Genomic DNA, 57,671 nt, shown 5'->3' on the forward strand with positions numbered 1-57,671 from the left:
TGGTGGAGATAAGCGGGATCGAACCGCTGACCCCCTGCTTGCAAAGCAGGTGCTCTCCCAGCTGAGCTATACCCCCGTATATCTCGGGCAGGACCCTGAAAATTAAACAACGAGTTTTGAAAAGAAATCTTTCGTAATGCTGACCTTGGAATTTAAACCAGCTTGTTTCATCTGATTTGGTCTCCATAGAAAGGAGGTGATCCAGCCGCACCTTCCGATACGGCTACCTTGTTACGACTTCACCCCAGTCGCCAATCCTACCTTCGGCAGCGTCCTCACGAGGTTGGACTACTGACTTCGGGTATTACCGGCTCCCATGGTGTGACGGGCGGTGTGTACAAGGCCCGGGAACGTATTCACCGCGGCATTCTGATCCGCGATTACTAGCAATTCCATCTTCATGCAGGCGGGTTGCAGCCTGCAATCTGAACTGAGAATGTTTTTAGGGGTTTGCTCCACATCACTGTCTTGCTTCCCTCTGTTAACATCCATTGTAGTACGTGTGTAGCCCAGGTCATAAGGGGCATGATGATTTGACGTCGTCCCCACCTTCCTCCGTTTTGTCAACGGCAGTCCTATTAGAGTGCTCTTGCGTAGCAACTAATAGCAAGGGTTGCGCTCGTTGCGGGACTTAACCCAACATCTCACGACACGAGCTGACGACAACCATGCACCACCTGTCTCAACTTTCCCCGAAGGGCACCTAATGTATCTCTACTTCGTTAGTTGGATGTCAAGACCTGGTAAGGTTCTTCGCGTTGCTTCGAATTAAACCACATACTCCACTGCTTGTGCGGGCCCCCGTCAATTCCTTTGAGTTTCAACCTTGCGGCCGTACTCCCCAGGTGGATTACTTATTGTGTTAACTCCGGCACGGAAGGGGTCAGACCCCCCACACCTAGTAATCATCGTTTACAGCGTGGACTACCAGGGTATCTAATCCTGTTTGCTACCCACGCTTTCGTGCCTCAGCGTCAGTTAAAGCCCAGCAGGCCGCCTTCGCCACTGGTGTTCCTCCCCATCTCTACGCATTTCACCGCTACACGGGGAATTCCGCCTGCCTCTACTTCACTCAAGCTCTACAGTTTCAAATGCAGTTTATGGGTTGAGCCCATAGATTTCACATCTGACTTGCAAAGCCGCCTACGCACCCTTTACACCCAGTAAATCCGGACAACGCTTGCTCCCTACGTATTACCGCGGCTGCTGGCACGTAGTTAGCCGGAGCTTATTCATTAAGTACCGTCATTTTTCGTCCTTAATAAAAGAAGTTTACAATCCGAAAACCTTCATCCTTCACGCGGCGTTGCTGCGTCAGGGTTGCCCCCATTGCGCAATATCCCCCACTGCTGCCTCCCGTAGGAGTCTGGGCCGTGTCTCAGTCCCAATGTGGCCGTTCAACCTCTCAGTCCGGCTACCGATCGCGGTCTTGGTGAGCCGTTACCTCACCAACTAACTAATCGGACGCGAGTCCATCTTCAAGCGATAAAATCTTTGATATCAGAACCATGTGGTTCCGATATGTCATGCGGTATTAGCATTCTTTTCAGAATGTTATCCCCCTCTTGAAGGCAGGTTACTCACGCGTTACTCACCCGTCCGCCACTAAACTAAATCAAATTCATTCCGAAGAAATCTTTCAAAACAGTTCCGTTCGACTTGCATGTGTTAGGCACGCCGCCAGCGTTCGTCCTGAGCCAGGATCAAACTCTCTAAAATTTGTATCTCAACAGCCTTTCAGCTGTTCAAATCAATTTCAGAGCTTTAATCGCTCATTGACGAATATGTCACTGACTATATCCGTAATTCCTGATGCTTTTTAGTGTACATCTCACTGTAATTCTTTGAGCTTTCCTCAAAGTCATTACGGGTTTCTTTACTATATCTCGTTGTTCAATTTTCAAGGTCCTATGTTCACTTTGCACAAGAAAAACTTGATTCTCTCTTTTGTTTTAAGAGGATTTGTTGTTTTCCTTCGCGGAACATTCTCTATTATATACCTTTTTCAAGAAAAGTCAACCCCTTTTTCCAAAAAAAATCAATTTTTTTCAAAAAACTTTTTGCCTTGTGGATTTTCAAACAAAATTCTTCCTTTTACCACAATATGTTGTGCGAACTGAAAATATATGATACTACGCTTCAAAAAAATCTATTGTATTTTCTCTTTCAATAATATAAAATAAAAGTACAAATTAACATTTCGGAGGAAATTTTATGAATTACCAAAACACATACTATCCTTTTCATCAGAACATTCGGATACTTAAAGGATTTTTTGCAAAACCGCTTACATTGATATGCGGAATCGTGTCGGGCATTGCTGCCTTGTTCGAAACGGTTAAGTTCAACTCCGGCTCGGGCGGTACAAATATTTCTGTATCCGCAGGTGCCGGAAGCTCTCTTTCTATTCTCCTGTGTATTGCACTGATTTTTCTTTTTGTTAAATCCCGTTCAAACGATCCGATGCCGTTCGGCGGTATGGTAACGCTCATAAAGGTATATGCTGTTATCGGAATTGTTGCAGCAAGCATTGCTGTGCTTGCATTGACAGGGTTTACCGTTTCCATCGGACTTTTTGTGCAAAACGCTTTCAGATACTTTATACCGTTTTTAATAATTATTGCCCCTATTATTCTGGTAACGCTTCTTCACTCTGTTGCTCTGCTTATGTGGTCCGGCTCAATCAAAAAAGGCGCTACAACGGTTTATCTTTCCGACAGAGGTTCTGTTCTTCTTGGTGTAACTTCAATTCTTCTTGCAGTTATGAGTATTGCAACAACGGTTGCTATGGCTGTATTTATAAATTCGTACGGTCAAGAGATTTCAGAGCTTCTTCGCAGCCTTGCTGACGAGTACCCGAGCTTTCACTACAATAATGCGTTTGAAGGCAATGCAGTCATTAAGTCGATGTTCGTTTCCGCTGCCACAGTTATTACGATAATCAATTCGGTTCTGTCTGCTGTTTTTTACGGACTGTTCGCTGCTCTTGCAATTTCCTATCATATGTATATTAAGAAATACACAATGGGTATAAATCTCGGTGCAGCTCAGGCTTATGAGCCTACAGCAGAGCAAAGCAATATTCCTGTGCCGCCTGTTGCCCCTGTAACAAATGAAATGCCGACAAACAACAGTCAGCCTGTTCAGCAGCCGATTGATTTTCAACCGAAGAGCGTTGATTTCGGTTCAATGGAAACACATTCCGACAACATACCGAAAGCTGCTCAGTTTGAAAATCCGTACACACAGGCTGTTGCCGACGATGCAAGCGAAACTCCCGACGCGGTCATCTGTCCGAATTGCCATACAAAATGCGGTTCCGGTATGAAATTCTGCGGCAACTGCGGAACAAGGCTCAGATAAAATCGCTATACATATTATATAGAAAAATAAGTGGCTGTGAAGAACTGAAGTTTAAGACTTCGTTCTTCACAGCCATTCTGTCGTTTTGCCGTAAATTAAAATTGAAATCGGCAAATTACATAATCGAGTTGATAAGACCGCCTTTTTTGATAATGTTCTGAATGAACTCGGGGAACGGCTCAGCCTGATATGTTTTGCCTGTTGTTTCGTTGGTGATGACGCCTGTGTCAAAGTTTACGGAAACCGTGTCGCCCTCTTTGATATCCTTTGCAGCCTCATCACATTCAAGAATCGGAAGACCGATGTTGATTGAGTTACGATAGAAAATTCTTGCAAAGGTTGATGCGATTACACATGAAATTCCGCTTGCCTTGATTGCGATTGGCGCGTGTTCACGGGAAGAACCGCAACCAAAGTTCTTTTCGGCAACCATAATGTCGCCCTCTTTAACCTTATTTACGAAATCTGCGTCAATGTCCTCCATGCAGTGAGCCGCAAGCTCCTTGTGAGATGCGGTGTTAAGGTAGCGAGCAGGGATAATTACATCGGTATCCACATTGTCGCCGAACTTGTGTACAGTACCTTTTGCGTTCATTGTTTGTTACCTGCCTTTCTTATACCTTTTCGGGGTCAATGATGTAGCCTGCGACAGCACTTGCGGCGGCAACAGCCGGACTTGCAAGATAAACTTCGCTGTCAACATGACCCATTCTGCCGACAAAGTTACGGTTGGTTGTTGAAATTGCTCTTTCGCCTGCGGCAAGAATACCCATATGACCGCCAAGACACGGACCGCAGGTCGGTGTTGAAACAACTGCGCCTGCCTCAATGAAGATATCAAAAAGGCCTTCGTGCATAGCGTCAAGCCAAATCTGCTGTGTGCCGGGGAAGATGATGCAACGAACATTCTTTGCAATCTTCTTGCCCTTGAGAATGTTTGCGGCGGCACGCAGGTCTGAAATTCTGCCGTTTGTGCATGAACCGATTACGCACTGGTCAATCTTAACTTCTTTTTCGCCGATTTCATCAACTGTTCTTGTATTTTCAGGAAGATGCGGAAATGCAACTGTGGGACGGAGAGTTGAAAGGTCGATTGTGTACTCCTCGTCATAAACAGCGTCCTCGTCTGCCGTGTATTCGACAGGAGCACCCTGATATCTGCCGTTGCAGTATTCACGGGTGATGTCGTCAACAGGGAAAATACCGTTCTTTGCGCCTGCCTCAATTGCCATGTTTGCAATGCAAAGTCTGTCGTCAATGTTGAGGTATTTAAGACCTTCGCCTGTAAATTCCATTGACTTGTAAAGTGCGCCGTCAACACCGATTTTGCCGATGATGTGGAGAATAACATCCTTACCGCTTACAAAACCCTGTGGCTTGCCTACGATGTTGAATTTGATAGCTGACGGAACCTTGAACCAAGCCTTACCGCTGATCATGCCGGCAGCCATATCCGTTGAGCCGACGCCTGTTGAGAATGCGCCGAGTGCGCCGTATGTGCAGGTGTGTGAGTCAGCACCGATGCAGAGACAACCCGGTCCTACAAGTCCCTGTTCGGGGAGAAGTGCGTGTTCAATGCCCATCTGACCTACATCTCTGTAGTTTTTGATATCATATTTGTCTGCAAATGTGCGAACCTGTTTAACCTGTGTGGCTGCCTTAATATCTTTATTAGGTGTAAAGTGGTCCATAATCATTGCGATTTTTGTGTTGTCAAATACTGAGGTAGCACCGTTTTCCTCAAAAACATTGATGGCTACGGGAGATGTTACATCGTTACCGAGAACCATATCAAGCTTTGCCTCAATAAGCTGACCTGCCTTGACTTCGCTGAGTCCTGCGTGAGCCGCAAGAATCTTCTGTGACATAGTCATACCCATAATAAATCACTCCTTTTCTTTAAGTTAATTATTGCATACACCTTGCAAAAAGATTGTAAACTATGTTACAATTAAGGAAATTATTACCGATAGACGGGGGTAAGTTATGGAACAAAGGGTAAATGCTTACGGACACACAAACAGTGCTGTTCACGAAAATATGCAGTCGCTGATTGAGCAGTCGGGAAGCGTGAGAAAATACGCAAAAGATGAGATAATCTATCTTCAGGGCGACACGGCGCAAAGCTTTTGCTACATTAAAAAAGGCAGTGTAAAGGTGTATATGAACTCCGTTGACGGCAACGAAAAAACTCTCAACACGGCAAGACGCGGCGAGATTATCGGCGAGGGTGCTTTCTTTGACAAAAAGCCGAGGGTCAGCTCCGCAAAGGCGGTTACAGGCACAGAGGTTATAATGATTGACAAAAAGCGATTGACCGACATTATCGCACAGCACCCGACGCTTGCGTTTGAATTGCTTGAAATTCTTGCCAACAGAATAAGACTTTTGTCGTCACAGCTTGACTCGATGACCTTTATGCAGGCGGACGCACGCATTGCCGGACTGTTGCTTGAAAGCGAACATAACGGTTCTGTTGCAATTACACATGAAGAAATTGCCAACACGGTAGGTGTATCAAGGGTTACGGTCAGCAAAGCCTTGAGCAGATTTGCAAAGGCAGGGTGCATTTCTACCGAATATCGAAGAATACTTATAAAGAGCAGAGAACTGTTAAAAAAAATTGTGCAGGGAGATTGATTATTTATTTACAAAACGAATTAAATAGGTTAGAATGTTGATAGAATCTGTTGCGGATTTTACATATATATGTAAGGGGGAGTATTTATGAAAAAAATAATGCCGATTTTGGCAATGCTGATAATAGTTCCGTTTGTATTGTGTTCGTGCTTTGCAAAACAGGTAGAGAGTATGTCACTCAGTTACGAAGAGCTTGAGCTTCATGTGGGAGATACAAAACATATTTCTGTTACAATCAAGCCCGACGGGGCGGATGCCGGCACAATCAATTGGTCAACATCAGACAGCAAAATTGTAACCGTTGACGACGGAACGGTTACAGGCAAGGCAAAAGGAACGGCAGTTGTAACCGCAGAGAGTGAAAGCGGTCTTAAAAGGGTGTGTAATGTGACAATCCTTGACAAAGAGATTGAAGGCATTACCGTAAGCGAAAGTTCAACCTCCGTTAAAAAGGGCAGCAAAATTCAGCTTGAGGCAAAGGTGAAGCCTGTTGATGCGCCGTCGGACAACATTGTGTGGTCTTCGTCAGACCCTGAAACCGCAAGTGTTGACAACAACGGAATGGTACTCGGCGAAAATGAGGGCGTTGCAATAATCACTTGCGAAACGGAAAACGGAAAGAAGGCTACATGCACGGTTACCGTTAAAGATACAGAAAAGAAAACCACCGTGCCTTCAACGGAAGCTCCGACGCAGGCGGTAAAGCAGGAAAGCCGTGACCGTTATCCCACAGCCCGTTATTACAACTATGACAACGATTTTATTTTGCCTGATTCATCAATCAGAAAGCTGAACGCCAACGAGGTTATGGGACTTGGTTCAGAGCTTGCTCAGGATGCAATCAACGAAATCTATGCCCGTCACGGATATGTTTTTAAAACAAAATCAATTCAGAAATACTATGAGAGCCAAAGCTGGTATCATGAAAACTATTATTTCAGCGAAAGCGACCTTTCGGAGATTGAGACATATAATATAGGCTTGCTCCGCAAATACAACTGATAAGGGATAATATTATGAAGCTTGAAATGAATCTTAAAATTGAAAAGCCGAGATATTTTACCGTATCCGACATAACCTATGCACAGGTTGACGCATGGTTCGGACACACCACAAGAGACTTGAAACTCGACTTGATTTATCCAAAATTAAAAAACAAAAAATCCCCGTGTATTGTGTGGTTTTGCGGTGGCGGTTGGATAAGACTGGATAAATCTGCCCATTTTGCTTATCTTGCAAAGTTGGCACTCGAGGGCTTTGCAGTTGCAAGTGTTGAATATCGCACAAGCAATGAAGGGGCATATCCGATGCCGTTGGAGGATGTAAAAGCGGCTATTCGCTACATCAAGGCTCACGCAGACCGTTATAATATAGATGAAAACAAAATCGGTGTTGCAGGCGAATCCGCAGGAGGCTATCTTGCTGCCATGTGCGCTTTAGATAATGATAAGGCTCTTGATGTCGGAAATTATCTTGACTGTTCAAGCGAGGTACAGGCTTGCTGTGCCTTTTATCCGCCGACTGATGTTTCGGCATTTCCATATGAATCGCCGTTAACTTCGGCGGCAAGTATGGAGTCGCTCATGCTCGGAATGAATGTTGCACTCAATAAGGAAAAGGCAATGAAGTGTTGTCCCGTTTCGTATGTAACCCCGTCAGCACCGCCGTTTATGATTTTTCACGGAACAGACGATTCCACCGTTCCTTTTTCGCAAAGTGCCGAATTGCACGATTTGCTTGAGAAAAACGGTTGCGATGTCACATTGGTTGCAATTAACGGAGCGGAACACGCCGACATATTTTTTGCACAGGAAAAGCTGTGGGATATGGTGGCGAAATTTTTCAATGATAAACTTTATCAATAAGAAACGGCTGTATGCCGTATGCAAAAAGGCTCAGAACCTGTACAAAGTTCTGAGCCTTTAAAATTTTATCTGTTGAGAAGCTTCTTTTTATACTGCGCCGGTGTACGTCCGTATACCTTCTTGCACTGTGTAATGAACGACTTTACATTTGCAAAACCGTTTTCAAGTGCAGCGGCAGAAACGGTTGAATTTTTGTCAAGCATATCGTTGATTGCATTTTCAAGACGAAGGTTTGCAAGATATTCCGAAAAACTGACTCTGGTGATGCTTTTGAAATACTTTGAAAAATATGACGGTGAAAGATTGACTACCGATGAAATCTCGTTAAGCGGAATCTCTCGCTTGTAGTTTTCATTTATATATGCGATTGCTGTCTTAGCATACGAAAAATCCCTGCGCGGGATAATCGGATTGTTGCTTGCTCTCTTAAAGCAGGTGCAATGCTTCAAAAGCAGGTAATAAATCTTGTTGACATGGGCAATCTGAAGCAGAGTGCTGTACTCGTCATTTTTGTTTGTATCCGCAATTTCATCAAGAACATCTATAAGCTCCTGCTTTGTTTCGGGAGATATCGAAACATCGAATATAATGCTGTCAATCGACTTGCAAAACATTCGCATATATTCAAACGAAAGCTGAATACATACAAGACGCACTCTTGTTCCTGCCACAGGGCGAACAAGGTGAACATCTTCGCTGTTGAAGAGGATAAAATCCCCCTCGTTTACAATGGTTGTTTCACCGTTTCTCGGACATTCCGCCTGACCTTCGATAACATAAACAAGCTCAGGCTCTCTGTGCCAATGCAGCTCGGTTTTATGTGTTTCCGAAGAAAGGTTAAGATACATGACCTTGGCAGGTGTGTTTTGGTCATAATTTATTATTTCGTACTTATAATTCAATATGTTTCACTCCGAATTTCCTGTTGTCAAAAATGTGAAATTGTTGTATAATAACATAATTATAACGCGAAGATGTTCGAAAATCTATATAAATATGTTATGCAATTATGGACAAATGTTGTATTTGAGGTGGTTTTGTGAAAAAAAGCGACAATTATAAGGCACTGTCAAATATATGCGTTTCAAGCGGTAGGCGATTTTCAAAGGACAGCTTTGAAATTGAGCCTGCAATGCGCGAAACCTATGTGATAATCCTTGTGACGGCAGGCAAGGGAATTTTTATTATTGACGGTGTAAAATATCCTGTGAAAAGAGGAAATTCCGTAATGCTTTTTCCGTTTACAAGCGTAAAAATCGTTGCTTATCCGAACAATATTTTTGAGTACAAATGGGTTGAAATTACGGGATTTGAAATAGCCGTAATGATAAGCCGCACCAATTTTTCAAAAAACCGTCCCATTGCTCCCGAACTGCCTGTTGATAATTTTCTTCAATATTTTGATGTCAGCGATTCATCAAGCGAAACTGCCTATTCGATCTGCCGAACCAACGGCAAGGTGCTGATATTACTGTCGTACTATCTGCAGTATTATCCGAGCCGAAAATCAACCGAAACAAATTATGTTATGCAGGCAAGAGATTATATAGACAGAAAATTTCGTGAAACAGACTGCACCGTAAAAAGCGTTGCCGAAAAAATTCAGATTGACCGCACCTATCTTTACCGCCTTTTTAAGGAAGAAACAGGCACATCGGTAATCGGGTACATAAATCAATGCCGAATAAGAAGAGCCTGCACTATGCTCAGCAGCACTACGGCTCAGGTTAAAGATGTCGCTCTGTCAGTGGGATTTTCCGACCAGCTATACTTTTCAAAGGTGTTCAAAAAAATCAACGGCATTACCCCTACAGAATACCGTAAAAAGCATTTAAGCGATAATGTTGATTGAACAAGAAGCTTTTTGCCGATTGCGGCAAAATATATGTGTAATAATTTTTTGTGTATCATATATGGTATGCGTTATCTTTAAAGAAAGTGGGGGCGTTTATGTTCTCGCTTTCTTTGCGTTATGAGTATTAAAAATGCCTGTTTTGCCTGCTGTTTTTCTCTATGCAAATACAGTTACAAAACGGTTACAAAGTGGTAACGAAACGGTAAAAGTGAATTTCTTGCAAATTGCATATAAATTTGCAGGATAATTCCCGTGAAGAAACAAGGTTATATTGCAAATACAGAAAATAAAGGCGAAAATATCGTGAAGTTGCACAAAATTTCTCTTACTATACAGTTTGACATTCACAAAACACAGTTTTATAATGTGTGCCTGTAAAGAGCAGGTCGGCTCTTTAGTGAAGGTTTATGAATAAAATATGCAATTTTCATGCAAAATCAACCTAAGAAAATTGCAAGTCAGGAGAAATTTATTATGCAGAAAAAGAAAGAAAACTTTCGTCCCCTGCGTTCTGTAACGACTTTTGCACTTGCAGCTGCAATTATTACAGGCTCAATTTATTCGGTGGCTGCTGCCGCTGATTTTAGTGCAGACGCAAAGCAGGCTGTAACATCGGAAGGTGTGGAGCTTGCGAACGGCGACATTATTTATGCAGGACTTGATGAAACAGGTTTTACAAGCAGAATGCTCAAGGCTGTTGAAATCAAAATTGACTGCAACGGCAAACGCCGCAATGTAAGTCTTGCAAAAGGCACAGTTGCCGATGTGCTTGAGAGAACAGGAATCAAGCCTGCGCATGACGAAGTGGTTGAGCCTGCGCTTTCAACACCGATTGCAAAGAATCTTACTGTTAAGATTTACAAGGGCAAAAAGCTTTCGGTTACTGCCGATGGCAGAACGGACAGCGTATATGCTCCAAACGGCAATGTTTGTGCTGTTCTTGCCGAGCTCGGCTACACGCTTTCTGATGATGACATTCTTAATGTTGACAGAAACAGCAGCATTGAAGATGCCGACAAAATTGTTATCAAACGCGTGATTTACAAGAATGAAACCAAAACTCAATCGGTTGACTTTAAAACAGTCAAAAAAAATTCAAAGGATGTTGACCTTGGCAAAACAAAGGTTCAGACCGAGGGCAAAAAGGGTGAGGCTCTTGTAACGGAAAAATGCAAATATATTGACGGCAAAAAGGTGTCATCCGAAACGGTCGATAAAAAAATCACAAAAAAACCTGTTGACAGGGTTGTGCTTATGGGAACAAAAGGTTCTAATGTCAGCAATCCGGCAGGCACATTTACTGATAATAACGGCAACACGGTTGCTTACTCCTCTGTTGTAACAGGCTCAGGGACGGCATATACCGCTCCTGCGGGTTCACTTACAGCCACAGGTGTAACAGCATATCACGGCGGTGTTGCGGTAAACCCGAACATTATACCGTACGGTTCAAAGCTTTACATTGTTTCAACAGACGGCAGCTTTGTTTACGGCTACGCAACAGCCGTTGACACAGGCGGTGCGCTTATGGCAGGAACTGCAATTGTTGACTGCTTCTACAACACATATAATGAATGCGTCAACTTTGGCAGACGAAATGTCAATGTGTATATAGTAGGTTAATTTTTGACTTGTGCAGACATTTTCGTGAAAAAGGTTTGCAACGTACATTTATAAATACCTCAAAAGGTACATAACCGTCATTGCTTTCGGTTATGTGCCTTCCTGTTTTTGTTAGGCTGTTTCTTCACAGTCCCTATTGTTTTTGATTTATATATTGATTTATCGGAAAATATGCGGTATAATATACTGTACTTATGACAGAACGAAAGAATGAACCGAAAGGAAAAATATTATGAAGAGAATTCTTACAGCAATTTTATGTGCAGGTATTCTTGCGGTTACTGCAGCAGGCTGCAGCTATAATGACGCACTTTATAAAGACAGTAACAGTTCTTCGCAGAATGGCGAGGACAGCACTCAGCCAACGACATCATCGGTCAGCGACCAAAAGTACAGCGATAACCTTGACGGTCTTGTTGATTATTTTGTTGCAAAGCAGTACATTGACAATAAGGATAACAGCATTAAGATGGACGCGTCTGCTATCGGCGCTGCAGAGGGCAAAAAGTTTGCCGCTAAGTATTCGGGTACTAATATCATAATTGAACTTTACCGTTACGATACAAAAGCTACTAACGATACTGCTAATAAGATTCTCAACTCTGTTAAGGCTGACGGTACATTCAGTATCTACGGACTTCCGAGCGTTACAGCCTACCTTTCTGACAACGGGAACTATCTTATGATTTATACTGACGCTTCAATTGATAAGACAAATCCCGATAAAACAAAGGATAACTACAAGCACCGCGATCAGGTTATCAAGGATTTCAAGGCTTTTAAAAAGTAATGTTATATATGTAAATAATTTGTGACACAGTATAGTTAGGGCTGTCGCAGAATGGAAAAATTCTGTGACAGCCCTTTTTCGTTGCAAAACAATGAAAGCTGATTTTACAACCGTTTTGATTGACGGAGCGGAGATTATACGGTCAAAAAAGCAATTCATACGCTTCATTGCTTTTTGACCGGTATGAAATTCCGCAAAAAGCCTGCGCTTCTGCCCTTTAGACAGAACCAGCCTACGGTGTCAAAAACTATTGCACCCGCAAAATTCACGAGCAGGTCTTTCATTGTGTCAATCAAGCCGATGTCAAGATAACCGTTGACGCCGAGATTTTCACCGTTTACAACGGTTGAAGTTATATCTCTGATGTGCATTATCACATTCGGCTTGCCTGAAATCAAGCCCGAATGTATCACCGTAACCACGGTGTCCTTTTGCATATCTTTTCCGAAAAGCATATCCGCACCAAACTCAAAAAACTCCCACACAACACCGACTGTCATTGAAAAGCAGAACGAAAACAGGCATACAAACATAGGCGAAAGGCTCAATTTCACCCGCTCACTTCTGTTGAGAATATCAGTCAAGCCGAATCCGACGCCTGCACAGATAAACCCGTTCACGGCATGAAGAATCGAATCCCATATCGGGATTTTCTCGTAGAACGCACCGAGTTCGCCCATAACATTTGCCGCAAATACAAACAGTACAACGATTATTTCAAGCACACTCGGCAAAGCCACCGACAATTTTCTGTCAACAAACAACGGCAGAGTCAACAGACCGAGCGTCAGCGCACAGGTCATGACATTTTCCCATTTACCGTTTAATATGCCGGAGATAATCAATAACGCGAGTATGAGCCGTATCACTATATAAACACCTGCCTTGACCTTGTGCTGTCGCATTTCACGCACATTCAGCCACCGTGCAAGCCTTTGAAAAAAGCCTTTAAGTCGTTTTTTCATAATATCCCCCGATTTTTACACTTATTTTTCCCTTTTTAATAATATAAACCCCTGTAAAATTGTATTAGTTTTTTCTTCCTGATATTACCGCAATTCTGCGATGACTCATAAGCATTGATATTAAATTACTTTTTCTCTGACTTCTCTGACGATTCGGATTTTTCGGCATTTTTTTCAGCCTCAAGCTTTTTCTTGAGTTCCTCTTTGCCGACAGCAAGCATCAGCTTGATACGGTTCTCCTGATTTACTTTCGGCGCACCCGGATCATAGTCGATGGTAACGATATTGGCATTCGGTCTGATTTCTTTAATTTTTCTGATTGCGCCCTTGCCGTTGATATGATTTGGCAGACATCCGAAGGGCTGTGTGCATACGATATTCTCATAGCCTGTATCGGCAAGCTCAATCATCTCGGCTGTAAGAAGCCAGCCCTCGCCCATCTTACTGCCGTAGCCGATAACACCTTTTACAAGCTCCTTTGTGTGAGCGTATCTGTGTGGCGGAACAAAGCTGTACTTTTCAGCGGCATCAACCATAAGTCCCTCAAGCTTTGTGAGGTAATTAAGAAGCATCGAACAGAATTTGTATTTAACTCTGCTTCCTCCGAACATCTTATAATCCTCAATACGGTTATCAACCTTAAATGATGCAAAACCCATAAGACCGGGTACGCAAACCTCGCAATCCTGTTCTGCAAGAAAGTCCTCAAGGCCGTTGTTAGCCATTTTTGAATATTTTACATAAATCTCACCAACTATGCCGACTTTAACCTTCGGCACTTTGTTAAGCTCAATTTTTGTGAATGACTTTGTAATTTTATCAAGGGTTTCGTCAATTTCTTCAAGCGTGTAGCCCTTGCCCTGAATGAGCATATCGGAAATCTTATCCGTCCACTCATCTACAAGAGCCATACTCTCGCCCTTGTTCACCTCATAGGGCTTTGTCTGGTTTGAAAGCAACATTAACTGGTCGCCGTACACAAGACCGCCGACAAATCTGCGGATAAGCGGAAGTGTGAGTGAAAAGCCGCTGTTGTGTTCCATACCGAACGAAAGCGAAATTACGGGAACAAACTCAAAGCCTGCCTTTTTGAGAGCCTTTCTCAAAAGGAAAATGTAGTTAGAGGCACGACATCCGCCGCCCGTCTGAGTAATCATCAGGGCAACCTTGTGAACATCATACTTTCCGCTCTGCAAAGCATTGATGAACTGACCGATAACCAGCAAAGCCGGATAACAGGTGTCGTTGTGAACATATTTAAGACCTGTCTGTGCAATCTCCGGACCTGTTGTGTTGAGCAAATCAGACTTATAGCCATAGTAGTTGAACACCTTTTCAAGTATTTTAAAATGAATAGGCGCCATATTGGGCATAAGGATTGTATATTCCTTTTTCATCTGCTTTGTAAACAGCAAACGACCTGTTTTTTTGTCATACTTCAACTCTGCCATAACAGAATTTCCTTTCATCAATCGTTTTCAAGTGCAGCAAGCAAACTGCGGATTCGGATTTTAACTGCTCCGAGGTTCGTAATTTCATCTATCTTAATCTGAGTGTAAATCTTATTTTTGCTTTCAAGAATTTCTCTTACCTCATCGGTTGTAATCGCATCAACACCGCAGCCGAAGGATACAAGCTGAACAAGCTCCATGTCCTTTCTTGTTGTAACATATTTTGCCGCCGCATAAAGTCTCGCGTGGTATGTCCACTGGTTGAGAACATGAGTCCGGAAATGTTCAACTCTCGGGGAAATAACATCCTCGCTGACGATTGCAACATCAAAGCCTGAGATAAGTCTGTCGATTCCGTGGTTAATTTCGGGATCAATATGATATGGTCTGCCTGCAAGAACAAAAATCTTTTTGCCCTCTTTTTCAGCCTTGGCAATAATCTCATTGCCCTTGTCAATAACCTTTTTTCTGTAATTTTCCTGCTCCTGATATGCAAGCTTTGCCGCATTTCTGATTTCATTGAGAGTAATGTCGGGAAAATGGAAAGAAAGCCTTTCGTAAGCCTTTTTCGGAAAATCATTCGGGCGGTGAATACCAAAATATTCCTTGATAAAATGCACCTTGCGAATGTCCTTCATATTGTTCTTTATAACCTCGGGATAATAGGCTACAACAGGACAGTTGTAATGATTGTCACCGAGATGCTCGTCAAAGTTATAGGAAAGACACGGGTAGAAAATTGTTTCTGCACCCATATCAATAAGAGTCTGAATATGTCCATGAACAAGCTTTGCAGGGAAACAAACAGTATCGCTCGGAATTGTCTGCTGACCTCTCTGATAAAGCTTTCTTGTCGAATACGGTGAGTGGAATACCTCAAATTTAAGCTCTGTAAAGAATCTGTACCAGAACGGATAAAGCTCGTACATATTGAGCGCCATAGGAATCCCGAGCTTGCCTCTCAAGCCCTCAACAGGCTTGTAGGAATCAATAAGATTCAGCTTGTAGGCATACATATTCATATCGTTTGCAGGAGCTTTCTTTGTGATTGGTCTTTCACAACGGTTTCCTGCAATGAACTTTCTGCCCTTGCCGAATGAATTTATTGTAAGACGGCAGTTGTTGTTGCACATACCGCAGTTTGCAACCTTGATTTCGTGAACAAATTCATCAAGACCCTTTTTATCGGTAATCGTACTCCTGCCAATGCCTTTTGACTTTTTCTTTGCGTAAAGAGCCGCACCGTAAGCGCCCATAAGTCCTGCAATGTTAGGACGGACAACTTCAACGCCCATTTCCTGTTCAAATGCACGCAAAACGGCATCGTTCAGGAAAGTACCGCCCTGAACCACAACACGCCTGCCGAGTTCGTCGGGGCTTGACGCACGAATAACCTTGTAAAGGGCATTCTTTACAACGCTGAGTGAAAGACCTGCCGAGATATCCTCAATTGTAGCACCGTCCTTCTGAGCCTGCTTAACGCTTGAATTCATAAATACGGTACAGCGTGAACCGAGGTCAACGGGTCGCTTTGCAAAAAGTCCGAGCTTTGCAAAGTCGGCAATCTCATAGCCGAGAGCGTTTGCAAAGGTCTGCAAAAAGCTTCCGCAGCCCGATGAACAAGCCTCGTTAAGGAAAATGTTGTCAATTGCACCGTTATGTATCTTAAAGCACTTGATATCCTGACCGCCGATGTCAATGATAAATTCAACATCGGGCATAAAGTATTTTGCGGCGGTAAAGTGGGCAATTGTTTCAACCACACCGTAATCAACCGCAAATGCATTTTTTATAATATCCTCACCGTAACCTGTTACGGCAGAAGAAACAACATTTATTTCGGGATTGATTTCGTAAATCTCGTCAAGGAATCCCTTCATAATTTCAACAGGGCTTCCCTTTGAGGGGAGATATTTTGAATACAGCAGCTCGCCGTCATCGTTGAGAACAACACCCTTTACGGTTGTTGAGCCGGCGTCCATACCGATATAGGCTTTGCCCTTGTAGCCCTTGAGTTCTTTCTGCTTAACATCCGCCCTTGCGTGACGGTCACAGAATTTCCTGTACTCCTCTTCATTGTTAAAAAGCGGCTGATTGAAGGCAAAGTTGCCGCTGCCGCGGTAGTTCTTTACTTTTTCGATAACCTTGTCAAAATCTATAGCTTTTTCGGCGCACAAAGCCGCACCGCTTGCAACATAGTAAAGCGAATTTTCGGGGCAGATTCCCTTTGTTCCGAGTGTGCGGTCAAAGCAGTTTCGCAGTTCGCTCATAAATGTAAGAGGTCCGCCGAGATATACAATCTGACCTTCAATCTCTCTGCCCTGTGCAAGACCTGCAACGGTCTGGCTTACAACCGCATTGAAAATGCTCTCTGCAATGTCGCTCTTTCTTGCTCCCTGATTGAGAAGGGGCTGGATATCGGTCTTTGCAAACACACCGCACCTTGAAGCTATTGTATATGTTTTTTCGTGCTGCTTGGCAAGCTCGTCCATATCCTCAAGCTTAACATTGAGAAGCGTTGCCATCTGGTCAATAAACGCACCCGTGCCGCCGGCGCAGGTGCCGTTCATTCTTACCTCAAGTCCATTTGTTAGGAACAAAATTTTTGCGTCCTCACCGCCGAGTTCGATTACAACATCAGTACCGGGAATAAAAGTATTAGCGGCAACTCTTGTTGCGTAAACCTCCTGAATAAAGTCGATGCCGACAGACTCGGCAACACCCATTCCGGCAGAACCCGAAAGAGCAACTGCGGCATTTTCAACGCCGTCAATCTTAGTTCGTACAAGCGCAAGAATTTCGGCAATCTTTTCGGTAATACGGGAATAGTGCCTTTCGTATGTGCTGTATATCAATTTGTTTTCATCGTCAAGCACAACACATTTTATTGTTGTTGAGCCAATATCCAATCCTAATTTCAACTTGTGCCTCCGAAATCAATACATAGTAATCTCATTGTGCATATCTAATTAATTATAGTATTTTTTGCTAAGAAAATAATTCTAATTTGGAATATTTTCTTCTTTGATGAATTTTACCATTTTTGCAACAAAAATTCAATACACATAAGGGGCATAATGTATAATTATACTTTAAAAATGCAGAAAAACCTGCCGAAATTGGCAGGTTGTCAGCTTTAAAATTTTAATATTGTGTATTAAAAAAGTTCACCGTGGGGCGATTCGCTGTCGTCATCCTCTTCTGTATCGGCTGACTCCGCAAACCCTTCCTCACGCTTAGCTTCGAGCTCTGCTTTGAGGTCGCAAATCTTCGTAACATGCTCAGGCTCTGCTTTCTCCTGCAAAGCGTCAGCCTCTTCTTTTGCAGACTCCTCAGCCGGCTTTTCCTCTTTGAAGGGAGAAGATTTGTACTCGTTCTCATTTGAGCAGGCCACCGTAATATCAACAATATCGTCCTTTTTAACTTCGGGAACAACATCAGGATTGCCGTAGAAAATATCGTTTGAACTGTCAACAATCTGTCTGTAGCATTCTCTTGCCTTTGCGATTTTTGCCTTTGAAGAGTCAATAACCTTCAAAAGCTTTTCACACTCGGCATCATCAATGTCCGTGCCTTTCTTCCTGCTGTCATACATAACCTTTCCGAGAGCAATATAAGCTCTGTTCATAAGCTCGCTCTCGCTCTTCATAACAAGTCTTAATCTGTTGAGCTTTGCATTTGTTCTGTTCTTTTCAACTATTGTCTGAGCTACCGTTGAGATTGTGTCAACGGCTGTATTTACTGTTCCTTTTACACTGTCAAGTATTGTCATAGCAAACTCTCCTTTAAAATCGCCGCCTGTGCAAACGCAGCAACACATCCCGAAGCGGCGAATAATATTATACCTATTTACATTATTATGACAGATTTTTTTGATAAAATCAACATTTTTTTAAAATTTACTTGTTAAAATCACAGTCAATTGCTATAATTAGTTTCATAGAGTGTTAAAGAGGTGGTTTGGATGCCTGAAAAGAAAATTACCAAGGCAATCGTCTGCCCTATGTGCGGTGAAATGAGCAAGGCTGATGTTTATACCAGCATCAACCCGTCCGTAACAAAGGGTGTGCGCAGAAGGGCGCTTGACGGTGAGCTTTTTGCGTGGAAATGTCCGTCATGCGGATACTCTGCAAGGCTCACATATCCGATTCTTTACAATGATATGAAGAATCGTTTTATGGTATATTTCATTCCGAAAATTGATCATTTTCAGCTTTGTGACAATGAGCTTGAAGAAAAATACAGCAATCTTCGCAACATCAGCAAGCGTATTGTTCCGTCATTCAATTCGTTCAAGGAAAAAATTTTCATCTTTGAATCAGGACTTGACGATATGTCGGTTGAGCTTACAAAGCTTGCAATCAGCCAAACCGTTTCGAAAAAACTCGGCGGTGCAGAAATCCATGACGGCTACCTTTCAATGTACGACCGCGAACGCAACACAATGGGATTTACATATTTTACAGGTGAAAAGCATACACCGTATGTTCAGACAGCAAGGCTTGAAATCTATGTAAAATCGAAGAAAATTGTCGATTCGCTTGCATATAAGGATAAAAAGCTCAAAGGCTTCCTCAAAATTGACCGTGAATGGGCGGAGAATATTCTCTATCGCTACAAGCGCATGAAGCATATCGAAAAGCTTAACAAATTGAAAGAGTGAGTTTTCTTACCTTTACATATTCATATACTTATTGCATTATAATAGTATCGAATAAATTATTATAAAACCACTTGCAAGCAAATAACCTATGTGCTGCAATCAAGACAGCTAAAGAGAAACTATGTAAACAGGTTCACGCAAGTAAAACCCCCGAAGGCGGCGACCTTCGGGGGTTCTTTTTTGGGATTTCATTAGGAGATAACCGCGGCTCGCCGTCAATTTTCAATTCGACAAACTCATTCCGACTGTGCGGCTAAGCTTTCGGATGTTGCAAAAGATTCTTTTCTGTCGAACACTCCGCAGAGCCACATATATGAAACTGTTGAAAGGGCAATGCTTACCAAACCGAACCAAATGCTGTTCACACCCATAAAAGCACTCGGAACGCAGGCAAGGACAACACCTATATGATAGCTTGCAAGCGTAAGCCAATAAAATTTAGCCTTTTTCTGCATATCCTTGTCCTTGTCAATAATACCCGTGAATGTTGAAACCGTTGCAACACGGAGGTTGTTTGTCGAGAAAATCGGAGATGTAACATAACTTCCGGCTGTTCTGAAGGAGTTCCACAAAATAGGGGTTACAAACAGAATCGGCAGAATTGCAAGGTAGTTGTTTGAAATATTCGGGAAAATTCCGATAATCAGAAGTGCAGCCGCACTTGCAATAAGACTGACGGTTTTGGTTTCAAGCTTAATGAAACGGTCGGCAATTACAAAGAAAACATTGCCGAGAATATATGTAAGGAGAGCGATGACGATAAACACAACGCCCTCAAAATCACCCGTAAAAATCTTGCTGACAAGGTGAATCATATTTGCTGTCTGTGCGTTACCGAACACATCACAGTGATTGTAAATTGCATATCCGCCCATAAATCCGCCCAGAGAGCTGACCGCAAAATGCAGGATATGCTGTTTTTGTTCTCTTGTCATTTTAAAGACTTCCTTTTTCGCCATAAAACGTGTAATTGTTTAACATAATTATACACCTGCAATTCTGATTTTGCTATTATCCCCCAATGGAATTATACTCCGTTTTGCAATAAAAATTAAGTCACATTGCACAAAACAGCTGTCTTACTGTTGTACAATGTGACTTTTTTGCTTTTTATGAAGTTTTAAAGAATCAAACTGTCATCAAACTTTTTCAGGCATTTCATCTGCCATACATTCAACAAGAACAGCCTTCTGAGCGTGAAGACGGTTTTCTGCCTCCTCAAAAATTTCGTTTGCGTGTTCTTCAAATACATCTGCAGTAATCTCTTCGCCACGGTGAGCAGGTAGGCAGTGGAGAACCATACAATCCTTGTTTGTGACAGCCATAAGCTCTTTGTTGACCTGATAGCCTGCGAATGCTGCCTCACGGATTTTCTTTTCTTCTTCCTGTCCCATTGATGCCCATACATCTGTATAAACAATATCGGCATTCTTAGCGGCCTCAAGCGGATCTGTTACGATTTCAAACTTGCCGTTACCGTACTTTTCACCGAACTCGATAATGTGCTTAGGCGGCATATAATCCTTTGGACAGGCGGCAGAGAAGCTCATGCCTGTGCTGAGTGCGCCGACGATGAGCGAGTTCATCATGTTGTTGCCGTCACCGATAAAGCACATCTTGAGTCCTTCAAGCTTGCCCTTGAATTCACGAATTGTCATAAGGTCTGCGAGAACCTGACATGGATGACAATAGTCTGTAAGACCGTTGATAATCGGGATTGAACCGTACTCTGCAAGAGCCTCAACCTCTTTCTGCTCAAAGGTACGAATCATAATACCGTCAAGAAAACGGGAAAGAACACGGGCTGTATCCTCAACAGGCTCACCTCTGCCAATCTGAAGGTCATTTGATGAGAGGAAAAGCGGATAACCGCCGAGCTGTGTCATACCAACCTCAAATGAAACACGGGTACGGGTGCTTGACTTTTCAAAAATCATACCAAGAGATTTGCCCTTAAGAATTTTATGCTCAATGCCGTGTTTCTGCTCGTATTTAAGCTGATCGGCAAGGTTAAGTGTGTTGATAATTTCTTCTGTTGACCAATCCTCAAGTTTAAGTAAGTGTTTCATTAGTTGTTCTCCTTTATTGTTTTTTCGAGTATATTAATCGCCTCGTCAATTTCATTGTAATCAATAACAAGCGGTGGGAGCATACGGAGCAAATCTTTTGCCGTGATAATAAGCAAGCCGTTTTCAACGCATTTGATTGCAATGTCGTGTGCATCGCCCTTTTCAAGCTCAATACCAATCATAAGTCCCATTCTGCGAACGCTCTTTACGCCGTCAATTTTTGTGAGCTTGTCCTCAAAATACTGACCTTTTTTCTCAACCTCGGCAAGAAATTCGTCATTTGCAACTGTGTCAAGAACATAGTTTGCACCTGCACAAACAACAGGATTTGCGCCGAATGTTGTGCCGTGAGTTGACGGTGACATAACATCCTTGAGCTTTTCACCGCACATACAAACACCGATAGGAAGTCCGCCGCCAAGACCCTTTGCAACCGTCATAAGGTCGGGGAGGATACCGTAATTCTGATGAGCAAACAGTTTGCCTGTTCTGCCTACGCCTGTCTGAACCTCATCGACAATAACGAGAATATCGTTATCGTTGCAATACTTAACAAGTTCTTTTACATATTCGGGATCGAGGATATTTACACCACCCTCGCCCTGAATGAGTTCAAGCATTACTGCACAGGTTTTGTCCGAAACAACTGCTTTCAGAGCGTCCATATCGTCTGCGTCTGCATACTTAAAGCCCTCTGTAAACGGGAAGAAATAGTTATGAAAAACATCCTGACCTGTTGCGGCAAGAGTTGTAACAGTTCTGCCGTGAAAGGAATTGTTAAGCGTTACGATTTCATTTCTGCCCTCGCCGTACTTGTCAAAGCTGTACTTACGGGCAATTTTGATTGCGCATTCGTTAGCCTCTGCACCGCTGTTGCCAAAGCAGACCTTTGAAAGACCTGTAAGTGTGCAAAGCTTTTCGGCAAGGTCACTTGCCTGTGAACAGTAAAAATAGTTTGACATATGCTGAATTGTGCCTGCCTGCTTTGAAACAGCCTCAACCCAGCCGTCATTACAATAGCCAAGGCTGTTTACACCGATACCCGATGAAACATCAATGTACTTTTTGCCATTTTCGTCATATGCGGTAACGCCTTTTGCACTTTTGAGAGCAACATCGTAGCGACCGTATGTGTGCATAATATATTTTAAATCTTTCTCTTTTGTAGTCAAGTTAGCCACACCCTTTCATATTTTATCGTTGCTGAAGGAGTAAACAAAAACATCCTCACGCTTTTCAAAGCCGAAATCACGCCAGAAGCTCTGACCTGTTTCGTTGTTCTGATAACAGAAAATGTGAGTTTTGTCGATGCCTTGTTCACGGATTTTTTGGATAGCGGTCTGTGCAAGAGCGTGACCGATTTTCTTTCGTCTGAATTCGGGCAGAACAGCCATATGGTGGATAAATCCCCGTCTGCCGTCATGACCTGCAAGCACGGTTCCGACAATTTTTCCGTCAACCACGGCAACCTGACTCATACCTGCATTGTGCTTGAGATAACGCTCCATCTGATCTCTTTCATCAGCCTTAGAGAGGGCACGCTTTGTGGTAATCTGCCACATCCTATAAACCTCGTCATAGTCGTCAATTGTCATTTCTCGTATAATCATTGCACCCTCCAAAATCTAATCTGTAGGGGCGAACCGCGTTCGCCTGCGAGAGCACATGGTACTCCCCTACAAACAATACACTGCTTTTATCAAATAAAAATTTTAAGTTAAACAGAAAGTTTAATTTAGCGAGCGACCAATGACCGCCTCTACTGTTTTTACAAATCAGCAAAACAGCAATGCTAATCAATAAAACATTGTACCGATGCCTTCATCGCTGAAAAGCTCGAGCAGGATTGAATGTTCGATTCTGCCGTCAATGATATGGGCACGGTTTACACCGCTGCGGACTGCCTCAACACAGCAATCAATCTTGGGAATCATACCGCCGCTGATGATGCCGTCACGCTTGAGCATAGGAACTTCGCTGACATTGACAACGGGGATGAGTGAATCCTCATCGTGAACATCACGGAGAAGTCCTCTGATATCTGTCATAAGAATGAGCTTTTTTGCGCCGATTTTAGCGGCAATCTGCGATGCCGCAATGTCTGCGTTAATATTGTATACATTGCCGTCATAACCGCCTGCAACGGTTGAAACAATCGGAATATAACCGCTTGCAAGAGCGTTGTTGAGCGGTTCGGGGTTAACCTCCTTAATCTCGCCCACATAGCCGAGGTCTGCGCCTGTAACAAGCTTTTCAGCCATAAGCATTCTGCCGTCAAGACCGCAAAGACCCATAGCCTTACCGCCGTGACTGCCGAGGAGCTGAACAAGGCTCTTGTTGACCTTGCCTGCAAGCACCATCTGAACAATGTCGATAGTTTCCTTGTCGGTCACTCTCATACCGTTGATAAACTTGCTTTCCTTGCCAACGGCTTTGAGCATTGCATTGATTTCGGGTCCGCCGCCGTGAACAAGCACAACATTGACTCCGACAAGCTGCATAAGAACAAGGTCGCTCATAACTGCCGCTTTAAGTTCTTCGTTTATCATAGCGTTTCCGCCGTATTTTACAACAATTGTTTCGCCCGAATATTTCTTGATATAGGGCATTGCCTGTATAAGTACCTTGGCTCTCTTTGAAACATCCATTTTCTTCAATCCTTTATGTAGTTGATTTCCGCTCACACAATCAAATCGCATATTATGTGCGGTAGTCACCGTTGATTTTTACATAATCATAGGTAAGGTCGCAACCGTAAGCCTCGGCAGATGCATTGCCGTCACCTAATTTTACGAGAATTTCAATTTCATCCTCAAGCAAAATTTCCTTAGCCTTGTCCTCATCAAACACAAGACCGTTGCCGTCCTTGCAAACAAGGATTTCACCCTTTGCGGATTTATATGAAACATCAATTTTTTTAACATCTGTTTCGGCACCGCTGTAGCCGATTGCGCAGAGGATTCTTCCGCAGTTTGCGTCAGCCCCGAACATTGCCGCCTTTACAAGACTTGAACAGATGATGCTCTTTGAAATAATCTTTGCACTCTTATCGTCTTTTGCACCGTCAACCTTGCAGATAAGGAGCTTTGTTGCACCTTCGCCGTCTTTTGCAAGCTTCTTTGCAACCTTTTTGAATGCGTCTGTAAGAACGGCTGTAAAGGTTTTGTAATCGTCGTTCTTCTCTGTGATTTCCTTGTTGCCTGCATAACCCGATGCCATAATTGCAAGGGTATCGTTTGTTGAGGTGTCACCGTCAACGCTTACCATATTATAGCTGACATCAGCGGCTTCGATAAGTGCGGATTTGAGCATTTCGGAAGAAATTGCCGCATCGGTTGTTACAAAGGAAAGAGTTGTACCCATGTTAATATGAATCATACCGCTGCCCTTTGCAATACCGCCGATTGTAACCTTTTTGCCGTCAAGAACCGTTTCAACAGCCCACTGCTTTTTCATGGTGTCGGTTGTCATAATTGCCTCTGCGGCGGAGGTTCCGCCGTCCTTTGAAAGCGTGCCTTTGAGCTTTTCAATTCCGCTTGCAATTGGTTCAATCGGGAGAGGCTGACCGATGACACCTGTTGATGCAACGATTACATCGTTTTCGTCAACACCGAGAGCGTCTGCGGCAAGACTGCACATTTTCTCAGCCTTTTCATAGCCGTCAGGGTTACAGGCATTTGCATTGCCTGAATTTACGACAACAGCCTGAGCCGTACCGTTTTCAAGGTGTTTTTTAGTAACATATATAGTGTCGGACTTTACAAGGTTCTTTGTAAAGATAGCCGCACTGTTGCAAACCTTGTCGCAGTAAATGAGCGCAAGGTCTTTTTTAGTTGTGTTAGATGCTTTGACTCCGGCACAAATTCCGTTGGCTGTAAAGCCCTTTGCGGAAGTGACCGAGCCGTTTTCAATATACTTGATTTCCATAGATATTCACCCTTAAAATGCAGGCGGAACGATTACCAAACCTGTTTTTTCGTCAAGTCCGAAGATGATGTTCATATTCTGAATAGCCTGACCTGCGGCACCCTTGACCATGTTGTCGATTGCGGCACAGGCAACGAGCTTGTTGGCTCTCTTATCGTGATGAATTGAAACATCACAGAAGTTAGAATATTTGATATTGTGAATGTCGGCACATTTGCCGTCATCAAGAAGTCTTACAAAAAATTCGTCCTTGTAAAAGTCCTCATAAGCCTTTCTGATCTGCTCAAAGGTTACACCGTCCTTGATGTCGGCATAAACAGTTGCGAGAATGCCACGGTTTACGGGGAGAAGGTGCGGAACAAAGGTGATAATAACCTTTTCGCCCGAAAGCTTTGAAAGAGTCTGCTCAATTTCTGGAGTGTGGCGGTGGCTTGCAACCTTATAAGCGTGGAATCCTTCGTTAAGTTCGGGATAGTGGTTGCCTTGATTTGGCTTTCTGCCGGCACCCGTAACACCGCTTTTGCAGTCGCAAATGATGCCCTTTGTGCTGACAAGTCCGTTTACAATTGCAGGAGCAATTGCGAGCGGTGAACAGGTTGTGTAACAACCCGGATTCGCAACAAGCTTTTTGCCCTTGATTTTATCTCTGAAAAATTCAGGAAGTCCGTAAACTGCCTGTTCGTGAAGTTTTTTGTCAAGAAAAGTTCCGCCATACCATTCGGTGTATTCTTCTTCGCTTTCAAGGCGGAAGTCAGCGCCGAGGTCAATAAATGCCTTGCCCGCATCAATGCACTTTGCGGCAAGCTCCTGTGAAAGACCGTGTGGAAGAGCGGCAAAGATAACATCGCTCTTTTCAACAACGGCGTCCTGATTTTCACAAACCATATCGTTCAAAAATGTATAAGACGGATAAACATCGCTCAGCTTGTCACCCTCAAAGGAAACAGAGCTGATTGCCGAAAGTTCAGCCTCAGGATGAGCGGTAAGAAGTCTTACAAGCTCTGCACCTGCATAGCCGGTTGCACCGACAATACCTGCTTTTATTTTCATTGCTATCACCTAATCTATTGTAAATTTATATCAATCTTTGCCTGTATGTGTTGAATACGGCAGTTCACTTTTTGCACAAAGCATATGTTCCCATCCGCCCCTACGGATTTGCAATTACAGTTTTTCTGCGATTTCTGCAACACGCTTAGCCTGAGCCTTTACATTTGCCGATGCAGGGCCGCCGAATACTGTACGCTCGTTTGTACAGCGTTCAAGTGAAATTGCGCTGTAAACATCATCGTTGAACACATCGCAAACCTTTTTGTATTCGTCCATTGGAAGACTTTCGAGGTCTGTACCGAGTTCAATACATCTTGCAACGAGTTCGCCTGTTGCCTTGTAGGCATCTCTGAACGGAACGCCGTTCTTTGTGAGCCAGTCGGCACAGTCTGTTGCGTTGATGAAACCGCCTGCTGCAGCTTTTCTCATATTTTCGGGAATGACACGCATTGTGTCGAGCATGGGAGTAAAGGCTGTGAGGCACATTTTAACCGTGTCGAGTGCGTCAAAGATAGCCTCCTTGTCCTCCTGCATATCCTTGTTGTATGCAAGTGCAGTACCCTTCATAATTGTGAGGAGCGTCATATTGTCACCGAAAACTCTGCCGCTCTTACCACGAACAAGCTCTGCAATATCGGGGTTCTTTTTCTGCGGCATAATTGATGATCCTGTTGAAAAAGCGTCATCAAGTTCAATGAATTTAAATTCCCAACTGCACCACATAATGATTTCCTCTGAAAATCTTGAGAGGTGAACCATTATTATCGAAAGCACCGACGCAAATTCGATGCAGTAATCTCTGTCGGAAACACCGTCAAGAGAGTTGTTTGTAATTCTGTCAAAGCCGAGGAGTTCGGCTGTGATTGTTCTGTCAATCGGATATGTTGTGCCTGCAAGTGCACATGAACCGAGTGGCATTTCATCCATTCTTTTAAGGCAGTCTTCAAGTCTTGAAACATCTCTCAAAAGCATTTCACCGTAAGCAAGGAGATGATGTCCGAAGGTAATCGGCTGTGCTCTCTGGAGGTGAGTGTAACCGGGCATAACGGTTTCGCTGTACTTTTCAGCCTTGTCGGCAATAACCTTGATAAGACCTACAACGAGATTTTTTACATTGACAACCTCTTTTTTGAGGTAAAGCTTGATGTCAACTGCAACCTGATCGTTACGGCTTCTTGAAGTGTGAAGCCTTTTGCCGTTGTCGCCGATTCTTTTGGTAAGCTCACCCTCGATAAAGGTGTGAATGTCCTCAGCCTCCATATCAATGTGCAGAGTACCGTTTTCGATATCAGCAAGAATGCCTTTAAGACCTTTTACGATATCGTTTGCCTCTTCTTCTTTAATAATGCCGCATCTGCCAAGCATTGTTGCGTGGGCAATGCTGCCCTCGATGTCTTCTTTATACATTCTGCTGTCGAATGAAATCGAGCTGTTAAAATCGTTAGTGGTTTTTGAAAGCTCCTTTTTGAAGCGTCCTTTCCAAAGCTGCATTATTATTTCTCCTTACATTATGTTTAGCCGTTGTAAAGCACTTTGTTGCTTTTGGTTTTAAATATTTATTTACACCTTGTTGTTAATGTTGGATTAACCTGTAGGGGCGTTCATTAGACGCCCGCAAGTAATCGCAGAATATTTTTCAACCGACAAATACCGTAAAAAATAAAAAGGTGTAATAAACACTTATCGGGGCAGAGAAATTCCCTGCCCCTGATTATGTATGCAAATCAAAGATTTAATTATTTGATAAGGCCTTTCTTTGCACGAACCTTGATTGGAAGGCCAAAGAGGTTGATGAAGCCTGCGCTGTCGTTCTGGTCATAAACCTGATCCTCGTCAAAAGTAGCGATTTCCTCGTCATAGAGTGAATACGGGCTTGTAACTCCTGCGTCAATGATATTGCCCTTATAGAGTTTAAGTTTTACATCACCTGTTACATACTCCTGAGTGCTGTCAACGAAAGCTGAGAGAGCCTCACGGAGAGGTGTGTACCACTTGCCGTCATAAACGAGCTCTGCAAAAGCATTTGCAACATTTTGCTTGTAGTGGAGTGTGTCCTTGTCAAGGCAGATTTCCTCAAGCTTTGCATGAGCAGCATAGAGGATTGTACCGCCGGGAGTTTCATAAACGCCGCGAGCCTTCATACCAACAAGACGGTTCTCAACGATATCTGTGATACCGACGCCGTTTCTGCCGCCGATTTTGTTGAGTTCCTTAATGAGTTCAACGCTGTCGATAGCCTCGCCGTTAAGCTTTGTGGGAACACCCTTTTCAAATGTAAGAGTTACATATTCTGCCTTATCGGGAGCCTGCTCAGGTGAAACGCCGAGTTCAAGGAAGCCTTCCTTATTGTACATCGGCTCGTTTGCAGGATTTTCAAGGTCAAGACCTTCATGGCTCAAGTGCCAGAGATTTTTATCCTTTGAATAGTTTGTTTCACGGTTAATCTTGAGCGGAATATTGTGCTTTTCAGCATACTCAATCTCATCCTCACGGCTCTTGAATTCCCATGTTCTCCAAGGAGCGATAATCTTCATATCGGGAGCGTAAGCCTTGATGGCAAGCTCAAAACGAACCTGATCGTTACCCTTGCCTGTACAGCCGTGACAAATTGCGTCAGCGCCTTCTGCCTTTGCAATTTCAACGAGTCTTTTTGCGATGATAGGACGGGCAAAGGATGTGCCGAGGAGGTACTTGCCCTCGTAAACAGCACCTGCTTTTACTGTAGGAATGATATATTCGTCAACAAATTCCTTGTTGAGGTCTTCAATGTAAAGCTTTGATGCACCTGTTTTGATAGCCTTTTCTTCAAGACCGTCAAGCTCTGTACCCTGTCCAACATCACCCGAAACAGCGATAACCTCGCAGTTGTCGTAGTTTTCTTTAAGCCACGGAATGATGATTGAAGTATCAAGACCGCCTGAATATGCAAGAACTACCTTTTTAATCTTATTGTCAGCCATTTTTAATTCCTCCAGAATTTGGGAACACATTTTGTCGGTGTTTCCTTTGCTTTAATTTTTATTACTCTTACATTATACACTCTGTTTTCAAAAAATCAAGTGTTTTTTGAATAAATATTCAATGTTTTTTCAAATTTGTATTTTGGGGTGCAATTTGACCGAAATCTGTCGCTTTATCGCTGTATTATCGGTATTTTTGGCGATTACCGTGTAGCTTTCGGCATTCATTTTCAGAAGAATGCATATATTCACAAAAAATGAATATTCACTTTATTCATTTGTTTTTGCATATTCATACATATATATACAACCATTTTGCATATTTTTCATTTTGTAAAAGCCGCTAAATTTACTTTAAAACCTGTTGACACCATATGCGATACCATATATAATATTATTAAAAAATACGAAAACAGGCTCTAAGATAAATTGCAGAAAGCGAGGCGGAAGATGATGAAAACTCTTAACGATTATCTTGCGATGTCATATCGTATGGAAATTGTTGAGGACAAGGACGGGGGCGGTTTTGTTGTATCATTTCCCGAGCTTCCCGGCTGCATAACCTGCGGTGATACGATTGAATCGGCTGTTGCAAATGCAGAGAACGCTAAAAAAGCCTGGTTTGAAGCCGCCTTTGAGAGCGGAATTGTAATTCACGAACCCGACAGCCTTGAAGAATATTCGGGACAATTCAAACTGAGAATCCCGAAAAGTCTGCACCGCTCACTTGCCGAACATTCAAAGAAAGAGGGCGTAAGTATGAATCAATACTGTGTCTATCTTCTGTCAAGAAATGATGCAGTTTATTCAAAATAGAATTTTGAAAGCATATCATATTATATAAAACACAATTTTGAAAGGAAGATTTATATGTCAGCATTCAAAGAGATAAATCCGAAAGAAATCGTTGAAAGTCCGTTTAAGCTTATCGGTGACGACTGGGCGCTTGTCACAGCCGGCGACAGGGAAAAATTCAACACAATGACAATAAGCTGGGGCGGTGTAGGTATTATGTGGGGTAAGCCCGTTGTATTCACCTTTATTCGTCCGCAGAGGTACACATTTGCTTTTATGGAGAACGGCGACCGCTATACAATGAGCTTTTTTGACGAAAAGTACAGAGATGCCCTCAAATTCTGCGGTTCAAAGAGCGGCAGGGATTATAACAAGGTAAAGGAAACAGGTCTTACTCCTGCGTTCACGGAAAACGGCTCTGTATATTTTGAAGAGGCAAAGCTTGTACTTGAATGTAAAAAAATGTATGCCCAAAGCCTCAATGCCGAAAGCATTACCGACTGTGAAAGCGTTGACAAGTGGTATAATAACGACTTTCATAAAATGTACATCAGCGAAATCACAAAGGTTCTCGTAAAAGAATAATCTGCGTCTTAAAATTTTATATGCGGAATCAGTCAGACAATCGCACGGTTGTCTGACTTTTTTATGTAAATACACTTAAAAAAGCCCCTCGCAAAACGCGAGGGGCTTTTCCTGTAATATCGACTAAGCGGAACGATATATCAAATTTTATTCAGCTTAATTAAAAGTTGCTGATAAGATGAACTACATACTTCTGGATGAGAGTAGCATCCTTAACTGAAATTATATTGTTCTTATCAACATCTGCTGCTGTGAGCTGCTGTTCTGTGAATGGAATATGCTCTGTGATATGCTTCTGAACAAGTGTTACATCGATAGCGGTAATCTTGCCGTCCATATCAACATCACCGAGGCGGACATCACTTGCAAATGAAGTTGTTGCACTCAGCTTAACATTCTTAAAGCCTGCAAAGCCTGATATATCACGAACCTTGCTGTTATCAACAACTGACTGCTGATTAAGCTTGTTGTTTGTAACATAACCTACTGTAAGATACTCTGTGTCAAGATATACGCTTGCACTGCCTGCACCGATAACCTGGAAGGTAAGTGAAATGTATGTACCACCATCGTACTTTGTAGGATTCTGCGGGTTAGTAAAGTTACCCTTAATTACATTGCTGTAAGCGTTGTAAACAAGATTTGACTGGCTTGGCATAATTGTCTGGCTGCCGTTAACCTTGTTGTCTGCCCTATCGAACTTAAGCTTGCTTGTGTCATACTTAACAGTCCACTGACCGTCAACAATACCCATATTAGCATTGAGCTTATAGAGAACAGTTATCTTGTCGCCTACTTTTCCGTCGGTCTTTGTAGCAGAACCGAAGTAGTTAGATGTTGCATTTACTGTGAGTGTCTGTGAAGGAGCAGTTGTAGGCTCTGTCGCAGGCTGAGTTGTCGGCTGTGTAGCCGGCTGTGTTGTTGGCTTTGTAGCCGGCTGTGTTGTTGTTGGCTGAGCTGAAGTTGTCGGCTGTGTCGGTGGGATCGGACTTGTCGGAACAATGCCGCTCTTGATGTCGCCGTTCTTCATAGCATATGAGTATGTGCCGTTTACGCCGTTTCTTGTTGCGTCAACCTTGATTGTGCTTGTTGACTTGAGAGCTGATGTTGCAACTGTGAATGCACCTGTTACATCGTCTGCAGTAGCAGTATATGTCTTACCGTCAACTGTAACAGTTACCTTTGCAGCGCTGGCTGTAACACCTGATACAACGCTCTTGCCTGCAACGGCATATGTAAGTGTTGCAGGAGCAAGTACAAGTGCCTTCTGAGCTGACTTGAGGTCTGCAATCATAGCATTCATAGCTTCAGCTGTTGTAGCGTCTTCGCCTGCTTTAATCATAGCCTCGGCTGACTTGAGAACCTTCTGAGCATTTGCCCAGCTCTCTGCTGTGTAGTCTGATGCTGTCATAGCAAGAATCTTTCTTGCTTCTTTCTTGAGTGATTCATAAGGTGAAACAACGATTGGCTTTGATGTAAGCTTGTATGTTGTACAACCTTCGTTTGTAATTTCGATTGTAGCGCCGTCTCTAACGCCTGTGATATCTGCTGTCTGACCTGAACCGCTGCTGAGAATAATGTTTACTTCGTCAACATTATCGAACTTAACAACATAGTTGCCGTCAGAATCTTTTTCTGTAAGAGCAACGCCCGGCCATGCGCCTGTGAGCTTCTGTGTATCATTCCAAGCATAGATTTTGTAGCTTGCAGATGGGCTGTAAGGCTTGATTGTTACGGAAACAGAACCCTCTGCAGGCTCTGGATCGCCGCCTGCCTGCTGATTACCGTTGGTTACTGTCTTAACTGATGTGTAGTTGCCGTTCTGGATTTCGAGAACAGCACCGTCATAAAGACCTGTGATATCGCCTGACTGTGTGCCGCTGCCGTTGTTGAGAACAACGCTGAATGGCTTGTCGGCTGAAACAGGAAGTGTGAGTTCATATGTGTTTGCCTGACCTGAAACGGCTGCTGCCTTTTGACCCGGCCATGCACCGTTGAGTGCTGTGCTTGCACCTGTCCAAGCGTAAACATTCGGAGCGCCTGCTGTGCTCTTGATTGTAAGCTTTGATGTCTGACTTGCTGTCGGACCGGGAACAGTTGTGCTCTGTGTCGGGCTGGTTGTAGGTCTTTCGTCGTTTTCGCCGATCTTGAGGAATGTGAACTTAGCCTCTGAGCTTGCCTTGTCGTTTGTAGCCTCAACAGTTACTTCGATTGTATCGTTCTTGTAAGCTGTCTGACCGATTGTGAATGTGTCGCCGTCCTTAACAACAAACTTGTTACCGCCGTCAACAGAAACCTTTGCGCTGTCGCATTCCTTGAGAGAAACAGTAACCTGCTCTGTGCCGTAGAACTTCGGCTCGCCTGTGATTGATACAAGCGGCTGACCGTCAGCATTTTCCATAAGGATTGTGCCGTTTGCACCGCTGTTGAAAGTTACCTTACCGTCAGTAACAACTGAAGATGAGTTGTCATAAGTATTGATTACATAGCTGCCGTCTTCCCAAAGAGTTGAAACATCAACAGTTACGCTTGAATTTTTGTTACAGCCGATTACTGCAGCTGCCTGATCTGTTACGCCGTTCTTATCGTATGTACGGCCGAAAGCAACACCGCTTGTAGCTGAGAGCTTAACATTTGCGCCGGCACCGATAGATACGTGCTTGTTACGGAACTGACCAACCTTCTGCCACTGAGCAAGAAGAGTTTTGTCCATGTCGTTCCAGTTCATATCACTTCTGAGTGCGTGACCCGATCCGCCGTAACCGTCAAATGCAACGCCGGGATAGAGAGGACGGTTGGTTTCGTCACCGTAGAAAATCTGAATTCCGCCCGGGAGAAGGAGGAATGCAGCCGCATTGTAAAGCATTGTGTTCTCATCGCCACGGGTAAGTGTTTCATCGTGTGATGACATAAATGAAAGAACGTTGAAGCCTTCCTTTGTGTTGATCTGGTCTGCATAGCCCTGATATGTGTTTGCAACACTACCGCTTGCAAGAGCACCGCCGCCTGTAACTGCGAAGTTAATCATTGAGTCGAAGCCGCCCTCGGAATAGTATGTGTCGTAGCCTACACCGTGATCCCAATGCTCGCCTGTCATCCAGAAATCTTCTTTCCAGTCAGCACCTACTTTGCCCTTGTTGTTGGATCTCCACTCTCTGAGAGCAGAAACACAAGCCTGCTTGAGCTGGTTCCAAGAAGCCTTATCAACATGCTTTGCAGTATCGCAACGGAAACCGTCAACACCGTACTCCTTAACCCACTCTGAAAGCCAGGTTGAAAGGTAGCCTGTTACTGTGTTTGAATTACCGTATTTTGCGAGCTTCTGAGCATATGTACCTTCCTGCTTCCACTTTGTTTCGAGGATCGGAGGAATTGTAACATCCTTTGTCTGCTCTGTTCTGAAGTCGGGAAGTCCGCTGAGTGACATTGTAAGATCACCGCCGGCACCCTCTGTATATCCGGGAAGACCGCTGCGGATCCAGTCATTGCTCCACCATTTGCCCCAGTCTTCTGCTGATGTTTTATAGTCAATGTGGTCGTTTACATCACTTACATCTGTGAGCTTGTATTTGTAGTCTGATGCACCGTCAAGGAGAGTACCGAAGCCGAACTGCTCCATATCTGCAACGGTGTTGTAGCCTGTGTGGTTCATTACGATATCCATGATAACTCTGATACCGTGCTCATGCGCTGTGTCAACAAGAGTTTTGAACTCCTCTTTTGTACCGAAGTTTGCATCGGTTTCGGTATAGTCAAGAACATAGTAGCCGTGATATGAGTAGTGAGCAAAGCCCTTACCTGAATCACAATAGCCGTGAATCTGCTCATACGGAGCTGAGATCCAAATTGCGTTTACACCGAGGTTATCAAAATAACCCTCTTCAATTGACTGAGTAACACCTGCAAAGTCGCCGCCGTGGAATGTACCGGGGTTTGTATCCCAGCCGTCAAGCGGTTTGCCGTCCTTGTCAAGTGTTCTGCCGTATGAATGGTCATTTGCGGTGTTTCCGTTCTTAAAACGGTCGGTAAGCAGGAAATACACATTGGCATTATCCCATGTAAAGCCGTCATCTTCAACAAGTGAACCTGCGGCAGTTGATGATGCAGATGTGCTGCTGTCATCAGAAACTGTTGCAGCACTTACCGAACCAAATGCTACGGAAGCACCGGGGAGAGCCATACAAAGTGTCAAAACGGCACTGAGTGCTCTCTTCATACTTCTTTTTTTCATTGTTTGATTACTCCTTTCAAAGCTTTTAAAACGTAGGGTCAAACATCCCTAGACAATTTGATTTTATCACAAAACTCTCACAAAAACTACACATAATCCTTTTATTTTGTAAAAATAGCAAGTTACACAATCTTTGCACTGGAATTTTATGCAAAATTACCCTTGTCGCTCTTCTGTTTTTATTTATAAAGACAGTTTCAATTGCCCCCTGCCGAAAATTACATAAATACGGTCGGGAATAATAAGATTTGTACTTAACAAAACTTTATTCCCGACCGCAATTTTCGCTTTTTAATTTTTATCTTATCTGAGTCTTACATTCAAAAATCTGAGTTTAAAGGTTGAGCCGACGCCGAGTTTGGAATCTGCGGTAATATATCCGCCTGTTTTTTCAACAATTGATTTTGCAAGCGACAGACCTATGCCGACGCTTGACGGGGATGAATTTTGTGCTTTATAGAACCTCTCAAAAATGTGGGGCAAATCCTTCGGGCTGATTCCGCATCCGTTGTCGCTTATGATGATTTCCGAATACACGCTGTTCCTTTCGGCTGAAATTCTGACATAACCGCCGCCGTCGGTATGCTCAATGCAGTTCTTAACGATATTTGAAACTGCCTCGCAAATCCAGCGAAAATCGCAGTCAAGGCTGAAATCATTTTTGACGGTTTTTTCAATTCTCACATCACGGATATCGGCAAGAACCTCTGTGCGTGAAATGCACTCGTCAATAATTTTGTTCACCGACTCTTTTTTGAACTTCAATTCAACAGTTCCCGAATCAAGCATTGAGAGCGTGAGCAGACTTTTTACAAGGAAATTTATCGAATGGGCATTATGCGCTATATCCATAACAAAATCCCGTCTGATTTTAACGGGCATATCATCGTCATCAAGGATATTTTCGGTTGTAATCAAAATTGAAGTCAGCGGTGTTTTAAGCTGATGTGAAATGTCGGCAAGCGAATTTTTGAGGATTTCTTTCTCTCGCATTGAATTGTCGGCATACTCACGAAGCATTACCGTTGTTTTTTGAATTTCCTGCTTTAACAGCGACATATCGTCATCGGATGAGCCGTCAAGGTCGAGGTCGTACTCTCGGTTGTTTATTTTTTCAAGACATTTTACAATTTCAAGTCGCTGTCGCTTCTGCATTTTACAGTATCTTATGAACATAACGCAGAGCAAAATTCCGAACACACAAACACCTGCGGTTGCAATCACAATTGTAATCGTTGCATAACTTCCGCTCTGAATGTCAACCCAGCCGCTGTCGAATTTTATTCCGTACTTGGCAAAGTCGTCCTTTATATCCTCTGTATCGCTGTTTAAAATTTGAGCAAGCTCCTTTTCCGAAATGTCGGGATATTGTTCCCTAACCTTTTCCGCAACGGCAATTATCTTTTTATCCGTGCTTTCACGAACAGCGTTAAAGCCTGCACCGACGCCTACTGCAACAGCACAACAGAAAAGTCCCGTTATCGCAAGCATTACCGCAAGAAATTTTGATGTGTTTTTCATTATACCTCCAGCCTGTAACCAAGGCCCTTTACGGTTTTAATCATATTTGTATCAAGTTTTTTGCGAAGTCTTTTTATGTACACGGTCAGCGTGTTGTCCTCAACATAATTCCCCGACAAATCCCATATGCGTTCAAGAATCTGTTCACGGGTCAGCACCTTGCCGCTGTTTTTGGCAAGCATTGCAAACAGGCGGTACTCAAGCGCCGTAAGCACAACGGGACTGCCGTTTTTGCAAACCTGTTTTTTGTCAAAGTCAATGCTGATGTCGCCAAAATTCATAGCCATAGTTTTGTCGAGCTTTTTGGTAATTCGTTTAATTCTTGCGAGTAGCTCACGGCTTGAAAACGGTTTTGTTATGTAATCCTCCGCTCCGAGGTCAAAGCCTTTTACAATGCTGTCCTCATCGTCAAGTGCGGTGAGAAAAATCACGGGAGTTTCGCACACTCTTTTTATCTCGTCACAAAGTTCAAAACCGTTGCCGTCGGGAAGTGACACATCAACAATAAAAAGGTCAAAGTCACCGCCGAGAGAGTTAAGGGTTGATTCGGCATTTTCGCACAACGCAACCTCAAAGCCGTTTTGTTCAAGAGTGTAAACAAGTCCTTTTGAAATTGCACGGTTGTCCTCAATAAGAAGAATTTTCACAACAAGTCCTCCCAAAATGAAATTCGGGCGGATTAAATCAATAATCCGCCCGTCAGCAATGAAAACATACAAAATATTGTGGTATCTGTTGTTACAACTACATTATAACAGAGTGTAAAACTATTGTCAACAAATTTCAACAAAATACAGTCTGTCGGCTGAATATGATGCTCAGATATTGTCATTTCTGATTGTTTCAATAATATTTTGCTTATTAACCTTTGAGATTGAGTATTTCATAATCAGCCATACCACAATAAATACAGCCGCAATACTAATCAAAATCGCTTTCCACGGGAATACAAAGCTCATTGGAACACTTCCGATTGAAAATGCGGAGAAGATTGCAAATACACCGAGAACGCCGAGAGGGATACCGATAATCAAAGATTTTATGCCGTACATAAGGCTTTCAAGGCGAATCATACGGTTAAATTCTTTCTTTGTCATACCGATAGATTTAAGCGATGCAAATTCCTTGCTCCTCAACTGCATATTGGTTGAAATCGTATTGAAGATATTCGTCATTCCGATAAGCGAGATAACGCCGATAAAGCCGTAAACAAATATTCCGACAATCAGCATAACGGCATTAAACTGTCTTACGTTTTCTTCATAGTCAACAATGTAAATGCTGTCGTCTGCACCTTCCATAGACTCAATGCGGTTTGTAAGCGAAGTGTGATCTGATGTATTGGCATAGAGAGTAACGGAACATCCGTCTTTGCCGACCTGAGATGAAATTACACCCTGTTCACCGATTATCAAGCCCTGACCGAAAATTGTTCCTTCGCCGATTACAGAATCAGCCGACTTTGGAATTTCATCAAACACTGATGAAACCTTTAACTCGCCTGTTTTCAGCGCGTTTCCTTCTTCGTCATTTCCGTAAACGATAAACTTTGTTGGGGCGTCTTTGCCGTACAGCGGTACAGGCTCATCATAACTCCGGCTGTCCTCGTCGTAATCGGGCGTCACCTTTGAATACGCAAGTACACCGCCCTTAACCTTGTTGTAATCAAGTTTTAATTCCCTGCAAATCTGAACAAAGGTATCGTGTTCAAACTCAAGAAATTCCACGCTGAATGACTTTGTACCGTCAGCATTGTCATAAAGGAAATTTTCTCCGCATTCGTTAACAGGCACATCCGCAGAAACACAACCGTACTGCATACCGAATGTCAGATAATTTTCAATTTCAGGCATTTTTTCAATTGTCTGAGCCTGCTTTGTATCAATTCCGGAAACCATATAGCTGTAGTCTGTTTTGCCGTAGTAATGCTCTGTATATGTCATTCCATAGTCCATAAATGCCGAAACTGCAATGAACATTGCAACGCTTACAACGATTGAAATAACCGTTGTGCGATACTTTTTCCTACTGCGTTTAAGGCTCTTTGAGGCGATTTCACCGCCCACACCAAAGAGTTTTTTGGTAAGCTTAGATGTGCGGTACGGCTTGTTATTCTTTACCTTGATATCCTTGTTGCCTCTGATTGCAACAAGGGGCGGAATTCTTGACGCACGCAGTGCAATGAAGAATGATGAACAGAATATAGTAACAGCCGAAAGAACAATTGCGCAGATAATCGGAATTGTCGGAGTTACAAAGACAAATTTTGCTCCGTTTAGCATATCACCGAGAACGCTGTTGAGTATTGTAATAAGAATTGCGTTTACACCGAGTCCGAGAAGTATGCCGAGAGGAATACCGATTAAGCCGAGAATGAATCCCTCAAAAAGCACATTCCTGCGGATTTGCCTTTTGGTTGCACCTACAGAGGCAAGCATACCGTACATACTCGTTTTCTCTGTAATTGAAATTGCAAAGCTGTTGCGAATTACAAACACGCTCGCAAGCATTACTATAATAATGATAATAACAGCAAGGCTGAAAATCACAGTATTTGTTGCGTCATTTGAACCGTAGCCTTTCATACTGAGGAGTATGGAATTGAATTCGTATGCATTTATTCCAGAGGTCTGCTGATCTTCGGGTGAAATTTCATCGCTGATTACATTACTCATATCATCAGCTTTAAAGCCTAAAATATCCGCTGTATTCTGAAAATAATTGCTTTCGCTCTGAGGAGTATAGGCGATATACAGCTTATTCATATGCTTTGTTCTGATTGCCTCGACAGGTGCTTTTTCATCAGACACGGTATATATCATAGAAAGATTTGACGGATCATAGAGTTCGCTCGTTTTCGGTCTTTCAATAATACCCGTTACGGTATAGGTTCTTTTTACCGTGTCAATAATGCTGCACTTATTAAAATCTTTTTGCAACAAATTATGAATGCCTTCCTCATCAAGGACATTGCTGTCCTTGTCAGTAAGCACACCGACATCAAGTGTGATTTTGTCGCCGATTTTCACATCTTTTCCGTTCTGTGTTTTAAACGCTTTTGTAACAACAGCCTCACCCGAATTTGTGGGGAACTTGCCCTTTATAAGGTCTATCTTAAAACAGTTGCCATAGGTATTTTCGCTCATGGCAAGAACGCTGTAATCGCAGATTTCGCCGTCAGCATTTTTTGTCCTGGCATATCCGAGCCTTTCCTTATAAAAGGCATTTTCAACATTACGGTTCTGTCGGATTTCATCAATTTTTGCGGTGTCGATAATATCAAGCGAAACATCATAATCGCCCGACCAGGTTTTTTGTGCGTCAATCATAGTCTGTCGTCCGCTGAGTGCCATTCCCGAAACAACCGTAATAAGTGCCGCCGAGAGCATAATTCCCACGATTGTAACAATTGTACGCACCTTGTTAAGTCGCAGATTTTTAAGCGTAAGCTTGTTGAGAAGTTTCATAATCAACCCTCCTCAACGATTTTACCGTCACTTATTGTGATAATTCTGTCAGCCTGTTTTGCAATGTCAAGGTTGTGCGTAATCATTATAACAGTCTGTCCGTAACTCTGATTGCACATTTTGAGAATACTCATAACCTCTTCGCTTGACTTTGAATCAAGGTTGCCTGTCGGTTCATCGGCAAGCACAAGAGACGGATTGTTAATGAGCGCTCTGGCAATAGATGTTCTTTGTTGCTGACCGCCCGAAAGCTGGTTTGGAAGGTGTTTTCTTCTTGCACGCAGTCCGAACGAATCAAGAATCATCTCAAGTCTTTCTCTGTCAACACCTCTGCCGTCAAGGTCACAGGGGAGCGTGATGTTTTCTTCAACAGTCAGAATCGGGATAAGATTGTAGAACTGATAGACAATTCCCACCTGTCTGCGGCGGAATACGGCAAGCTTGTCATCATTCATTTTGCTTATATCGTTGCCGTCAACAAAAATTTTTCCGCTTGTGGGACGGTCAACACCGCCGATGAGATGAAGAAGAGTTGACTTGCCGCTGCCGCTTGCACCGACAATGGCAACAAATTCGCCCTTTTCAACCGAGAACGAAACATCATCAACCGCATGGACAAGGTTTTCACCGCTTCCGTAGGTTTTTGTAAGATTTTCAACTTTCAGAATTTCCATAAAATATACCTCCAAATTCATTTTACACCCATATTATAGTGACGCAAAATGACTGTAAAGTGAATCCTGCAAACAAATTTTTCCGTAGGGCAGCCCACTTGAATACAAGCAAAACATTTTTTATTGTGTTTACCATAAAGAAATAACCGCCCTGTACTGCGAATACAAGGCGGTTACCAAAAATAATTTGTCTTAAAAGCGGAACAGCTAAAGCCGTTTCCTTATCTATATATTAACATCATCATACTATCTTCACGAATTGGGAACGGCGGCACGCCGTGCGGCAAAGCAAGCCCAGCCGTTGTCAAGATGTTCTTCGATGATGTCAAAATACTGACTTACGGATGCCTTGACTTCTTCGGCACGAGTGTCGATGATACCGCTCATAATGTAAACGGCATCGTCCTTCATAAAGTCCTTAATGCCTTTTGAGAGAAACATAATCGCATCGGCAACAATATTGGCAAGAACAATGTCATACTTGCCCTCAACCTTGTCGGTAAAGCTGCCGCAGATAGCTGTAAAACGGTCAGCAACGCCGTTAATTTCTGCGTTTTCAGCCGCAGTTCTCACCGCAGTTTCGTCAATGTCAACACCGACGGCACGGTCTGCACCCAAAAGCAATGTTGCAATACCGAGAATACCGCTGCCGCAACCCACATCAAGAACAGAATCGCCAGCTTTAAGGTACTTTTCGCACATCTCAAGGCAAAGCCTTGTGGTTTCATGACCGCCCGTGCCGAACGCAAGGCCCGGATCAATGTTGAGAACTTTGCGGTTGCCGGCATCGTAATCATCTCGCCAGCTCGGACGGATAAGAAGTTTTTCGCCGACTTCAATCGGGTTGAAATATTTCTTCCAGTTGTTTCTCCAATCCTCTTCAAGGCAGTCAAGAAGTTCAATTGAATGCTTTATACCCTCCGCATTGTAGCGTTCAGAAAGGAATGCAACCGCCTCTGACGGCGAAACATCGGGTTCAAGATAAATGTGAACAAAAGCCTTGTTTCTGTCCTTTGCAAGCAAATCCTCGTCAATAAGGTCAATATGGGCAATGTCCTCAACCTCTTGCTCAAGGTTTGTGTAATCTTCAATATAGATGCCGTAGGGAACTACGACATTTGCAATATCACTTGCTCTGTCAATATCCTTTGCGTCAACGGATATTTTTATTTCTGTCCAGGATTCCATTTTAACCTCTGATTCACGGGCATTTTATGCCGATATTTTTGTTTGTAATGCAGTGGCGGATATTATCCGCCACTACGAAATTGTGCAAATAATAACAATACTGCTTATCTTCACGAATTTGGAACGGCGGCACGCCGTATAAAAAATTTGTGGGGACAAATGCCCCACAAATCTTATTTATTCTGTGTTACTCGTTGAACATCTTCTTGATTTTATCAAAGAAGTTTCTGCGTTTTGCGTAGTTCTTGTCGCCTGTTGCGCCGTCAAGCTGTTTGATAAGCTCTTTCTGCTTGCCGTTAAGATTCTTCGGAACTTCAACGGTAACTCTTACATACTGGTCGCCTCTGCCTCTGCCACCGAGTCGCTGAATACCCTTGCCCTTGAGTCTGAAAACATCACCCGGCTGTGTACCCTCACGAACCGTGTAGGAAACCTTGCCGTCAAGAGTAGGAACAACAACATCTGCTCCGAGAGCCGCCTGTGTAAAGGTTATCGGAACTTCGCACCACACATCGTCACCTCTGCGTTCAAAAACAGGGTGCGGACGAACATTTACATAAACATGAAGGTCGCCTGCAGGACCGCCGTTTGTACCTGAGTTACCTCTGCCGCTGACATTAAGAATCTGCTGATCCTTGATACCTGCCGGAATTGTTACATCAACAGTCTTGTTCTTGCGCTGTTTGCCCGAACCGCCGCACTTTTTACAAGGATTGTCAACAATCTTACCTCTGCCGTGACAGGCATCACAGGTACGCTGGGTCTGGACAACACCGAAAGGCGTTCTCTGGTTGATTGTTACCCTGCCCGAACCGCCGCATGACGAACAGGTCTTGGGGCTTGTGCCGGGCTGAGCGCCTGTTCCGTGACAGTCGTCACAGGTTGTTACGCATGAATAGTTGATTGTCTGCTTGCAGCCCTTTGCCGCCTCTTCAAATGAAATGTAAACCGTAGTTTCAATATCACTGCCACGCATAGGAGCGTTTGCATTGTTGGAGCGTCTGCCGCCGAATCCGCCGAAAAAGCTGGAGAAGATGTCGTCAATATCAATACCCTGACCGAACGGACTTCCTGCTCCGCCTGCACCTGCACCGTAGTTGGAATCAACGCCTGCGTGACCGAACTGGTCGTAACGAGCCTTTTTATCGGAGTCGGAAAGAACTTCATAAGCCTCGTTTACTTCCTTGAATTTTTCCTCGCATTCTTTATCGCCGGGATGCAAATCCGGGTGATATTTTTTGGCACAGGCTCTGTATGCCTTTTTTATTTCATCGTCGCTTGCGCCCTTTTGAACGCCAAGCACCTCGTAGTAGTCTCTTTTGTCTGCCATATTACTCTCACCTTTGTCAAAATACCGAAATCACGCAATATTGCAAGCCGGTTATCGTCTTATACAGCCAAAAGGAGCCGCCATATAACAGCTCCTTTGACTATATGTTATTCTAACATAAATTACTTGTTATCGTCAACATCGGTGAAATCAGCGTCATATACATTAGGATCTCCGCCGTTGTTGCCTGTAGGATTACCGCCGTTTGGCTGAGCACCGTTCATATCGGGAGCACCGCCCTGCGGAGCAGCCTGCTGATAAAGCTTAGCGGCAGCATCGTTAAGAGTCTTCTGGAGGTCTTCCTTAGCTGTGCCGATGAGTGCGGCATCGTCCTTTGAGATAGCCTCTTTAAGAGCTGCAACCTTTGTGTTGATTGCGTTCTTGTCAGCCTCGGGAATCTTGTCACCGCTTTCGCTGACGAGCTTTTCTGCCTGATAAACAATGTTTTCAGCTTCGTTCTTAGCGTCAACTGCCTCACGGCGCTTTTTGTCCTCTGCGGCAAACTGTTCAGCTTCCTTAACAGCCTTGTCGATATCTTCCTTGCTCATTGAAGTTGAGTTACTGATTGTAATCTTCTGCTCTTTGCCTGTACCGAGGTCTTTTGCAGATACATTAACGATACCGTTGGCATCAATATCAAATGTTACTTCAATCTGCGGAATACCACGCATTGCAGGAGCAATGCCTGTGAGAGCGAAAAGACCGAGCTGCTTGTTGTCACGGGCAAATTCACGCTCACCCTGAAGAACATTGATTTCAACCTGTGTCTGATTATCAGCAGCAGTTGAGAAAATCTGGCTCTTCTTTGTTGGGATTGTTGTGTTTCTGTCGATAATCTTTGTCATAACACCGCCCATTGTTTCAACACCGAGTGAAAGCGGAGTTACATCGAGGAGGAGAAGTCCTTCAACTTCACCGCCGAGTACGCCTGCCTGAATAGCTGCGCCGATAGCAACACATTCATCAGGGTTGATGCCCTTGAACGGCTCTTTGCCGATAAGCTTCTTAACAGCGTCCTGAACAGCAGGGATTCTGGAAGAACCGCCGACCATAAGAACCTTGTCAATCTGGCCGATCTGAAGACCTGAATCCTGAAGAGCCGATCTTACAGGACCCATTGTAGCTTCTACGAGGTCTGATGTGAGTTCGTCAAACTTTGCTCTTGTAAGAGTAAGGTCAAGGTGCTTAGGACCTGTCTGGTCTGCTGTGATAAACGGGAGGTTGATGTTAGAAGTTGTAACACCTGAAAGTTCAATCTTTGACTTCTCGGCAGCCTCTTTTAATCTCTGCATTGCAACCTTATCCTGTGAAAGGTCAATGCCTGTTTCTGTCTTGAATGATGCAACCATCCAGTCGATGATTCTCTTATCGAAGTCATCACCGCCGAGACGGTTGTTACCTGCTGTTGCAAGTACTTCCTGAACACCGTCGCCCATTTCGATGATAGATACATCGAATGTACCGCCGCCGAGGTCATATACCATAACCTTCTGGTCTTTTTCCTTATCTACACCGTATGAAAGAGCGGCTGCTGTAGGCTCGTTGATGATTCTCTTAACATCAAGACCTGCAATCTTACCGGCATCCTTTGTAGCCTGACGCTGTGCGTCTGTGAAGTATGCAGGAACTGTGATAACTGCCTGTGTAACTGTTTCGCCGAGGTAAGCCTCTGCGTCCGATTTAAGCTTCTGAAGAATCATTGCCGAAATCTCCTGTGGAGTGTAGCTCTTGCCGTCAATTGTTACCTTGTGAGCAGTACCCATTTCTCTCTTGATTGATGCAACTGTTCTGTCAGGGTTTGTGATAGCCTGACGCTTGGCAACCTGACCAACCATTCTTTCGCCGTCTTTTGAAAAAGCAACAACAGACGGAGTTGTTCTTGCGCCTTCTGCGTTAGCGATAACTACAGGCTCGCCGCCTTCGATAACTGCTACGCATGAGTTTGTTGTACCTAAATCTATACCTATTGTCTTAGCCATGATAAATTCCTCCAATTGAATTTTTAATTGTTTTTGTTTGTGTGTTTTCTGCTGAATATTTATATATGAAATCAGTCACAGTTGGCAACCTGTACCATTGCGTGACGGATAATTTTGTCGCCGATTTTGTAACCCGTCTGATAAACGGCTGCGATTGTGTCGGCACCGAGGTTTTCGTCTTCAATCTTTGAAACCGCATTGTGCAGATTCGGATCAAACGCGTCGCCTGCTTTGCCGTAGGGCTCAATCTTTAGCTTTTCAAAGCTCTTTGCAAGCTGATTTGAAATAAGCTCAATACCCTTGATGATATCGGGATCGGCATCCTTCAGATTTGCAAGAGCAAGCGTTACGCTGTCTGCAACGGGGAGAAGCTCGATACAAGCCTTTGAAGTTGCATCGTCATAGATTGAAAGCTTTTCGTTTGCCGTTCTTTTACGGTAATTGTCATACTCGGCGGCAAGTCGCATATACTTATCCTTCTGTGCCGAAAGCTCATCTTCAAGAGCCTTGATTTTGTCTGCATTTTCATCCTTTGCAGGCTCTTCGGTATTTTCAGCCTTAGTTTCTTCTGCGACTGTTTCTTCGGAAACCTTTTTTTCTTCGGTTTTCTCGGATTTTTTCTTAGTCATCTTTATCCTCCTTCAAGGATTTTTATTTATCATATTTCTATCAGCTCATCAATAAGAGTGCTAACGCTTTCGGACACACATTCAAGAATTGAAATTGCTCTTGCGTAGTCCGTTCTCACGGGTGCTATCACCGCAAGCACGCCTGACGGGTTGCCGTCAAGTCGGTATCGTGTGGAGATTACCGCACTCCCTGCAAGCTCTGTTCTGCTGTTTTCGCCGCCTATGCTGACGGAGGTGTCGAGCGGAAGATTTTCAAGCATTTCCGCAAGGTCGTGTCTGTTGTTCAAAAACTCCATAACATTTCGTGCGTTAAGAAAATTGACATCGGACATAAACAACGGCTTTGTCACACCGCTGAGATAAACGCTGACTTCCTTTGCCGTTTCACAAGCCTCCATAATTGCCACAAGCACTCCCGGGGTAAACATTGAAAGTTCACCGAGCCTTGCCGCCGCTGTCTGTATGAACGGTCGGTTGACCGATGAAAGCTTCATTCCCGAAAAGATTTCGTTAAATGCCTTGTCAAACACGGTCAAAAGTTCGGGATTCAAAAGGAAATCGCAACGAAACAGCTTTGTTTTTATGATTCCGTTTGAGGCAATCACAACAGCCATTGCCGTGTGCGAACCCGTCTGAACAAATCTTATTCTGTGGATTCTGCTTTCCTCACCCGAAGGTGTTGTTGTTACCGCCGTGCAGCCTGTCAGCCTTGAAATAACACCGCTTGCCTCTTTGAGGATGCTCTCGGGGGAATCTGCGCTTTTGTAAAGCTCGGATTCAACATATTCCCGTCCGCCTTGGGTTACGGGGGTAATTTTCATCAGATTGTCGATGTAGTATCTGTAGCCCTGCAGCGTTGGAATCCTTCCTGCCGAGGTGTGCGGCTGAACCAAGTAGCCTTTATTTGTAAGGTCTGCAAGGTCATTTCGCACCGTTGCCGATGAAACCTCAAGTCCCGTTTCGTTAATCAACGCTTTTGAACCAATCGGCTCGCCTGTGTTGATATAGCTTTCGATTACCGCCGATAATATTTTCTTTTTTCTTTCAGCCAGCTCCATACCGTTCACCTCATTTCGTGTCGGATTTTGCTGTTTTAGCACTCTCAACGGTTGAGTGCTAATTGCTATACTCATAATATAATACCAAAGTCAGTAAAAGTCAAGCGTTTTTGAAAAATTTTTTCGTTTTCAGAAAATCATCACATAACACGGTTTGACAATGCACAGTCGATACTCTATAATCTACTTAGCAATAATATAAGGGTGAATTTTATGGGCGAATTTCTTCAAAATATGTATGTATGGCTTTGGGCAGCTCTTGCCGTTCTTATGGTTGTCATAGGAATCAAATACCGTCATGAACACCAAGGCTTGCTCGCTGTTTTGATGGCTTTGTTCTTTATCTTTATGACCGTGTGGTACGGTCTGCGAACCTTTGCAGGCTATCCGATGTTTGAGGGTACGCTGAATATAGTCTTCCGTTGCATCCTCGGCGGTTTTCTGATTGTGCTTGGATTGATATATTGGTTCACAAGAAAAAGAAAATAAGTAAACATTACACACAAAAGAATCGGACGGCAGAAATAAAAATTCTGCCGCCCGATTCTTTTAAATGAATAACAAATTTGTTTTACCGTCAATCAGCCGAAAGCATTTATATATATCATATATAACAGAAGGAACAGCCGTAAAATCGGCTCAGCTTAACACACAGCACACTGCGGCTGTACTTCACAGTCCGGCTTCACGAACAGCGTGCAAGATACTCGCCGATCAGGCAGTACAGCTTGCAGTCGCCGATTTCTATTGCTCTTTCGAGAGTGTCGGTAAAATGTGTGACTTCTTCGGGAATGTCGCAGTAGAGGTACTGCTCGTTCACGGCAAAATCCTCCGCCTCTCTCGACTGAACACACACTTCGTACATTCCGTTCGGGTGCTTATAGACCTCGTAACGAAACATTCTGTCATCTGTGTACATATCGTAAATCACATAGTCACGCATTTTATCACTTCCTCTCAAATGTATTATCTTGCAGATTGCAAACAGTATTTTGTTATTTCGTTTCTAAAAACTCCTGTACTCTTTCGAAAAGGAACGGCTGAATTGTAGGGTATGTCAAATTTTTTGGTATATCGTCAAAAAGATTAATCTTTTCAATTTCAAGCGGCGGCAGTTCTTCGAAACTGCGAATTTCCGCAAAATAGAGCATTCCGTAATCCGTGAACGAATAGATGCATACGGGACAGATCTCGAAATCCTTCGCCCCTGTTTCTTCCCAAAGTTCACGCTTTGCGGTTGCTTCAATATCTTCGCCGTCCTCACGATGACCGCCCGGAATTTCATATGTATCACGATTTTTGTGTTTGCAGAAAACCCATTTTCCGTTGTATCTCGCACAAATTACGGCGTATTTCAACGGCTTGTCTGTATTAAGGCTGTAAAATTTAACTTTCATAGCTAATCCTTTTAATCAAAATATCTTACAAGCGAGATCACCTTGCCGAGCAAAGCGACTTCGTCAACTATAATCGGTTCAAAATTATCGTTTTCAGGCTGAAGTCTGAAGTGACCGTTTTCTTTGTAAAAACGCTTTACGGTCGCCTCGTCACCGACAAGAGCAACAACGATTTCGCCGTTCTCCGCAACAGGTGTGCGGTGAACAATTAAAATATCGTCAGGGAAAATGCCTGCGTTAATCATACTTTCGCCCTGAACACGCAGAGCAAAAAGCTCTCTGCCCCTTTTTAAACTGTCGGGAACAGGCACATAACATTCAATATTCTCAACGGCAAGAATCGGATAACCTGCCGCAACTCTGCCCAAAACAGGAACATCGGTGTTTTTCTCCATGCCGTTAATCTGAATACAACGGTTCACACCGTGTTCTCGTGAAATAAGACCTTTTTCTTCAAGTGCCTTGAGGTGGTGGTGAACGGTTGATGTTGAACTCAGTCCCGTTTCTTCGCAGATTTCACGAACTGACGGAACTCTGCCCTCGCCTGCACATTCCTTTAGATAATCGAAAATTTTCTGTTGGCTTTTGCTTAAAGGTTTCATATCGCAACGCCCCTTGTTTGTAATTACAGTATGATTGTACCATATATTTTCAGAAAAATCAAACATTTGTTTTATGTTTTTTGAATTTTTTTATTTTGTCTGACAAACGGACAAATTGTCAGAATTATGTTTATCGGCAGAAAAAAGTCGGAGCAGCGAAGCATGGCAAATCCGTATATATTATGAAATAATGTTTAGGATAAAAGCATCGCTTAATCCCTGATATCATTGACATTTTGAACGGTTTTTAGTATCATTAAGTTAATCAAATAATTGAAATTCAACAAGGAGGCAATGATATGTCAGTTTCGTACATGACACATCCGCTTATAAGACACAAAATTACACTTCTCAGAAAAGAAGACACATCAACAAACGAATTTCGCAAATTGGTTGAAGAAATTGCAATGCTTATGGGTTACGAAGCTCTTTCTGACCTCGAAACTCAGGATATCACGGTAAAAACTCCGATTGAGGAGTCTGTTCAGCCTGTTATTTCAGGCAAAAAGCTCGCAGTTGTGCCTATCCTCCGTGCAGGTCTTGGTATGGTAAACGGTATTCTTGCACTCGTTCCGTCTGCAAGAGTAGGTCACATCGGTCTTTACCGTGACCCCGAAACCCACGCACCTCACGAATATTACTGCAAGCTGCCCGATCCAATCGACCAGCGTCAGATTGTTGTTGTTGATCCGATGCTTGCAACAGGCGGTTCGGCTATTGCAGCAGTTGATTTTATCAAAAAGCACGGCGGTCAGAAAATCAAGTTCATGTCAATCATCGCAGCTCCCGAGGGTGTTGACGCTCTTATGAATGCGCACCCCGACATTCAGCTTTATGTCGGCTGTCTTGACCGTGAGCTCAACGAAAATGCATACATCTGCCCCGGCTTGGGCGATGCAGGCGACAGAATTTTCGGCACAAAATAATTTTTTCAAGCATTCAAAAAGCCTGAGCAAAAACGCTCAGGCTTTTTCTGTTTCGCATAAATGTAAATGCAGCAGTGTTAAAAGTGTTTCGGGGTTAGGATGTGCGAAACAGGATAAGGTTTTCCAAAATAACATATCTTTCGGAATAACTTTCAAAGAGCAAGGCTTGCGTATTTATTTGTGACCGGTTAGATTCACAGACCCTGTTTTCGATGTTATTATAACACAAAAAACCTGTTTGTGTTAATTAGTCTTTAAATTGCCGATTTTTGACCGCTAATTTTCACGCTTTTGTCGGAGCGTGTCAATCGCATATTATTTTTCGCCCCCAAAAATCAAGCAGCTTCTCCTTAATTTCCGCATAGAGTGATGCGCTTATCGGCACTCTGTCGCCGTTTTTGCACACCCATTCGCGGCGGTCAACTTTCTGCACATTTGCCATATTTGCAATACAGCCTCTGGAAATATAAATAAATTCATTTGAGTCAAGTTCTTCAAACACAACCGCCAGCGGTTTTCGTATTTTTATCGGCTCTTTGCTTTTGAGGTGGTAAATTTCGCTGTTTTTTCCTCTTTTTGTAATGTACAAAATGTACTTGCACGGCAGCATACCGCACATATCGTGCCGTTCAATGAAATATGACTTTTTGCTTTCAAGGTCAATAACGCCTGCCGCGTCAAGCAATGCGGTCTTCAGCCTATAATCTCCGTCTTGTTTTGGCACAAACCTGAAAATATCAAGTTTATATCCGTCAACGGCATAATTTACATGGGAGGTCATAAAAATAATAAGACAATTCGGGTTTAATTTTTTCACATATTCCGCAATTTCAAAGCCCGACACCTTGGGCATTTCAATGTCGAGAATCAGAATATCAATTTGTTTGTTGTCGTCAAGCTCAAACATAAACTGACCGCTGTCGGTGTATACTGAAATATCCGCCGATATATTCTTTTCATAAAAAGCACGCTCGGCAATTTCCTTTTCCCGTTTAACCGCCGAAGGGTTATCATCACATATTGTACAATGCAGAACCATATTCATAATATTCACCATTTAAAGTTAATATAAATCACCTTCATATGACTATTATACTATAGTAACTGCCGCATTGCAATATATTGTCTGATTATTTATAAAAATTGTGCTTGTATACATATACCCGGCAAAAGAAACACCCGAACTAAAAAGTTCGGGTGTAAAAGAATAAATTTAACTCAAAGATTATTCCGATTTGTTTGCGGCAACACTTGCAGCCTGTTTGACAGCGGTGTTGACCTTCGACTGATATGCATGACCTGCAACTCTGCCGTTGATAACCGCAACATAACGGTTGCCGTCAGACTTATAATAGCTTACAGTGTCTGTCGAGCCGTCGGATGAGTATGTATATGTAACGGTAAGAACAGGCGAACCGTTCTTGCTGTCCGATTTTGTATCGGCAAGCTCAATCATAGTAAGATTTTCATAGAAGCCCGAAAATGTTGCAAGCTCAATTTCTGTCTTGCCGTTCTTAACGGTTGTTGTGGTTGTTGTAGACTCACTGCCGTTATCGTCTGTCTTTGTTTTCTGTGCAGTGCTCAGCGAGAATGTGTAGGTGTTCTTGCCGTCATTTACGGAAACCTCCGACAATGCGCTCATCTTCGGATAAAGCACATATTCGTTTACAAGGCTGTCATAGCTTGTTTTAACCCACGGAACCTTTTCGGCGGAAATTGTATATACAATATTTCCGCCCTCTTTCATAAGGCACACATTGCCGTCACCGTCCGGCTTTGAAGCTCTGAGGCTGACCGTTGTATCGGGATAAACAGCCTTTAACTTTGCATACGGTTCAGAAAGACCCACGCTTGAAAGCTGTGAGGATGACGGATTAACCATTTTTACCGTGAGGGCATAAAGACCTCTTATGCCGCCTGCAACAAGACTGCTTTCGTTCTCGTTTGCGTAGCACTCAACAGGGCTTGTCATAACAAAAGAAGCTGAGTTCTTGCCGTCTGAATTTGGCTTTAGAGTGATTGTCTTTGGAAAGTTAGAGCCTGAAATTTCAATTGAAGATGCCTCACTGTTGTCGTTGTTAGATGCCGCATCGTTGATTGTAAGGCTGATAAGGTCGGTAAGGCCGTAGTCAAATGCAGAAACAGAATCTTTGGCAACAAGGTAAACTGTGTCACTGTCGCCAAACTTTATGTATGTTCCCGCACTTTGCGGAGCATCATCACCGACATAGATAACAGCCTTTGTCTTGTCGGTATAAGTTACGGTAACAGTATCTCTCGGCTTGTCAAGACCGTAATCGGCAAGCTTTGAGCCGTCAAGGGTCATAACCTTTGTAAAGTCAATGCTTGCGGCATTGTTTGCAATGTTATCTGCAATACCGCCCTGAAGGTCAAAATCCTCATAGCCTACAATTGTGTACTGTGTAGCACTTGTCTTGCCGTTCTTATCGGTCGGGGTGTACGACTTGATGTCAAGAGTGCCTTTTTTGTTTTCAAGATGAATCTTTGAAATCTTTGCAGGGATATAATCCATAAGAGTGCCGTAGCTGTTGTTATCAATTTCACCCTTATCGTTTGTCTGAATCTGTGCCTGATGAACACCGTCTTTATCGGTTGTAACGCTCATCTTTACACCCTCATCATATGTTGCTGCTTTCGATGACGAACCATCGCCCTTCGGTAGAAAGATGAGCAGACACATAAGTCCCGCAAGAATCAATGCTGCTGCGCAGACAATAATCAATATTTTAGTATTCTTTTTCATTATCTGTTCCTCCTGCGTAGCCAGAAAACAAAGCCTGCAACAAGAATTGCAATCGGGATAACGATTACAAACACAACAAGCATTGTGTTCTGTGTTGCAACATCGGTAATGCCGAGTTCTGTATTATCAATCGACTTACTCTCAATTGTAATACCGACATCTTCCTTGTCTGCAATTGTGTTGATTACATTCATAAAGTATGCCGAGTTGTTAAAGCTGTTGTACTGCATAATTGTGTCGCTGAACATAACATATGAACCGAATACAACAACTCTTGACGATTTTTTGTCCTCGTTTGTCATAACGCCCTCTGCGGCAACATTTTCACCGTTGCCTGTGATTGCGTCCTTGTAGTCCCAACTCTTGTCGGCATCAATCGGCAATACGCCTGCCTTGTTCGTAGTTTTGAGCAATGCGTGTGCGGTGTTTTCGTCTGTAATATTAACAGCGTGTGACTCTGATACAACAACAGGAATCTTGCTGTTTTTGAGGTTGTCTTTGTAATAATCGCCGTAGCTTACCGTGAATGCATACGGTGAGCTTGCATTTACAAGCGCGGTTTCGTCTGTTTCAAACACATAGCCTCTGTCAATTGACATACCCCATTCCTTGAGGAAATCGTCAAGGTTAGGCATCTCCCCCATATCAGCAGTCGGAACATAGATGAGTGAGCGACCGTACTTGCCGTCATTTGAAAGCCATGTTGAAAGCTTTTCAACAATCTTTTCGTCAAGGTCAACGGAGGGCGCATACATAATTGCAACCTTAGCGTCTTTGTCAAAATCGCCTGTTGCAAGTGAAACATCATTCACCTGATAAGCGTTGTTTTCAAGAAGACTTTTAAGCGATGAGTAATCCTGCTCGTTGTTGCCCTTGATCATATCAACAACAACCTTGTCGTCTGTTGTAACATTGAGAATTGCCGTTACAACAGCCTGCTCAATCTTTGTGCCTGTAAAGCTGTATGTGCCGTAGTAGTTGTAGGTCTGCTCATCATACTCAAAGCAATCCGTAAGGGTAAGCACCTTGTACTGCTTGCCCGACTCAACAAGAACAATGTTGTTTGCTGAGCTTGACTGCCAGTCAACATTCGGATAATTGGATGTGAAGGAGGGATTTGATGTTAGGTCAACATACTTGATTTTCATTTTTCCGTCTGACTTGCTCGCCATTTTATTGAGCATTTTCTGAGCCTGAACAAAGTATGTTCCCTGACTTTCAAATTTGTCCTTCTCCATAAGTATATAAACGGTAACATCATTGTTAAGATGTGAAACATAATCAATTGTGTCATCCTGAAGAGCAAACGAGTTGTTTGAGGTGAGGTCAAGCTCAAGGTCGGGGAATCTGTTAACAAGAAGTCCGATTATAATGTTGAGAACAATCACCATAACAATAACAAGAGCCGTGATTGCCATTGCAACCGTGCCGTGTTTTGCCTTTCTTGACTTCATAAACTTTTTGAATTTTCCCTTTTCTTTTTGAGGCTTTGATTTTTTGTTCTTAGCTTTTTTAGCTTTTGTATCTTCCGTTTTACCGGCTGTTTCTGCCACCGCATTACTGTCGGCGCTTGCAGTTTCTTCGGAGATAGTATTTAAGTTTTTATTTTCTTCGCTCATTTATATTACCCCCTTAGCTCCAGCGTCTTTTTTCCAGAACACGAACAGTAAAGAATATGAACAATCCTGCCACGCTCAGGAAGAATGTGATATCGGTTGCGCTGAGCAGACCGTATTTGAATGAATTATAGTATGTAGCAAAGTCAATTTTTCCGATAATGTTCTTAATCCAATCGATTGAAATCATACTTGTGAAGTTTGTCATCATATAGATAACAAGGTTTACCGCCATACTTACGATAGCTGCAACAATTGTGCTTTCCGTAAGAGATGAGATAAACACATTTATTGCAATAAGAGCCGCACCAAAGAGGAGCAGTCCGAGAAATGTACAAAGAATAACCGACCATTCCGGAGTTGCAAAGAACGAAATTACAACCGCATAGAGAAGGAAGATTGCACTGCAGATTGCATAAAGCACAAATGCACCGAGGAACTTGCCGAGAACGACCTTTGTAAGGCTTACAGGTGCGGTAAAGAGTGCCTGATCTGTTTTCTGGTACTTTTCATCCGCAAAAGATTTCATTGTTATAATCGGGATTAAAAACAGGATAATCAAAAGCATATTGCCGTAAACATAGCTTAAGCTTGCCGAGTTGTACACAACGCAGTAGTTGTAGAAAAACACACCCGAAAAGAAGAAGTAAGCGGCAAAAACAACATATGCAATTGCCGAATTGAAATAAGAGGAAAGCTCCCTCTTTAAAATAGCACTCATTACATATCTTCCTTTCTGCTGTCATATTTGCCTGAGGTAAGCTTAAGGAACATATCCTCAAGTGTTTCGTTGCCTGACTGCATATCAAGAATTACCGCACCGATTCTTACCATAGCATTGTAAACATCTCGTCTGATGTCGCTTGCTGTTTCGTATTCAATCATATATCTGCCGCTGCCGTCAACATTACTGCCTGTCTTTGCAACATGCTTAACAGCAGGGATTTTCTTTATTGCCTCGGTAATGTCGGCAGTGCTTCCCTCTGCAACGAGCGAGAGCTTCTCACCGCCCGATACCTGAGCGGAAAGCTCATCGGTTTTCGCATCGGCAACAATTTTGCCCTTTGAAATAACGACGATTCTGTCGCACACCTCGGAAACCTCGGAAAGAACATGAGATGAGAAAATGACCGTATGCTTTTTGCCGAGATTGCGGATAAGCTTTCTGATTTCGATAATCTGCTTAGGGTCAAGACCGACTGTCGGCTCGTCAAGAATGATTACGGGCGGATTGCCGAGAAGCGCCTGTGCAAGGCCTACACGCTGACGGTAACCTTTTGACAGATGCTTGATAATTCTGTCAGCCTGCTCGGTAATCTTTGTCAGACGCATAACCTCGTCAATGTGTTCCTTTTTGGGCAGCTTCACCTTCTTGAGATCAAACATAAACTCAAGATATTTTTTAACCGTCATATCAATGTACAGAGGCGGAATTTCGGGAAGATAACCGATTTTTGACTTTGCGTGAATCGGATCGTCAAGAATTTCACATCCGTCAATGGTAACAGTACCGCTTGTTGAAGAAAGGTAACCTGTTATCATATTCATTGTTGTGGATTTGCCCGCACCGTTCGGTCCGAGAAATCCCAGAACTTCACCTGTTTCAACAGTGAAGCTGATGTCGTCAACGGCCTTTATGCTGCCATAAAATTTTGTAAGGTTTTTAACCTCGACCATGTGACTTTTCACTCCTTAAAATTAAATACTTAATCTCTGTGCCTTTATTCTGCAATTTAAATGTGCCATAAAAAAACGCAGAAACGAACATGATAGATTATACTATAAAATGAGCGTTTTGTGTAGAGTTTTTCCAAAAAAACAGCGCAAACTCACAAAAATTCAGTTTCTCATCACACAATCAATGCTCTTCGGGAATTATTCACCAAAAATTCGGAACAATATTTATTGATAATGACAAAACAATTTAAAAGGAAGTGTCAGCTTGCAATATTTAAATGCATTCTGGGTTGGCGGACTCATCTGCGCGGTCGGTCAGCTTCTCATTGATAAAACAAAACTCACTCCCGCAAGAATACTCACAGGCTTTGTTGTGGCCGGTGTGATTTTGGGAGCAGTCGGACTTTACAAACCGCTTGTCGATTTTGCCGGAGCAGGCGCAAGCGTGCCAATCAGCGGTTTCGGCTTTCTTATGAGCGAGGGTGTACGAAAGGCGCTCTCTCAGGACGGCGCACTTGGAATCCTTACGGGAGGTATTACAAGTGCCGCCGCAGGAATCTCCGCCGCAATAGTTTTCGGACTTATCGCCGCCCTTTGTACAAAATCGGGAGATAAGTAAAGTTAAAAATTAAGCCTTATAAATGCAGCCGCATACCGTTTGCTTTACAACACAAAAACCGCCGTACAGATTATTCGCTGTACGGCGGTAATGTTTAAAGATATTTAATTCTATTATTCAGCGTTAATCTGAACTTCTTCGGGATTTTCAGAAATATCGCCTTTCTTTTTTCCGCGTTTTTTGATGATATATGTCCATACGCAGAGGAATGCAAAGGTTGCGGCACATATGATTGTCACGGTCAAGCCTATTGCAAATCCCTTTGGATAATACTCAAGCTTGATTGTATGCTCGCCCTTGTCAAGATTGAATGCAACGAGTGCGTTGCCGACAGGAGTAATTGTTACTTCCTTGCCGTCAACATATGCCTTCCAGCCCTCTTCATACGGAACAGAGGTGTAGAACAATCCGTTTTCCTGTGCGTTGATTGTTCCCTCCATAGAACTGCCGGTAAGCTTTGTTGTTGTCATTACGCTATTTGAAAGCTTCTTGTAGCCTTCTTCAAAGACATCCTGATTCAGAACATCAACAAATACCATTGCAGAACCCGACTGTCCCTGCTGGAGATTTGAATAAACGGAAATCTTGTCGCCCTTTTTGCATTGACCGATGCAGGCAATGTAGCTTCTGCCCATACCGTAGGTCTTGCTCTGGGCAACATCGTTAATCATAACGGTAACATCGTCACCGCCCGAAATATCCGCATACATAAGATACAAGCCGTCCTTAGGTGCTTCGTAATTCCACTTTACATGCGGAGTAACCGTTGTATCGTTACAGTTGAATGAATATCTTCCGTAATCCGTTTTGTTTACGGGGAACTGGGTGTAGTCTGTGTGTCCCTGAGAAACAACATCAAGCGGAGTGTAAACATCATCCTTAATGCCGGTTGCAAGCTTAAAAAATTCGTTCTGTGTGTCAAACGGATTGAACTGATCCTCGTTCTGATTAACCTGCCAGCCTGCAAGCTCGGAATTTGTCATAAAGCCCATCGGCAGATAGTGGTTGTTCTGCAAAAGCTTTACATTGCCGACGCCGTAAGCCTCTGTAAGGTCGTAGGTATTCATATAGATACCGTCACGGGCAATGAGATATTTAAGATTCATAAAGAGGTTTGTCACAGGTGAACCCTCGGCATAGGTATAGCGGTTACCGCTCTTCCAACCCATCATACCAAAGTTTTCAAACAGCACGGTCATATCAACATTAGCCATTGAGTTGAACATTGAAAGTCCGTTGTAGTGGTTGAGTGCGGCATCGTTAAGAGTCTGAGTTGATGTCATCTCCGCTCTCCACATTTCGGTTGTATTGTTTTCAAGGCTGTCCATATAGTCAATTACCTGTGCCGTACTTTCCTCGCCTCTCGGATAATCGTAAGTACCCGTTACAGTT

Annotated in this window: 48 protein-coding genes, 1 tRNA gene and 1 rRNA gene (1 of these 50 running past the window's edge); 13 read left to right on the forward strand and 37 right to left on the reverse strand. The window is 43.3% G+C overall.

The window, feature by feature from the left end:
• Together RBATCC27255_RS01115 and RBATCC27255_RS01120 are read right to left on the reverse strand one after the other, a co-directional pair.
• Positions 1-76 (reverse strand) — tRNA-Ala (locus RBATCC27255_RS01115).
• Between the two features lie 113 nt (positions 77-189).
• Positions 190-1,719 (reverse strand): 16S ribosomal RNA (locus tag RBATCC27255_RS01120).
• Positions 1,720-2,214: 495 nt separating this feature from the next.
• Here RBATCC27255_RS01120 and RBATCC27255_RS01125 point away from each other — a divergent pair.
• Positions 2,215-3,363 carry a zinc ribbon domain-containing protein gene (locus tag RBATCC27255_RS01125; protein ID WP_101028357.1) on the forward strand — a complete coding sequence of 383 codons (1,149 nt, stop codon included), beginning with the start codon at positions 2,215-2,217 and terminating at the stop codon, positions 3,361-3,363.
• 115 nt (positions 3,364-3,478) lie between these two features.
• Here RBATCC27255_RS01125 and leuD read toward each other — a convergent pair whose 3' ends face one another.
• Together leuD and leuC are read right to left on the reverse strand one after the other, a co-directional pair.
• A complete protein-coding gene (gene leuD, locus RBATCC27255_RS01130; protein ID WP_015522977.1) occupies positions 3,479-3,958 on the reverse strand; it encodes a 3-isopropylmalate dehydratase small subunit in 480 nt (159 codons plus the stop codon).
• Between the two features lie 19 nt (positions 3,959-3,977).
• Complete coding sequence (leuC, locus tag RBATCC27255_RS01135; protein WP_101028358.1) at positions 3,978-5,243, reverse strand: 3-isopropylmalate dehydratase large subunit; 1,266 nt, start codon at positions 5,241-5,243, stop codon at positions 3,978-3,980.
• Between the two features lie 106 nt (positions 5,244-5,349).
• Between leuC and RBATCC27255_RS01140 the strand changes: the two genes are divergently transcribed.
• The 3 genes from RBATCC27255_RS01140 to RBATCC27255_RS01150 all read left to right on the forward strand — a co-directional run bounded on the left by RBATCC27255_RS01140 (position 5,350) and on the right by RBATCC27255_RS01150 (position 7,868).
• Positions 5,350-6,003, forward strand: a complete 654-nt coding sequence (locus tag RBATCC27255_RS01140; RefSeq protein WP_101028359.1) for a Crp/Fnr family transcriptional regulator — start codon at positions 5,350-5,352, stop codon at positions 6,001-6,003.
• 87 nt (positions 6,004-6,090) lie between these two features.
• A complete protein-coding gene (locus RBATCC27255_RS01145) occupies positions 6,091-7,005 on the forward strand; it encodes an Ig-like domain-containing protein (RefSeq protein WP_101028360.1) in 915 nt (304 codons plus the stop codon).
• Between the two features lie 14 nt (positions 7,006-7,019).
• The gene (locus RBATCC27255_RS01150; RefSeq protein ID WP_101028361.1) at positions 7,020-7,868 is read left to right on the forward strand and encodes an alpha/beta hydrolase; all 849 of its coding nucleotides are present in this window, start codon (positions 7,020-7,022) and stop codon (positions 7,866-7,868) included.
• Positions 7,869-7,933: 65 nt separating this feature from the next.
• On the opposite strand, the gene RBATCC27255_RS01155 is transcribed toward RBATCC27255_RS01150, so the two are convergent.
• Positions 7,934-8,770: a helix-turn-helix domain-containing protein gene (locus RBATCC27255_RS01155; protein ID WP_101028362.1), complete on the reverse strand. Its 837-nt coding sequence runs from the start codon at positions 8,768-8,770 to the stop codon at positions 7,934-7,936.
• Between the two features lie 137 nt (positions 8,771-8,907).
• On the opposite strand from RBATCC27255_RS01155, the gene RBATCC27255_RS01160 reads away from it, so the two are divergent.
• The 3 genes from RBATCC27255_RS01160 to RBATCC27255_RS01170 all read left to right on the forward strand — a co-directional run bounded on the left by RBATCC27255_RS01160 (position 8,908) and on the right by RBATCC27255_RS01170 (position 12,136).
• Complete coding sequence (locus tag RBATCC27255_RS01160; RefSeq protein ID WP_101028363.1) at positions 8,908-9,720, forward strand: AraC family transcriptional regulator; 813 nt, start codon at positions 8,908-8,910, stop codon at positions 9,718-9,720.
• A 477-nt stretch (positions 9,721-10,197) separates the two neighbouring features.
• On the forward strand, positions 10,198-11,346 hold the full coding sequence (locus RBATCC27255_RS01165; RefSeq protein ID WP_169923196.1) for a 3D domain-containing protein: 1,149 nt from the start codon (positions 10,198-10,200) through the stop codon (positions 11,344-11,346).
• 232 nt (positions 11,347-11,578) lie between these two features.
• Positions 11,579-12,136 carry a hypothetical protein gene (locus tag RBATCC27255_RS01170; protein WP_101028365.1) on the forward strand — a complete coding sequence of 186 codons (558 nt, stop codon included), beginning with the start codon at positions 11,579-11,581 and terminating at the stop codon, positions 12,134-12,136.
• A gap of 164 nt (positions 12,137-12,300) precedes the next feature.
• Here RBATCC27255_RS01170 and RBATCC27255_RS01175 read toward each other — a convergent pair whose 3' ends face one another.
• The 4 genes from RBATCC27255_RS01175 to RBATCC27255_RS01190 form a co-directional block, all read right to left on the reverse strand.
• On the reverse strand, positions 12,301-13,101 hold the full coding sequence (locus RBATCC27255_RS01175; protein ID WP_101028366.1) for a DUF2238 domain-containing protein: 801 nt from the start codon (positions 13,099-13,101) through the stop codon (positions 12,301-12,303).
• Between the two features lie 125 nt (positions 13,102-13,226).
• Positions 13,227-14,552, reverse strand: a complete 1,326-nt coding sequence (locus tag RBATCC27255_RS01180; RefSeq protein WP_101028367.1) for a 2-hydroxyacyl-CoA dehydratase — start codon at positions 14,550-14,552, stop codon at positions 13,227-13,229.
• 17 nt (positions 14,553-14,569) lie between these two features.
• Positions 14,570-17,473, reverse strand: a complete 2,904-nt coding sequence (locus RBATCC27255_RS01185; protein ID WP_101028368.1) for an acyl-CoA dehydratase activase — start codon at positions 17,471-17,473, stop codon at positions 14,570-14,572.
• A 236-nt stretch (positions 17,474-17,709) separates the two neighbouring features.
• Positions 17,710-18,324 (reverse strand): hypothetical protein, encoded by a 615-nt coding sequence (locus RBATCC27255_RS01190; protein WP_101028369.1) that lies wholly within the window; start codon positions 18,322-18,324, stop codon positions 17,710-17,712.
• Positions 18,325-18,516: 192 nt separating this feature from the next.
• On the opposite strand from RBATCC27255_RS01190, the gene RBATCC27255_RS01195 reads away from it, so the two are divergent.
• The gene (locus tag RBATCC27255_RS01195; RefSeq protein ID WP_101028370.1) at positions 18,517-19,215 is read left to right on the forward strand and encodes a CpXC domain-containing protein; all 699 of its coding nucleotides are present in this window, start codon (positions 18,517-18,519) and stop codon (positions 19,213-19,215) included.
• 236 nt (positions 19,216-19,451) lie between these two features.
• On the opposite strand, the gene RBATCC27255_RS01200 is transcribed toward RBATCC27255_RS01195, so the two are convergent.
• The 9 genes from RBATCC27255_RS01200 to RBATCC27255_RS01240 form a co-directional block, all read right to left on the reverse strand.
• Positions 19,452-20,150 (reverse strand): YoaK family protein, encoded by a 699-nt coding sequence (locus RBATCC27255_RS01200; RefSeq protein ID WP_169923197.1) that lies wholly within the window; start codon positions 20,148-20,150, stop codon positions 19,452-19,454.
• A gap of 204 nt (positions 20,151-20,354) precedes the next feature.
• Positions 20,355-21,284 carry an ornithine carbamoyltransferase gene (argF, locus tag RBATCC27255_RS01205; RefSeq protein ID WP_015523074.1) on the reverse strand — a complete coding sequence of 310 codons (930 nt, stop codon included), beginning with the start codon at positions 21,282-21,284 and terminating at the stop codon, positions 20,355-20,357.
• Positions 21,284-22,456, reverse strand: coding sequence for an aspartate aminotransferase family protein (locus tag RBATCC27255_RS01210; RefSeq protein WP_242956371.1), 1,173 nt, complete (start codon positions 22,454-22,456; stop codon positions 21,284-21,286). Before RBATCC27255_RS01210 ends, argF begins: the two co-directional genes overlap by 1 nt.
• 15 nt (positions 22,457-22,471) lie before the next feature.
• Positions 22,472-22,894: a GNAT family N-acetyltransferase gene (locus RBATCC27255_RS01215; RefSeq protein WP_101028372.1), complete on the reverse strand. Its 423-nt coding sequence runs from the start codon at positions 22,892-22,894 to the stop codon at positions 22,472-22,474.
• A gap of 186 nt (positions 22,895-23,080) precedes the next feature.
• Complete coding sequence (gene argB, locus RBATCC27255_RS01220; RefSeq protein ID WP_015523076.1) at positions 23,081-23,932, reverse strand: acetylglutamate kinase; 852 nt, start codon at positions 23,930-23,932, stop codon at positions 23,081-23,083.
• Between the two features lie 52 nt (positions 23,933-23,984).
• Positions 23,985-25,211 carry a bifunctional ornithine acetyltransferase/N-acetylglutamate synthase gene (argJ, locus tag RBATCC27255_RS01225; protein WP_101028373.1) on the reverse strand — a complete coding sequence of 409 codons (1,227 nt, stop codon included), beginning with the start codon at positions 25,209-25,211 and terminating at the stop codon, positions 23,985-23,987.
• 12 nt (positions 25,212-25,223) lie between these two features.
• Complete coding sequence (argC, locus tag RBATCC27255_RS01230) at positions 25,224-26,261, reverse strand: N-acetyl-gamma-glutamyl-phosphate reductase (RefSeq protein WP_101028374.1); 1,038 nt, start codon at positions 26,259-26,261, stop codon at positions 25,224-25,226.
• Positions 26,262-26,375: 114 nt separating this feature from the next.
• Entirely contained in the window at positions 26,376-27,752 is a 1,377-nt protein-coding gene (gene argH, locus RBATCC27255_RS01235; protein WP_101028375.1) for an argininosuccinate lyase, read from the reverse strand.
• A gap of 245 nt (positions 27,753-27,997) precedes the next feature.
• A complete protein-coding gene (locus tag RBATCC27255_RS01240; RefSeq protein ID WP_015523080.1) occupies positions 27,998-29,221 on the reverse strand; it encodes an argininosuccinate synthase in 1,224 nt (407 codons plus the stop codon).
• A gap of 450 nt (positions 29,222-29,671) precedes the next feature.
• On the opposite strand from RBATCC27255_RS01240, the gene RBATCC27255_RS01245 reads away from it, so the two are divergent.
• The gene (locus RBATCC27255_RS01245; protein WP_479725151.1) at positions 29,672-30,037 is read left to right on the forward strand and encodes a type II toxin-antitoxin system HicB family antitoxin; all 366 of its coding nucleotides are present in this window, start codon (positions 29,672-29,674) and stop codon (positions 30,035-30,037) included.
• A gap of 54 nt (positions 30,038-30,091) precedes the next feature.
• Positions 30,092-30,601 (forward strand): flavin reductase family protein, encoded by a 510-nt coding sequence (locus RBATCC27255_RS01250; RefSeq protein WP_101028377.1) that lies wholly within the window; start codon positions 30,092-30,094, stop codon positions 30,599-30,601.
• A 160-nt stretch (positions 30,602-30,761) separates the two neighbouring features.
• Here RBATCC27255_RS01250 and RBATCC27255_RS01255 read toward each other — a convergent pair whose 3' ends face one another.
• The 10 genes from RBATCC27255_RS01255 to hrcA all read right to left on the reverse strand — a co-directional run bounded on the left by RBATCC27255_RS01255 (position 30,762) and on the right by hrcA (position 46,753).
• Entirely contained in the window at positions 30,762-34,832 is a 4,071-nt protein-coding gene (locus RBATCC27255_RS01255) for an alpha-amylase family glycosyl hydrolase (RefSeq protein WP_101028378.1), read from the reverse strand.
• A gap of 303 nt (positions 34,833-35,135) precedes the next feature.
• Complete coding sequence (locus RBATCC27255_RS01260; RefSeq protein ID WP_101028379.1) at positions 35,136-36,353, reverse strand: sensor histidine kinase; 1,218 nt, start codon at positions 36,351-36,353, stop codon at positions 35,136-35,138.
• Positions 36,353-37,000, reverse strand: a complete 648-nt coding sequence (locus RBATCC27255_RS01265) for a response regulator transcription factor (protein WP_101028380.1) — start codon at positions 36,998-37,000, stop codon at positions 36,353-36,355. The genes RBATCC27255_RS01260 and RBATCC27255_RS01265 overlap by 1 nt, the downstream gene beginning before the upstream one ends.
• Positions 37,001-37,171: 171 nt before the next feature.
• Positions 37,172-39,820 (reverse strand): ABC transporter permease, encoded by a 2,649-nt coding sequence (locus RBATCC27255_RS01270; protein WP_101028381.1) that lies wholly within the window; start codon positions 39,818-39,820, stop codon positions 37,172-37,174.
• A 2-nt stretch (positions 39,821-39,822) separates the two neighbouring features.
• On the reverse strand, positions 39,823-40,494 hold the full coding sequence (locus tag RBATCC27255_RS01275; protein WP_101028382.1) for an ABC transporter ATP-binding protein: 672 nt from the start codon (positions 40,492-40,494) through the stop codon (positions 39,823-39,825).
• A 252-nt stretch (positions 40,495-40,746) separates the two neighbouring features.
• Entirely contained in the window at positions 40,747-41,682 is a 936-nt protein-coding gene (prmA, locus tag RBATCC27255_RS01280) for a 50S ribosomal protein L11 methyltransferase (RefSeq protein WP_101028383.1), read from the reverse strand.
• A gap of 187 nt (positions 41,683-41,869) precedes the next feature.
• Complete coding sequence (gene dnaJ / locus RBATCC27255_RS01285; protein WP_101028384.1) at positions 41,870-43,012, reverse strand: molecular chaperone DnaJ; 1,143 nt, start codon at positions 43,010-43,012, stop codon at positions 41,870-41,872.
• A gap of 122 nt (positions 43,013-43,134) precedes the next feature.
• The gene (dnaK, locus tag RBATCC27255_RS01290; RefSeq protein ID WP_101028385.1) at positions 43,135-44,991 is read right to left on the reverse strand and encodes a molecular chaperone DnaK; all 1,857 of its coding nucleotides are present in this window, start codon (positions 44,989-44,991) and stop codon (positions 43,135-43,137) included.
• A 71-nt stretch (positions 44,992-45,062) separates the two neighbouring features.
• Entirely contained in the window at positions 45,063-45,620 is a 558-nt protein-coding gene (locus RBATCC27255_RS01295; RefSeq protein ID WP_101028386.1) for a nucleotide exchange factor GrpE, read from the reverse strand.
• A 29-nt stretch (positions 45,621-45,649) separates the two neighbouring features.
• Positions 45,650-46,753 (reverse strand): heat-inducible transcriptional repressor HrcA, encoded by a 1,104-nt coding sequence (hrcA, locus tag RBATCC27255_RS01300; protein WP_101028387.1) that lies wholly within the window; start codon positions 46,751-46,753, stop codon positions 45,650-45,652.
• A 138-nt stretch (positions 46,754-46,891) separates the two neighbouring features.
• On the opposite strand from hrcA, the gene RBATCC27255_RS01305 reads away from it, so the two are divergent.
• Positions 46,892-47,167 (forward strand): hypothetical protein, encoded by a 276-nt coding sequence (locus tag RBATCC27255_RS01305; RefSeq protein WP_101028388.1) that lies wholly within the window; start codon positions 46,892-46,894, stop codon positions 47,165-47,167.
• Positions 47,168-47,363: 196 nt separating this feature from the next.
• Here RBATCC27255_RS01305 and RBATCC27255_RS01310 read toward each other — a convergent pair whose 3' ends face one another.
• From RBATCC27255_RS01310 to lexA, 3 genes are read right to left on the reverse strand one after another with little or no spacing between them, the layout of a single operon-like run.
• Positions 47,364-47,639 (reverse strand): hypothetical protein, encoded by a 276-nt coding sequence (locus RBATCC27255_RS01310; protein ID WP_169923198.1) that lies wholly within the window; start codon positions 47,637-47,639, stop codon positions 47,364-47,366.
• A 34-nt stretch (positions 47,640-47,673) separates the two neighbouring features.
• Positions 47,674-48,075, reverse strand: coding sequence for an NUDIX hydrolase (locus tag RBATCC27255_RS01315; protein ID WP_101028390.1), 402 nt, complete (start codon positions 48,073-48,075; stop codon positions 47,674-47,676).
• An 11-nt stretch (positions 48,076-48,086) separates the two neighbouring features.
• On the reverse strand, positions 48,087-48,677 hold the full coding sequence (gene lexA, locus RBATCC27255_RS01320) for a transcriptional repressor LexA (protein ID WP_015523059.1): 591 nt from the start codon (positions 48,675-48,677) through the stop codon (positions 48,087-48,089).
• Between the two features lie 299 nt (positions 48,678-48,976).
• Here lexA and upp point away from each other — a divergent pair, with 299 nt between their 5' ends.
• On the forward strand, positions 48,977-49,603 hold the full coding sequence (upp, locus tag RBATCC27255_RS01325) for a uracil phosphoribosyltransferase (protein WP_101028391.1): 627 nt from the start codon (positions 48,977-48,979) through the stop codon (positions 49,601-49,603).
• A gap of 304 nt (positions 49,604-49,907) precedes the next feature.
• Here upp and RBATCC27255_RS01330 read toward each other — a convergent pair whose 3' ends face one another.
• The 5 genes from RBATCC27255_RS01330 to RBATCC27255_RS01350 form a co-directional block, all read right to left on the reverse strand.
• Positions 49,908-50,648, reverse strand: coding sequence for a LytR/AlgR family response regulator transcription factor (locus RBATCC27255_RS01330; protein ID WP_169923199.1), 741 nt, complete (start codon positions 50,646-50,648; stop codon positions 49,908-49,910).
• 180 nt (positions 50,649-50,828) lie between these two features.
• Positions 50,829-52,367 (reverse strand): DUF4340 domain-containing protein, encoded by a 1,539-nt coding sequence (locus RBATCC27255_RS01335; protein WP_101028393.1) that lies wholly within the window; start codon positions 52,365-52,367, stop codon positions 50,829-50,831.
• A complete protein-coding gene (locus RBATCC27255_RS01340) occupies positions 52,367-53,986 on the reverse strand; it encodes a DUF7088 domain-containing protein (protein WP_101028394.1) in 1,620 nt (539 codons plus the stop codon). Before RBATCC27255_RS01340 ends, RBATCC27255_RS01335 begins: the two co-directional genes overlap by 1 nt.
• A gap of 13 nt (positions 53,987-53,999) precedes the next feature.
• The gene (locus RBATCC27255_RS01345; protein ID WP_101028395.1) at positions 54,000-54,704 is read right to left on the reverse strand and encodes an ABC transporter permease; all 705 of its coding nucleotides are present in this window, start codon (positions 54,702-54,704) and stop codon (positions 54,000-54,002) included.
• On the reverse strand, positions 54,704-55,660 hold the full coding sequence (locus RBATCC27255_RS01350; protein ID WP_101028396.1) for an ABC transporter ATP-binding protein: 957 nt from the start codon (positions 55,658-55,660) through the stop codon (positions 54,704-54,706). The genes RBATCC27255_RS01345 and RBATCC27255_RS01350 overlap by 1 nt, the downstream gene beginning before the upstream one ends.
• Positions 55,661-55,925: 265 nt before the next feature.
• Between RBATCC27255_RS01350 and spoVAE the strand changes: the two genes are divergently transcribed.
• Positions 55,926-56,279, forward strand: a complete 354-nt coding sequence (gene spoVAE, locus RBATCC27255_RS01355) for a stage V sporulation protein AE (RefSeq protein ID WP_101028397.1) — start codon at positions 55,926-55,928, stop codon at positions 56,277-56,279.
• A gap of 113 nt (positions 56,280-56,392) precedes the next feature.
• Here the strand turns inward: spoVAE and RBATCC27255_RS01360 are convergent, their stop codons facing one another.
• Positions 56,393-57,671, reverse strand: partial view of a YfhO family protein gene (locus RBATCC27255_RS01360; RefSeq protein WP_101028398.1) — the 3' portion only. 1,460 nt of this gene lie beyond the right edge of the window; the window shows 1,279 of its 2,739 coding nt (coding positions 1,461-2,739); its start codon lies off the right edge, out of view; its stop codon occupies positions 56,393-56,395.

The sequence above is a fragment of the Ruminococcus bromii genome (assembly GCF_002834225.1).
Taxonomy (GTDB): domain Bacteria; phylum Bacillota; class Clostridia; order Oscillospirales; family Acutalibacteraceae; genus Ruminococcoides; species Ruminococcoides bromii.

What these genes read in the sequence shown, in the direction of transcription:
- RBATCC27255_RS01125 (WP_101028357.1), top strand. Translation starts at nt 2,215, where the DNA reads ATGAATTACCAAAACACATACTATCCTTTTCATCAGAACATTCGGATA.
- leuD (WP_015522977.1), bottom strand. Translation starts at nt 3,958, where the DNA reads ATGAACGCAAAAGGTACTGTACACAAGTTCGGCGACAATGTGGATACC.
- leuC (WP_101028358.1), bottom strand. Translation starts at nt 5,243, where the DNA reads ATGGGTATGACTATGTCACAGAAGATTCTTGCGGCTCACGCAGGACTC.
- RBATCC27255_RS01140 (WP_101028359.1), top strand. Translation starts at nt 5,350, where the DNA reads ATGGAACAAAGGGTAAATGCTTACGGACACACAAACAGTGCTGTTCAC.
- RBATCC27255_RS01145 (WP_101028360.1), top strand. Translation starts at nt 6,091, where the DNA reads ATGAAAAAAATAATGCCGATTTTGGCAATGCTGATAATAGTTCCGTTT.
- RBATCC27255_RS01150 (WP_101028361.1), top strand. Translation starts at nt 7,020, where the DNA reads ATGAAGCTTGAAATGAATCTTAAAATTGAAAAGCCGAGATATTTTACC.
- RBATCC27255_RS01165 (WP_169923196.1), top strand. Translation starts at nt 10,198, where the DNA reads ATGCAGAAAAAGAAAGAAAACTTTCGTCCCCTGCGTTCTGTAACGACT.
- RBATCC27255_RS01170 (WP_101028365.1), top strand. Translation starts at nt 11,579, where the DNA reads ATGAAGAGAATTCTTACAGCAATTTTATGTGCAGGTATTCTTGCGGTT.
- RBATCC27255_RS01175 (WP_101028366.1), bottom strand. Translation starts at nt 13,101, where the DNA reads ATGAAAAAACGACTTAAAGGCTTTTTTCAAAGGCTTGCACGGTGGCTG.
- RBATCC27255_RS01180 (WP_101028367.1), bottom strand. Translation starts at nt 14,552, where the DNA reads ATGGCAGAGTTGAAGTATGACAAAAAAACAGGTCGTTTGCTGTTTACA.
- RBATCC27255_RS01190 (WP_101028369.1), bottom strand. Translation starts at nt 18,324, where the DNA reads ATGACAATACTTGACAGTGTAAAAGGAACAGTAAATACAGCCGTTGAC.
- RBATCC27255_RS01195 (WP_101028370.1), top strand. Translation starts at nt 18,517, where the DNA reads ATGCCTGAAAAGAAAATTACCAAGGCAATCGTCTGCCCTATGTGCGGT.
- RBATCC27255_RS01200 (WP_169923197.1), bottom strand. Translation starts at nt 20,150, where the DNA reads ATGACAAGAGAACAAAAACAGCATATCCTGCATTTTGCGGTCAGCTCT.
- argF (WP_015523074.1), bottom strand. Translation starts at nt 21,284, where the DNA reads ATGAAACACTTACTTAAACTTGAGGATTGGTCAACAGAAGAAATTATC.
- RBATCC27255_RS01215 (WP_101028372.1), bottom strand. Translation starts at nt 22,894, where the DNA reads ATGATTATACGAGAAATGACAATTGACGACTATGACGAGGTTTATAGG.
- argB (WP_015523076.1), bottom strand. Translation starts at nt 23,932, where the DNA reads ATGGATGTTTCAAAGAGAGCCAAGGTACTTATACAGGCAATGCCCTAT.
- argJ (WP_101028373.1), bottom strand. Translation starts at nt 25,211, where the DNA reads ATGGAAATCAAGTATATTGAAAACGGCTCGGTCACTTCCGCAAAGGGC.
- argC (WP_101028374.1), bottom strand. Translation starts at nt 26,261, where the DNA reads ATGAAAATAAAAGCAGGTATTGTCGGTGCAACCGGCTATGCAGGTGCA.
- argH (WP_101028375.1), bottom strand. Translation starts at nt 27,752, where the DNA reads ATGCAGCTTTGGAAAGGACGCTTCAAAAAGGAGCTTTCAAAAACCACT.
- RBATCC27255_RS01240 (WP_015523080.1), bottom strand. Translation starts at nt 29,221, where the DNA reads ATGGCTGACAATAAGATTAAAAAGGTAGTTCTTGCATATTCAGGCGGT.
- RBATCC27255_RS01245 (WP_479725151.1), top strand. Translation starts at nt 29,672, where the DNA reads ATGATGAAAACTCTTAACGATTATCTTGCGATGTCATATCGTATGGAA.
- RBATCC27255_RS01250 (WP_101028377.1), top strand. Translation starts at nt 30,092, where the DNA reads ATGTCAGCATTCAAAGAGATAAATCCGAAAGAAATCGTTGAAAGTCCG.
- RBATCC27255_RS01255 (WP_101028378.1), bottom strand. Translation starts at nt 34,832, where the DNA reads ATGAAAAAAAGAAGTATGAAGAGAGCACTCAGTGCCGTTTTGACACTT.
- RBATCC27255_RS01260 (WP_101028379.1), bottom strand. Translation starts at nt 36,353, where the DNA reads ATGAAAAACACATCAAAATTTCTTGCGGTAATGCTTGCGATAACGGGA.
- RBATCC27255_RS01270 (WP_101028381.1), bottom strand. Translation starts at nt 39,820, where the DNA reads ATGAAACTTCTCAACAAGCTTACGCTTAAAAATCTGCGACTTAACAAG.
- RBATCC27255_RS01275 (WP_101028382.1), bottom strand. Translation starts at nt 40,494, where the DNA reads ATGGAAATTCTGAAAGTTGAAAATCTTACAAAAACCTACGGAAGCGGT.
- prmA (WP_101028383.1), bottom strand. Translation starts at nt 41,682, where the DNA reads ATGGAATCCTGGACAGAAATAAAAATATCCGTTGACGCAAAGGATATT.
- dnaJ (WP_101028384.1), bottom strand. Translation starts at nt 43,012, where the DNA reads ATGGCAGACAAAAGAGACTACTACGAGGTGCTTGGCGTTCAAAAGGGC.
- dnaK (WP_101028385.1), bottom strand. Translation starts at nt 44,991, where the DNA reads ATGGCTAAGACAATAGGTATAGATTTAGGTACAACAAACTCATGCGTA.
- RBATCC27255_RS01295 (WP_101028386.1), bottom strand. Translation starts at nt 45,620, where the DNA reads ATGACTAAGAAAAAATCCGAGAAAACCGAAGAAAAAAAGGTTTCCGAA.
- hrcA (WP_101028387.1), bottom strand. Translation starts at nt 46,753, where the DNA reads ATGAGTATAGCAATTAGCACTCAACCGTTGAGAGTGCTAAAACAGCAA.
- RBATCC27255_RS01305 (WP_101028388.1), top strand. Translation starts at nt 46,892, where the DNA reads ATGGGCGAATTTCTTCAAAATATGTATGTATGGCTTTGGGCAGCTCTT.
- RBATCC27255_RS01315 (WP_101028390.1), bottom strand. Translation starts at nt 48,075, where the DNA reads ATGAAAGTTAAATTTTACAGCCTTAATACAGACAAGCCGTTGAAATAC.
- lexA (WP_015523059.1), bottom strand. Translation starts at nt 48,677, where the DNA reads ATGAAACCTTTAAGCAAAAGCCAACAGAAAATTTTCGATTATCTAAAG.
- upp (WP_101028391.1), top strand. Translation starts at nt 48,977, where the DNA reads ATGTCAGTTTCGTACATGACACATCCGCTTATAAGACACAAAATTACA.
- RBATCC27255_RS01330 (WP_169923199.1), bottom strand. Translation starts at nt 50,648, where the DNA reads ATGAATATGGTTCTGCATTGTACAATATGTGATGATAACCCTTCGGCG.
- RBATCC27255_RS01335 (WP_101028393.1), bottom strand. Translation starts at nt 52,367, where the DNA reads ATGAAAAAGAATACTAAAATATTGATTATTGTCTGCGCAGCAGCATTG.
- RBATCC27255_RS01340 (WP_101028394.1), bottom strand. Translation starts at nt 53,986, where the DNA reads ATGAGCGAAGAAAATAAAAACTTAAATACTATCTCCGAAGAAACTGCA.
- RBATCC27255_RS01345 (WP_101028395.1), bottom strand. Translation starts at nt 54,704, where the DNA reads ATGAGTGCTATTTTAAAGAGGGAGCTTTCCTCTTATTTCAATTCGGCA.
- RBATCC27255_RS01350 (WP_101028396.1), bottom strand. Translation starts at nt 55,660, where the DNA reads ATGGTCGAGGTTAAAAACCTTACAAAATTTTATGGCAGCATAAAGGCC.